62 protein-coding genes and 1 pseudogene (2 of these 63 running past the window's edge) are annotated in these 57,306 nt (G+C 45.7%); 30 read left to right on the forward strand and 33 right to left on the reverse strand.

Annotated elements, in window-relative coordinates; translation table 11 throughout:
* On the reverse strand, positions 1-341 hold the start of the coding sequence (locus NMD08_RS26145) for a DNA cytosine methyltransferase (RefSeq protein ID WP_000833380.1). Its footprint begins 1,087 nt before the window's first position; the window shows 341 of its 1,428 coding nt (coding positions 1-341); the start codon lies at positions 339-341; the stop codon falls past the left edge of the window.
* Positions 342-555: 214 nt separating this feature from the next.
* Here NMD08_RS26145 and NMD08_RS26150 point away from each other — a divergent pair, with 214 nt between their 5' ends.
* The 8 genes from NMD08_RS26150 to NMD08_RS26185 all read left to right on the forward strand — a co-directional run bounded on the left by NMD08_RS26150 (position 556) and on the right by NMD08_RS26185 (position 7,079).
* Complete coding sequence (locus NMD08_RS26150; RefSeq protein ID WP_000464825.1) at positions 556-1,071, forward strand: thermonuclease family protein; 516 nt, start codon at positions 556-558, stop codon at positions 1,069-1,071.
* 2 nt (positions 1,072-1,073) lie between these two features.
* Positions 1,074-1,970: a hypothetical protein gene (locus NMD08_RS26155; protein WP_000975181.1), complete on the forward strand. Its 897-nt coding sequence runs from the start codon at positions 1,074-1,076 to the stop codon at positions 1,968-1,970.
* A gap of 47 nt (positions 1,971-2,017) precedes the next feature.
* Positions 2,018-2,332: a hypothetical protein gene (locus NMD08_RS26160; protein WP_001005009.1), complete on the forward strand. Its 315-nt coding sequence runs from the start codon at positions 2,018-2,020 to the stop codon at positions 2,330-2,332.
* A gap of 73 nt (positions 2,333-2,405) precedes the next feature.
* Positions 2,406-2,663: a hypothetical protein gene (locus tag NMD08_RS26165; protein WP_000637193.1), complete on the forward strand. Its 258-nt coding sequence runs from the start codon at positions 2,406-2,408 to the stop codon at positions 2,661-2,663.
* Between the two features lie 986 nt (positions 2,664-3,649).
* Complete coding sequence (locus tag NMD08_RS26170; RefSeq protein ID WP_001371914.1) at positions 3,650-3,847, forward strand: hypothetical protein; 198 nt, start codon at positions 3,650-3,652, stop codon at positions 3,845-3,847.
* Positions 3,848-3,987: 140 nt separating this feature from the next.
* Positions 3,988-4,263 (forward strand): hypothetical protein, encoded by a 276-nt coding sequence (locus NMD08_RS26175; protein WP_000864986.1) that lies wholly within the window; start codon positions 3,988-3,990, stop codon positions 4,261-4,263.
* 491 nt (positions 4,264-4,754) lie between these two features.
* Positions 4,755-6,233 (forward strand): SulP family inorganic anion transporter, encoded by a 1,479-nt coding sequence (locus NMD08_RS26180; RefSeq protein WP_000927306.1) that lies wholly within the window; start codon positions 4,755-4,757, stop codon positions 6,231-6,233.
* An 18-nt stretch (positions 6,234-6,251) separates the two neighbouring features.
* Positions 6,252-7,079 carry a universal stress protein gene (locus NMD08_RS26185; protein WP_001066652.1) on the forward strand — a complete coding sequence of 276 codons (828 nt, stop codon included), beginning with the start codon at positions 6,252-6,254 and terminating at the stop codon, positions 7,077-7,079.
* Between the two features lie 59 nt (positions 7,080-7,138).
* Here NMD08_RS26185 and arsC read toward each other — a convergent pair whose 3' ends face one another.
* Genes arsC through NMD08_RS26200 form a run of 3 tightly spaced genes read right to left on the reverse strand, consistent with a single transcriptional unit; the run spans position 7,139 to position 9,232 of the window.
* Positions 7,139-7,564 carry a glutaredoxin-dependent arsenate reductase gene (gene arsC / locus NMD08_RS26190; protein ID WP_000065802.1) on the reverse strand — a complete coding sequence of 142 codons (426 nt, stop codon included), beginning with the start codon at positions 7,562-7,564 and terminating at the stop codon, positions 7,139-7,141.
* A 12-nt stretch (positions 7,565-7,576) separates the two neighbouring features.
* Positions 7,577-8,866, reverse strand: a complete 1,290-nt coding sequence (locus tag NMD08_RS26195) for an arsenic transporter (protein ID WP_000922628.1) — start codon at positions 8,864-8,866, stop codon at positions 7,577-7,579.
* 45 nt (positions 8,867-8,911) lie between these two features.
* Positions 8,912-9,232, reverse strand: coding sequence for a transcriptional regulator (locus NMD08_RS26200; protein ID WP_000941305.1), 321 nt, complete (start codon positions 9,230-9,232; stop codon positions 8,912-8,914).
* Between the two features lie 86 nt (positions 9,233-9,318).
* Here NMD08_RS26200 and arsH point away from each other — a divergent pair, with 86 nt between their 5' ends.
* Positions 9,319-10,023: an arsenical resistance protein ArsH gene (gene arsH, locus NMD08_RS26205; protein WP_000130816.1), complete on the forward strand. Its 705-nt coding sequence runs from the start codon at positions 9,319-9,321 to the stop codon at positions 10,021-10,023.
* 32 nt (positions 10,024-10,055) lie between these two features.
* Here the strand turns inward: arsH and NMD08_RS26210 are convergent, their stop codons facing one another.
* From NMD08_RS26210 to NMD08_RS26220, 3 genes are all read right to left on the reverse strand, one after another.
* Positions 10,056-11,459: an ISNCY family transposase gene (locus tag NMD08_RS26210; protein ID WP_000125668.1), complete on the reverse strand. Its 1,404-nt coding sequence runs from the start codon at positions 11,457-11,459 to the stop codon at positions 10,056-10,058.
* Positions 11,460-11,678: 219 nt separating this feature from the next.
* The gene (locus NMD08_RS26215; RefSeq protein ID WP_022652343.1) at positions 11,679-12,647 is read right to left on the reverse strand and encodes an IS5-like element IS903B family transposase; all 969 of its coding nucleotides are present in this window, start codon (positions 12,645-12,647) and stop codon (positions 11,679-11,681) included.
* Between the two features lie 188 nt (positions 12,648-12,835).
* Complete coding sequence (locus NMD08_RS26220; RefSeq protein ID WP_021243026.1) at positions 12,836-13,993, reverse strand: iron-containing alcohol dehydrogenase; 1,158 nt, start codon at positions 13,991-13,993, stop codon at positions 12,836-12,838.
* A 193-nt stretch (positions 13,994-14,186) separates the two neighbouring features.
* Between NMD08_RS26220 and NMD08_RS26225 the strand changes: the two genes are divergently transcribed.
* On the forward strand, positions 14,187-15,080 hold the full coding sequence (locus tag NMD08_RS26225; protein WP_012695469.1) for a LysR family transcriptional regulator: 894 nt from the start codon (positions 14,187-14,189) through the stop codon (positions 15,078-15,080).
* Positions 15,081-15,216: 136 nt separating this feature from the next.
* Here the strand turns inward: NMD08_RS26225 and NMD08_RS26230 are convergent, their stop codons facing one another.
* The 7 genes from NMD08_RS26230 to mobI form a co-directional block, all read right to left on the reverse strand.
* Positions 15,217-16,032, reverse strand: a complete 816-nt coding sequence (locus tag NMD08_RS26230) for an aminoglycoside O-phosphotransferase APH(3')-Ia (protein WP_012695470.1) — start codon at positions 16,030-16,032, stop codon at positions 15,217-15,219.
* A 160-nt stretch (positions 16,033-16,192) separates the two neighbouring features.
* Positions 16,193-17,161, reverse strand: a complete 969-nt coding sequence (locus NMD08_RS26235; RefSeq protein ID WP_013815099.1) for an IS5-like element IS903B family transposase — start codon at positions 17,159-17,161, stop codon at positions 16,193-16,195.
* Between the two features lie 21 nt (positions 17,162-17,182).
* Positions 17,183-17,896, reverse strand: coding sequence for a hypothetical protein (locus NMD08_RS26240; protein WP_370620241.1), 714 nt, complete (start codon positions 17,894-17,896; stop codon positions 17,183-17,185).
* Positions 17,896-19,980, reverse strand: coding sequence for a conjugative transfer system coupling protein TraD (traD, locus tag NMD08_RS26245; RefSeq protein WP_001284073.1), 2,085 nt, complete (start codon positions 19,978-19,980; stop codon positions 17,896-17,898). The genes NMD08_RS26240 and traD overlap by 1 nt, the downstream gene beginning before the upstream one ends.
* Positions 19,980-23,126, reverse strand: coding sequence for a MobH family relaxase (mobH, locus tag NMD08_RS26250; RefSeq protein WP_001011152.1), 3,147 nt, complete (start codon positions 23,124-23,126; stop codon positions 19,980-19,982). Before mobH ends, traD begins: the two co-directional genes overlap by 1 nt.
* Before the next feature lie 9 nt (positions 23,127-23,135).
* Positions 23,136-23,873 (reverse strand): hypothetical protein, encoded by a 738-nt coding sequence (locus NMD08_RS26255; RefSeq protein WP_000995978.1) that lies wholly within the window; start codon positions 23,871-23,873, stop codon positions 23,136-23,138.
* A complete protein-coding gene (gene mobI / locus NMD08_RS26260; RefSeq protein ID WP_000071885.1) occupies positions 23,870-24,355 on the reverse strand; it encodes a conjugative transfer protein MobI(A/C) in 486 nt (161 codons plus the stop codon). Before mobI ends, NMD08_RS26255 begins: the two co-directional genes overlap by 4 nt.
* 759 nt (positions 24,356-25,114) lie before the next feature.
* On the opposite strand from mobI, the gene NMD08_RS26265 reads away from it, so the two are divergent.
* From NMD08_RS26265 to NMD08_RS26285, 5 genes are all read left to right on the forward strand, one after another.
* Positions 25,115-25,915: a hypothetical protein gene (locus NMD08_RS26265; protein ID WP_000004208.1), complete on the forward strand. Its 801-nt coding sequence runs from the start codon at positions 25,115-25,117 to the stop codon at positions 25,913-25,915.
* A gap of 1 nt (position 25,916) precedes the next feature.
* Complete coding sequence (locus NMD08_RS26270; protein WP_001140952.1) at positions 25,917-26,429, forward strand: hypothetical protein; 513 nt, start codon at positions 25,917-25,919, stop codon at positions 26,427-26,429.
* Positions 26,430-27,020: 591 nt separating this feature from the next.
* On the forward strand, positions 27,021-28,067 hold the full coding sequence (locus NMD08_RS26275; RefSeq protein WP_000196727.1) for a thioredoxin family protein: 1,047 nt from the start codon (positions 27,021-27,023) through the stop codon (positions 28,065-28,067).
* On the forward strand, positions 28,057-29,472 hold the full coding sequence (trhH, locus tag NMD08_RS26280; protein WP_001257292.1) for an IncHI-type conjugal transfer protein TrhH: 1,416 nt from the start codon (positions 28,057-28,059) through the stop codon (positions 29,470-29,472). Before NMD08_RS26275 ends, trhH begins: the two co-directional genes overlap by 11 nt.
* Positions 29,473-29,480: 8 nt before the next feature.
* Entirely contained in the window at positions 29,481-33,431 is a 3,951-nt protein-coding gene (locus tag NMD08_RS26285) for a conjugal transfer protein TraG N-terminal domain-containing protein (RefSeq protein WP_000386160.1), read from the forward strand.
* A 122-nt stretch (positions 33,432-33,553) separates the two neighbouring features.
* Here NMD08_RS26285 and NMD08_RS26290 read toward each other — a convergent pair whose 3' ends face one another.
* The 4 genes from NMD08_RS26290 to NMD08_RS26305 form a co-directional block, all read right to left on the reverse strand.
* Positions 33,554-34,060: a YrhA family protein gene (locus tag NMD08_RS26290; protein ID WP_000654195.1), complete on the reverse strand. Its 507-nt coding sequence runs from the start codon at positions 34,058-34,060 to the stop codon at positions 33,554-33,556.
* A gap of 9 nt (positions 34,061-34,069) precedes the next feature.
* Positions 34,070-35,131 (reverse strand): HNH endonuclease signature motif containing protein, encoded by a 1,062-nt coding sequence (locus tag NMD08_RS26295; RefSeq protein ID WP_000902297.1) that lies wholly within the window; start codon positions 35,129-35,131, stop codon positions 34,070-34,072.
* A 123-nt stretch (positions 35,132-35,254) separates the two neighbouring features.
* Positions 35,255-35,812 (reverse strand): HAD domain-containing protein, encoded by a 558-nt coding sequence (locus tag NMD08_RS26300; protein ID WP_001371950.1) that lies wholly within the window; start codon positions 35,810-35,812, stop codon positions 35,255-35,257.
* Positions 35,813-35,894: 82 nt separating this feature from the next.
* Positions 35,895-36,434, reverse strand: a complete 540-nt coding sequence (locus NMD08_RS26305) for a lytic transglycosylase domain-containing protein (protein WP_000494968.1) — start codon at positions 36,432-36,434, stop codon at positions 35,895-35,897.
* Positions 36,435-36,581: 147 nt separating this feature from the next.
* Between NMD08_RS26305 and NMD08_RS26310 the strand changes: the two genes are divergently transcribed.
* The 3 genes from NMD08_RS26310 (at position 36,582) to NMD08_RS26320 (ending at position 38,204) form a co-directional block, all read left to right on the forward strand.
* Complete coding sequence (locus NMD08_RS26310; protein ID WP_000720274.1) at positions 36,582-37,331, forward strand: thioredoxin fold domain-containing protein; 750 nt, start codon at positions 36,582-36,584, stop codon at positions 37,329-37,331.
* A 24-nt stretch (positions 37,332-37,355) separates the two neighbouring features.
* Positions 37,356-37,748 carry a hypothetical protein gene (locus NMD08_RS26315; protein WP_000843243.1) on the forward strand — a complete coding sequence of 131 codons (393 nt, stop codon included), beginning with the start codon at positions 37,356-37,358 and terminating at the stop codon, positions 37,746-37,748.
* Between the two features lie 195 nt (positions 37,749-37,943).
* The gene (locus tag NMD08_RS26320) at positions 37,944-38,204 is read left to right on the forward strand and encodes a hypothetical protein (protein ID WP_001439466.1); all 261 of its coding nucleotides are present in this window, start codon (positions 37,944-37,946) and stop codon (positions 38,202-38,204) included.
* A gap of 59 nt (positions 38,205-38,263) precedes the next feature.
* Here NMD08_RS26320 and NMD08_RS26325 read toward each other — a convergent pair whose 3' ends face one another.
* On the reverse strand, positions 38,264-38,719 hold the full coding sequence (locus tag NMD08_RS26325; RefSeq protein WP_223230168.1) for a hypothetical protein: 456 nt from the start codon (positions 38,717-38,719) through the stop codon (positions 38,264-38,266).
* Between the two features lie 262 nt (positions 38,720-38,981).
* Between NMD08_RS26325 and NMD08_RS26330 the strand changes: the two genes are divergently transcribed.
* Positions 38,982-39,791, forward strand: coding sequence for a DsbA family protein (locus NMD08_RS26330; RefSeq protein WP_000031378.1), 810 nt, complete (start codon positions 38,982-38,984; stop codon positions 39,789-39,791).
* A gap of 45 nt (positions 39,792-39,836) precedes the next feature.
* Here the strand turns inward: NMD08_RS26330 and umuC are convergent, their stop codons facing one another.
* Together umuC and umuD are read right to left on the reverse strand one after the other, a co-directional pair.
* Positions 39,837-41,090: a translesion error-prone DNA polymerase V subunit UmuC gene (umuC, locus tag NMD08_RS26335; RefSeq protein WP_001371894.1), complete on the reverse strand. Its 1,254-nt coding sequence runs from the start codon at positions 41,088-41,090 to the stop codon at positions 39,837-39,839.
* Positions 41,080-41,514: a translesion error-prone DNA polymerase V autoproteolytic subunit gene (gene umuD, locus NMD08_RS26340; protein WP_000111290.1), complete on the reverse strand. Its 435-nt coding sequence runs from the start codon at positions 41,512-41,514 to the stop codon at positions 41,080-41,082. The genes umuC and umuD overlap by 11 nt, the downstream gene beginning before the upstream one ends.
* Positions 41,515-41,839: 325 nt before the next feature.
* Between umuD and NMD08_RS26345 the strand changes: the two genes are divergently transcribed.
* From NMD08_RS26345 to NMD08_RS26360, 4 genes are all read left to right on the forward strand, one after another.
* A protein-coding gene (locus NMD08_RS26345; RefSeq protein WP_095033700.1) for an IS1-like element IS1B family transposase occupies positions 41,840-42,537 on the forward strand; the annotation gives its coding sequence in 2 pieces (ribosomal slippage) (positions 41,840-42,089 and positions 42,089-42,537; 699 coding nt in all).
* Between the two features lie 287 nt (positions 42,538-42,824).
* Complete coding sequence (locus NMD08_RS26350; RefSeq protein WP_100185530.1) at positions 42,825-43,739, forward strand: IS5 family transposase; 915 nt, start codon at positions 42,825-42,827, stop codon at positions 43,737-43,739.
* Positions 43,721-43,936, forward strand: coding sequence for a hypothetical protein (locus tag NMD08_RS26355; protein WP_122966916.1), 216 nt, complete (start codon positions 43,721-43,723; stop codon positions 43,934-43,936). The genes NMD08_RS26350 and NMD08_RS26355 overlap by 19 nt, the downstream gene beginning before the upstream one ends.
* Positions 43,839-44,222, forward strand: a complete 384-nt coding sequence (locus NMD08_RS26360) for a hypothetical protein (protein WP_233144839.1) — start codon at positions 43,839-43,841, stop codon at positions 44,220-44,222. Before NMD08_RS26355 ends, NMD08_RS26360 begins: the two co-directional genes overlap by 98 nt.
* Positions 44,223-44,272: 50 nt before the next feature.
* Here NMD08_RS26360 and NMD08_RS26365 read toward each other — a convergent pair whose 3' ends face one another.
* The 4 genes from NMD08_RS26365 to NMD08_RS26380 all read right to left on the reverse strand — a co-directional run bounded on the left by NMD08_RS26365 (position 44,273) and on the right by NMD08_RS26380 (position 46,499).
* Complete coding sequence (locus NMD08_RS26365; protein WP_001371904.1) at positions 44,273-44,680, reverse strand: hypothetical protein; 408 nt, start codon at positions 44,678-44,680, stop codon at positions 44,273-44,275.
* 457 nt (positions 44,681-45,137) lie between these two features.
* Positions 45,138-45,809 (reverse strand): serine protease, encoded by a 672-nt coding sequence (locus NMD08_RS26370; protein ID WP_000285959.1) that lies wholly within the window; start codon positions 45,807-45,809, stop codon positions 45,138-45,140.
* Positions 45,810-45,853: 44 nt separating this feature from the next.
* Positions 45,854-46,159 carry a hypothetical protein gene (locus NMD08_RS26375; protein WP_001100610.1) on the reverse strand — a complete coding sequence of 102 codons (306 nt, stop codon included), beginning with the start codon at positions 46,157-46,159 and terminating at the stop codon, positions 45,854-45,856.
* Between the two features lie 22 nt (positions 46,160-46,181).
* The gene (locus NMD08_RS26380) at positions 46,182-46,499 is read right to left on the reverse strand and encodes a hypothetical protein (RefSeq protein WP_000785965.1); all 318 of its coding nucleotides are present in this window, start codon (positions 46,497-46,499) and stop codon (positions 46,182-46,184) included.
* Positions 46,500-46,712: 213 nt separating this feature from the next.
* Between NMD08_RS26380 and NMD08_RS26385 the strand changes: the two genes are divergently transcribed.
* Complete coding sequence (locus tag NMD08_RS26385; protein ID WP_001567368.1) at positions 46,713-48,116, forward strand: ISNCY-like element ISKpn21 family transposase; 1,404 nt, start codon at positions 46,713-46,715, stop codon at positions 48,114-48,116.
* A gap of 28 nt (positions 48,117-48,144) precedes the next feature.
* Here NMD08_RS26385 and NMD08_RS26390 read toward each other — a convergent pair whose 3' ends face one another.
* Positions 48,145-48,777 carry a hypothetical protein gene (locus NMD08_RS26390; protein WP_001567369.1) on the reverse strand — a complete coding sequence of 211 codons (633 nt, stop codon included), beginning with the start codon at positions 48,775-48,777 and terminating at the stop codon, positions 48,145-48,147.
* A gap of 74 nt (positions 48,778-48,851) precedes the next feature.
* On the opposite strand from NMD08_RS26390, the pseudogene NMD08_RS26395 reads away from it, so the two are divergent.
* From NMD08_RS26395 to NMD08_RS26420, 6 genes and pseudogenes are all read left to right on the forward strand, one after another.
* Positions 48,852-49,223 (forward strand): annotated as a pseudogene (locus NMD08_RS26395) (IS5/IS1182 family transposase); the annotation flags it as partial.
* 31 nt (positions 49,224-49,254) lie between these two features.
* Positions 49,255-50,223, forward strand: coding sequence for an IS5-like element IS903B family transposase (locus NMD08_RS26400; RefSeq protein WP_013815099.1), 969 nt, complete (start codon positions 49,255-49,257; stop codon positions 50,221-50,223).
* 130 nt (positions 50,224-50,353) lie between these two features.
* Positions 50,354-50,695, forward strand: a complete 342-nt coding sequence (locus NMD08_RS26405) for a hypothetical protein (RefSeq protein WP_223533971.1) — start codon at positions 50,354-50,356, stop codon at positions 50,693-50,695.
* Complete coding sequence (locus NMD08_RS26410) at positions 50,682-51,344, forward strand: DUF4400 domain-containing protein (RefSeq protein WP_000718549.1); 663 nt, start codon at positions 50,682-50,684, stop codon at positions 51,342-51,344. Before NMD08_RS26405 ends, NMD08_RS26410 begins: the two co-directional genes overlap by 14 nt.
* 10 nt (positions 51,345-51,354) lie before the next feature.
* Positions 51,355-52,536 (forward strand): S49 family peptidase, encoded by a 1,182-nt coding sequence (locus NMD08_RS26415; RefSeq protein ID WP_000952985.1) that lies wholly within the window; start codon positions 51,355-51,357, stop codon positions 52,534-52,536.
* 1 nt (position 52,537) lies between these two features.
* Complete coding sequence (locus NMD08_RS26420; RefSeq protein WP_000338612.1) at positions 52,538-53,269, forward strand: nuclease-related domain-containing protein; 732 nt, start codon at positions 52,538-52,540, stop codon at positions 53,267-53,269.
* A 286-nt stretch (positions 53,270-53,555) separates the two neighbouring features.
* Here the strand turns inward: NMD08_RS26420 and NMD08_RS26425 are convergent, their stop codons facing one another.
* The 7 genes from NMD08_RS26425 to NMD08_RS26455 all read right to left on the reverse strand — a co-directional run.
* Positions 53,556-53,909: a hypothetical protein gene (locus NMD08_RS26425; RefSeq protein ID WP_000210769.1), complete on the reverse strand. Its 354-nt coding sequence runs from the start codon at positions 53,907-53,909 to the stop codon at positions 53,556-53,558.
* Between the two features lie 65 nt (positions 53,910-53,974).
* Positions 53,975-54,259, reverse strand: coding sequence for a hypothetical protein (locus NMD08_RS26430; RefSeq protein WP_001091367.1), 285 nt, complete (start codon positions 54,257-54,259; stop codon positions 53,975-53,977).
* 356 nt (positions 54,260-54,615) lie between these two features.
* Positions 54,616-54,915, reverse strand: a complete 300-nt coding sequence (locus tag NMD08_RS26435; RefSeq protein ID WP_000442693.1) for a hypothetical protein — start codon at positions 54,913-54,915, stop codon at positions 54,616-54,618.
* A 432-nt stretch (positions 54,916-55,347) separates the two neighbouring features.
* Positions 55,348-55,716, reverse strand: a complete 369-nt coding sequence (locus NMD08_RS26440; protein ID WP_000537761.1) for a hypothetical protein — start codon at positions 55,714-55,716, stop codon at positions 55,348-55,350.
* 225 nt (positions 55,717-55,941) lie between these two features.
* Positions 55,942-56,478 carry a hypothetical protein gene (locus tag NMD08_RS26445; protein ID WP_000800251.1) on the reverse strand — a complete coding sequence of 179 codons (537 nt, stop codon included), beginning with the start codon at positions 56,476-56,478 and terminating at the stop codon, positions 55,942-55,944.
* 67 nt (positions 56,479-56,545) lie between these two features.
* Positions 56,546-56,983 (reverse strand): hypothetical protein, encoded by a 438-nt coding sequence (locus NMD08_RS26450; RefSeq protein ID WP_000286108.1) that lies wholly within the window; start codon positions 56,981-56,983, stop codon positions 56,546-56,548.
* A 44-nt stretch (positions 56,984-57,027) separates the two neighbouring features.
* Positions 57,028-57,306, reverse strand: partial view of a hypothetical protein gene (locus NMD08_RS26455; protein ID WP_000856246.1) — the 3' portion only. It continues 18 nt past the right edge of the window; the window shows 279 of its 297 coding nt (coding positions 19-297); its start codon lies beyond the right edge, outside the window — the gene reads right to left on this strand; the stop codon is at positions 57,028-57,030.

Genomic DNA, 57,306 nt, shown 5'->3' on the forward strand with positions numbered 1-57,306 from the left:
TTACCACCGATGGCATCAAATCCGCTTCGCAGTCCACCTATCCCTGCAAACAGATCGATAAAGCTAAAGTGCCTGTCCTCATAATCAGCAGGTCGTGAAGGTATTAAAGTCTGTAGATAGCGTCCATCTGCGATACTCAGATCACAATGCTCAGGTATGCATGTAACCTGACGTTTAAGGGATGCACGGGACCAATTACTGCCATTTTCATCATTTAATACCTGAGCCAGATATTTCAGGTCATAAATAGTCGAAGCTGTTAACAAAGTTTTGTGGATCAGAGATGGTGTTTTATCCACATCATTCAGGTCTGTCTCAAGATCATGAGTGTAACGTTTCATCCAAACTCTCTCAGGAATAATATCTTTGAGATAGATTAACACGCTTAATTTGGATTATTTTTTGGTTCAGGTTCTAAATTTATTGTGATTATTCTGCCTTTAAGTTGCAAAAAGATTGGTTTTAAGCCCGCCCATGAAATAATGACTTGTTAAAATACTGCCTGTAAATAGGCTTGTGGATACATGTCTGTACTCAACAAATTCAGGTGAAATGATGTTTTTTTTTACAAAGTTACTTTTGCCCATCATGATTGTTGTATTCCCAGTGGCGTCCTGGGGGAACTCAACAACTTTTGAGGCAAAGGTGGTTAAGATTGTTGACGGTGACACCATAACTGCGTTGGATGCTCAAAACACAACCATCAAAATACGGATGTATGGTATAGACGCTCCTGAATCTAAACAGGCTTTTGGCCAAAAAGCAAAACAGGCCTTAACCACAGCTATAGCAACTAAAATCGTTACCGTGATAGACCATGGTACGGATATCTATGGCCGTATGTTAGGTACCATCTGGTTAGATGGATATGATATCAATGCCTCTATGGTGGACAGTGGATATGCGTGGGTTTATCGGTTCGAAGATAACGCCATTGTCCCTGGCTATATCAAATATGAATCCGCAGCACAAAAGGAGGCAAAAGGGTTATGGGCAGACACCAACCCTGTCCCACCATGGCAGTGGAGACAGGCAAACGAAAAGCCCAGAAAGGTGAAAGGGAAGAAATAACCATGATGAAAGAGCCTCATCCGTTACTTCAGTTGGTACTAAACGATTCCGGTCGTCTAACCATGCCTGTTTATTATAGAGATCAACAGTATTGCCCGACTTGCCTTACAAAGGTGTTGAAGAGTGAGGATGGAAGTTTGGCGCACCTCGGGGAAATAAATCAAAATACATGTAGACCTTCTATTTCAGTAGTTGTGACAAAAGCAATTATTGAAATGTTATGTGACGGGGAAAAAATATTTGTAAATCCAATACGATACCGAGGCCGGGTGCTGGCACCCTCAGTAATTTTTTCTCCCGACACTCACACTTTCAAACCGTTTATAAATACAGACTATCAGCCTGTGGGAGCAAACTGGAAAAGTGAAAAGGGATATAAACTCGGTCTGTTTTATCTCAAAGATCGAGCCAACTCTATCAATAAAGAGGAATTTGATTTCATTGCCGTTATAGACCCTAAGGCAATGCAGAAAGAATTTATTTCGGCCTGGTCTGAGGTTGATGAAAAAAATCCATTGGAAACGCTGAAGCAGATCTTACGATCTAAAAACAACTCTTCTTTATGGGTAAAATGGCCTGGCAAAATTGAGCATGCGCAAAAAGGAAATTGCAACGAAAATTACTGGTTCGATTATCAATCTGATAATCAGGAAGTGAACTGTACGGTCTCTGTTGTAGGTATCGAAGGTAACAGTTCCGGTGAGACAATTTATAGATTGCAAACTTTGCTAAAGCGTAAGCTCAATGAATATCAACTGGTTCGGTCTTTAGGGACTATTATGCTTCTTGATAATACCGGGAATATGATTCCATCAAACCATCCTTATTTTGAAGTCATCTCAAAAGCATGTATAAATGGAGTGCGTGACTTTGTTCGTCAAAACCCGTGGGTAGTCTGACGGTCAACTATAAAGCATAATATAATTAGTAATAACAAGGAACAGACATGAATGAAAACTCAGTAATCTTAATAAGTTTATTTTGGTTTTTTTTTGGATCGAGTGTTGTAGCTGGTTTTATGGATGCATCATTATATTGCTGGATTTTTGCAGCCATAAGCGCATTGTTTCTTCTTTCGGTGATACAAACACCAAAGGAGTTAACGGTATCTATTCTTCTTGCGGTACTTATGGCAAGCTCCGCAGGTGTTTTCATTCTGGCTTATAAAGTCAAAACGAATGTCGTTTCACCAATCTATCTCTTAAAAAAGCCTACTGCATACATGGCTGAAATAGATAACCGAAGGATTCATGGTTACTAAATATTTTGCAATTGCATCATTTGACGGTCCGGGTTTATTTACCCACAGCATCGACTAATTCAAGAGGTTACATATGATAGTTTCAGAAGCAATTTTTTATTCTTCTATTATTTCCTGGGTTCTTTATTGGTGGTTTATTGGAAATATTACTAAAAAGGTAGGGATGCTTGTTGTTCCACTCACGCTTACCTTCGGATGTTACATTTATGCAATTCATTTGGATGATTCCGAACAGCAAACCAATTTACGTTGGGAGCAGATCGGTTTTATTACCTTTATAATTGTGATAATGTGGGCAGGAAAGTTTGTGATGAAAAGACTATCTGAATGATGATCTAATCCACACTTTTCGATATCTTAGAAAAGTAACTTTGTGAGCAAACAGTCATATGACATGCAAAACGCTGATCTCAAAGACAGATGATGGATACACATTTAGCATTTCACCTTACGAAGACGGGTACCGCTTATCAGTCTCGCCTGAAAATCGTCACAATGGTACCCAAAGCTTTGACGGCTGGTTCCCACGTTTTTTTTCCGAACCACAGTATGCCAAATCATCTTTAACTAAGTTTCTCGGTGAGTCCTTAGTATGGGAAGAAGATTCAAGTAATGCTCTATGAGATTACTTATTATAAATTTTTCTATTAATCTCCATGGAGTGATATATGAATTTGGCCTATTTTTTATTTTTGTCTATAACTGTTATGCTTACGAGCTTTATTATTAAATCACTTGTCGTATTGGTAAAGTTCAAATTACTTCGTGATGAACGTCTCGAATATACCAGCAATAAAAATATTGATGAGATGTACGATTTAATGAATGCGAAGGAAGAAATCCTCATAAGGCATCATAAGCAGATGTTGGCATTGCATCTTTCACTATTAATATTCGTTCTATTTATTGCTTACATTTACTAAAAATAATTTTATTCAACATTTCAACAAAGGGTTTTCAATGGAAAGCTTCGAAACTGAACAAATGATTCAATATGCTTTCTACATAAATATCGTAATAACGACTGGTTTGGCATGGTTTTGCTTGCGGTCAGGATTGCATTACAATTTTTTCAGAAAAGCAGAGAGTGCCAGAACAAAAGGGCTGAGTAGTACCTCTACTGAACACGGTCCAGCAATTGTGAGAATAAAGAAGCTACAAGCATTAGTAGATTTTATTAGTAACTGTGCTTTTCTAATCCTTTCAATTGGCACAGCTTATATTTTGTATTTTTGGATCCACAGTTAACTCATACAAGGTAACTTCGGCAAATAACAACTTCTAATGCAGGACTTTAATAACTATAACGGATGCTACATGAAAAACGACAGTTTAATTACGCGGTATAAAATACTTAAAGGCGAACGCGATGAGTCTATCTTCACCATAATAATCGCGCTAGTAGTAAAGCTGGGGCTGGTAGCCCTGGCATTCTATCTGTTGCTTGGTTCCACGATTGATTGGTCAAGCTGGAAAACCTATGCCGCCATGTTGATCTTTGGAGCATTTCTCTAAAAGGATGACCACGGCAATACCAGGTCAGACAACAAGGTCGTTAGCATGATCGTTGGAAGCAACGGAAGCACCTTGAAAAAGGTCGGCAGCACTATAAAATCCATCAGCAATGCACACAAATAAACTACTGGTATCTTAAAATGAAAGTGAAAGAGTTGATCGCCATGCTGAACGAAAGAGACCCTGAGGCAATTGTTCTGATTTCCGGCTATGAAACGATCGGCGGCACGGAAGTCGCAGAAGCTGATTTGCTCATTGATATGCAGTCAATATGCTTAGAACAGGCTGATAATCTCACAGGAAACCGTAAAGTTGTTTCTTCCGGTGGTGAAGATTCAGTTTGGTTAGGCTGGAAAGATGATTACCGTACAAAGGTGTTTTTAGAAGATGCCCAAATTCCTGATCAAGATGAATGACGGTCAGCGTTGGCTTCAAAGGCAATCTATCAGTACGTGAAACGTAAATGTTAAAAAATAACCACATATGAATCAATAACTTATGTCAAAGCTAAGTAGAGATGTCCGGGGTGGGGCAAAGTTCAAATGTCCTTTGATAATATTGAATTCCTGGATAAAAATCGCATCTTAACCTCTTCGTTTGAGTACCTTGTTGGGTTGACCCCGTATTCGCTTTATTTGTAGTATTGGGCTGCTTTGAAGTGTTTCATGTTCAAACGCGACGTGTTCTGTAAGTTCTTCCTGACAACAGAGCCGACAATATATACACATCCGCTATGGAGAATCTGACAACCGCTATGCGTATTACGCCACCCTGAGTTTTTCCTTCCTCTGTCGTACTGAGCAAGCCTCAGCACGCACTCAATAACATCCCGTCTGCGGATGTGCTTTACCGTACGTAAAAATGTAGCCCTCCAGGGCTGACTGTATCTAAAAACTGAGAAATTACTATGTTGCTGTCCTCGACGCGTAAGGACTGGCTGGGTAACGTCCGTGGTGACGTTCTGGCCGGTATTGTTGTCGCGCTCGCACTCATTCCAGAAGCGATCGCCTTTTCCATTATCGCCGGTGTTGATCCCCAGGTGGGCCTCTACTCGGCGTTCTGTATTCCTCTCGTTATGGCCTTCTTTGGCGGACGTCCGGCGATGATTTCGTCCTCCACCGGTGCAATGGCTCTCCTGATGGTGACGCTGGTGAAAGATCATGGCTTACAGTATTTACTGGCTGCCTCCATACTGACCGGGGTATTCCAGCTGATAGCCGGATATCTGAAGCTTGGCGGGCTGATGCGTTTTGTTTCACGCTCAGTGGTCACGGGGTTTGTTAATGCACTGGCAATACTGATTTTTATGGCCCAGTTGCCTGAGCTGACCAATGTGACATGGCATGTTTATGCCATGACTGCGGCAGGGCTGGGGATCATCTATCTCTTCCCTTATATCAACAAAACCATTCCTTCACCGCTTGTGTGCATCGTGGTGCTGACTGGGATTGCCATGTGGCTGCATCTGGATGTGCGAACCGTCGGGGATATGGGGAAACTTCCCGACAGTCTGCCGGTCTTCCTGCTCCCGGACGTGCCTTTAAATCTTCAGACGCTGCTCATCATCCTGCCATATTCTGCGGGGCTTGCGGTGGTTGGCCTGCTTGAGTCGATGATGACCGCCACTATCGTGGATGACATGACCGACACGCCAAGCGACAAAAACAGGGAGTGCAAAGCTCAGGGCATCGCGAACATCTGCACATCCTTTATCGGAGGAATGGCAGGCTGCGCGATGATTGGGCAATCTGTTATCAACGTAAAATCCGGTGGACGCGGACGACTTTCAACCCTCACGGCGGGCGTGGTGCTGCTTTGCCTGATTGTGTTCCTGCGCAACTGGGTCTCCCAAATTCCGATGGCAGCGCTGGTCGCGGTGATGATTATGGTTTCCATCGGGACATTCTCCTGGCGCTCCATTGCCAACCTGCGGACACACCCCCTTTCAACCAGCGTGGTCATGCTTGCCACCGTCGCGGTTGTGGTGGCAACACATAATCTGGCCTTCGGTGTGCTGACCGGTGTACTGATTGCTTCGCTCAATTTTGCCACTAAAGTATCCCGGTTCATGCGTGTAACCTCAGTTCTGGAGGGGACGAGCCGGACGTATACCGTCACCGGCCAGGTATTCTTTGCATCAGCAGACCGCTTTACGAGCCACTTTGATTTCCGTGAAGCGATTGAGAATGTGGTGATAGACGTTTCACATGCCCATTTCTGGGACATCACGTCCGTCAGCGCCCTGGATAAGGTGGTCATTAAGTTCCGTAGAGAGGGCGCCGGGGTTGAAATACGTGGGATGAATGAAGCCACCCGCACCATCGTTGACCGGTTTGGTGTTCACGATAAACCTGAAGAAGTCGAAAAACTGATGGGCGGTCATTAACAGACTGGAGGGAAAACTATGAATAATACTGTTACAGCCTGTGTGGACGGTTCACTTTCAACGCGGTCAGTGTGTGAATATGCGGCGTGGGCAGCCCGCACTTTGCAATCACAGCTAGCACTGTTGCACGTTATCGAAAAAGACAGCACCCCGGTAGTGTCAGACCTGACCGGCACTCTCGGCATAGACAGTCAGCAATTGCTGACCGATGAGCTGGTAGAAATTGAAGGGCAACGTAATCGCCTGCTGATGGCCCAGGGGAAAGCAATACTGGAAAGTTGTGCTGAACTGCTTCAAAAACAGGGAAGCCCGGATGTGCTTTTGATGCAAAAACACGGTACACCGGATGAAGTTCTGGCAGAGCTGAGCGACCTTCGTCTCATGGTGCTGGGGCGTCGGGGTAGCCAGCATCCGGTAGGCTCTCATCTGGAAAGCGTTATTCGTCTGCAAAAGAAACCCCTACTGGTTGTTCCGGAGAACTACTCAGTGCCTTCCAGAGTCATGCTGGCTTATGATGGCAGTGAAGAAAGCAGGAGTAACCTGGAACGTCTGACGATGAGTCCCTTACTCAGGGGGCTGGAGTGCCACCTTGTCATGGTAAACGGTAAGAAGGAAGAGCTGCTGACCGCACAGCAAATTTTACGTGACGCGGATATAGAAAACAGCACAACACATCTTACCGGGCAATCAGTCGGGGACGCGCTTATTCGTTACGCCGAGGAAAATGCTGTCGATCTGATAGTGATGGGGGCCTACGGTCATTCCAGGTTGCGGCAGTTCTTTATCGGTAGTCATACCTCCGAAATGCTGCAAAAGACGCAACAACCGCTTCTTATCCTCCGTTAGCACTGATTATCTTAAATAAAAAAGGGCGAGTTCTCTCGCCCTTCGTCACAAGAACACGTTTAGTTCAGCCGGTTACCTTTTTCATCAACTACCTTCTCACCGTCCTCTTTCGTGAACGCGCTTTTCTGCGCATCGGGAAGAATATCCAGCACGACTTCAGAAGGGCGGCATAGCCGGGTACCCAGCGGCGTTACCACGATAGGGCGATTGATCAGAACAGGGTGCTGCAACATAAAATCGATTAACTGCTCGTCAGTAAAGCGGTCTTCCGCCAGCCCTAACGCTTCAAAAGGTTCGACATTCTTACGCAGCAGCGCTCGTACCGTGATCCCCATATCCGCAATGAGTTTTACCAGCTCAGCTCGTGATGGTGGGGTTTCAAGATAATGAATAACGGTCGGCTCTGTACCGCTGTTGCGGATCATTTCAAGGGTATTGCGTGACGTGCCGCAGGCCGGGTTGTGATAAATGGTAATGTTGCTCATATCAGTATCTCATTACAAAGTGAAAGACAGACGAAGCGCCAGTGCTGCAAGCGTGACAAACAGCACGGGGATTGTCATGACAATGCCCACCCGGAAGTAATATCCCCAGGTAATTTTGATATTTTTCTGCGACAGAACGTGCAGCCACAGTAACGTTGCCAGACTGCCGATAGGGGTAATTTTTGGCCCCAGGTCGCTGCCGATGACGTTGGCGTAAATCATCGCTTCTTTGATAACACCGGTCGCTGTGCTGCCATCAATCGACAGCGCCCCGACCAGCACGGTCGGCATATTGTTCATCACTGATGACAGGAAGGCCGTCAGGAAGCCCGTACCCAGCGTTGCCGCCCACAATCCCTGCTCTGCCAGCTGATTCAGCAAGGAAGAGAGATAGTGGGTCAGACCGGCATTTCGTAAGCCGTAGACCACCAGGTACATCCCCAGCGAGAAGATAACGATTTGCCAGGGCGCACCACGCAGCACCTTACCGGTGTTAATGGCATGCCCTTTTTTCGCAACAGCAAACAGAAGCAATGCACCAGCGGCTGCGACCAAACTGACCGGTACGCCCAGCGGCTCCAGTCCGAAGAATCCCACCAGAAGCAACACCAGAACCAGCCAGCCGGTTTTAAAGGTATTCACATCACGTATAGCGTCTTTCGGTTCTTTCAACAGAGAAACGTCGTAAACGGCGGGAATGTCCTTACGGAAAAACAGATGCAGCATCACCAGCGTAGCCGCAATCGCGGCCAGGTTAACCGGGACCATCACGGCGGCATATTCTGAGAAACCAAGCTTAAAGAAATCCGCCGAGACGATATTCACCAGGTTTGAGACAATCAGTGGCAGGCTTGCCGTGTCAGCGATAAACCCTGCGGCCATGATAAACGCTAAGGTTGCTCCCCGGCTGAATCCCAGCGCCAGCAGCATCGCGATAACGATAGGTGTCAGGATCAGTGCCGCACCGTCGTTGGCAAACAGTGCCGCAACCATCGCACCAAGCAGGACGATCCAGGTGAAGAGCAGCCGCCCCCGGCCATTCCCCCAACGGGCAACGTGCAGCGCGGCCCATTCAAAGAAGCCGGATTCGTCGAGCAGAAGACTGATGATGATCACGGCGATAAAGGTGGCGGTCGCATTCCACACTATCTGCCAGACCACCGGAATATCCCCCAGATGAACGACGCCAGTCAGCAATGCCAGAATTGCGCCCAGTGAGGCACTCCAGCCAATCCCCAGCCCTCTGGGTTGCCAGATAACCAGGACGAGCGTGAATAAAAAGATAGCACCAGCCAGTAACATCAGAAACTCCATTCACATTTGTTTATTCGGATATATATATCGCCATCAGCAGGAGACAGATGCCACGCTACTGAGCTTGTTGCGTATGTTTTCTCGTTCACAGTTCCAGGCTGTATCAATAATACCCGCAGCCCATGCTGGCATGTGTGGCGACAGTCGGTAATGCACCCATTTTCCTTCGCGACGGTCGATGACCAGCTCGGCTTCACGTAAAAGGGCCATATGGCGAGAAATTTTTGGCTGAGACTCTGCGGTTGCCGCACAGATGTCACAGACGCACATTTCACCGGACTCCCTGAGAAGCATCACGATAGTTGAACGGGTCTCGTCGGCGAGCAGTTTAAAAAGCTGAACAGGCTGTAGCATGCTTAACCTCGTAAAAAAATAACAATACATATGGTATTTCATATGTGATAACTTTTAAAGCATAGCTTATGAAATGGAGATTTTTTATGACCGACTTACCAGCAATCGAACCGGCTTATTTTGATGATGCGCTTGCCAGCAAACTTACGGGCAACAACGAAACCATGCCGCGAATTCTCATCCTGTACGGTTCAGTACGAGAGCGGTCCTACAGTCGTTTTGCAGCGGAAGAGGCCGGGCGGTTGCTGGCAAAGATGGGGGCTGAGGTGAAAATATTTAACCCATCCGGTCTGCCGTTACCCGATGATGCGCCCGAAAGTCACCCCAAAGTGCTTGAACTCCGCGAGCTGGTCAGGTGGTGTGACGGAATGGTCTGGAGTTCTCCGGAAAGACATGGCGCCATGAGCTCGGTGATGAAGGCCCAGATTGACTGGATACCCCTGAGTGAAGGTGCTGTTCGTCCTTCCCAGGGTAAAACGCTGGCCGTCATGCAGGTTTGTGGTGGTTCACAGTCGTTTAACACGGTCAATCAGATGCGGATACTTGGCCGCTGGATGCGGATGTTCACCATCCCCAATCAGTCGTCAGTGCCAAAGGCATGGCAGGAATTTGATGATGAAGGGCGCATGAAACCCTCACCCTGGTATGACAGGATTGTCGACGTTACCGAAGAGTTGTTCAAAATGACGTTACTCCTGAAAGGGCACACAGCCTACCTGTCCGACCGCTACAGCGAAAGGAAAGAGAGTCATCAGGAGCTCGCGGCACGGGTCAATCAGGCCAAAATCTGACAGCCAGGCATGCCCGGATGGATTACCGGGCTTTAAATCGGTTTCTTCCCAAATATCTCTTCAGAGCGTGACTGAAGTTTCACCAGGGCATTGAACATATCGTCCTGATCCAGGGAACGCTGGGATTTCTTCGTCGTGGGAGCTTTACGCCTGCGAGAAGGGCCGTCTCCGGATGGTACGGATTGCGACCGGTTATTATCCCGCTCGGCCTGGACCAGCTGCGCCATTTCCAGGGCCCGCCCCAGACGTTTGTTATCCACAATGGCCCCCTGATCGATTTCAGAAAGCTTGTCATAGGTGGAGTAGGGAAGTGATACGCCATTAAGCCGGAGCTCTTTATGTCCATCCGGGTAATGCCAGACATCGATGTATTTACCAATCGCCCGACGACTGAATTCGCTGTCTTCAATCAGATAAAGGACTTTGTCGTATTGCACTGTGAGTGATTTCGACACTTTACGAGCTTCACGCCAGTTAAATACCATATCAAGATCGTCATCGACATCCAGTTCCCGATGAACATCAAACGCCTGGCGAGGCGCTTTTGCGAAACGACGGTTGTAATCGTTCATGAACTCTTCGGCAAATGCGTTCGCAGCTTCCATGGAACTGATGCCCTGGAGCCTGAGCTCCTTGACCAGTCGGTCCTGAAGCGTCAGGTGCGCCCGTTCAACGCGGCCTTTGGCAGCACTGGTTTCTGCACAAATGGTCTGAATGTTCAGTTCATGCATCGCACGGCCAAACTGGGTATCGCCGTCGCCGCCGGTTGCATTTTTATTGTTGATCCTGAATACGCTGGCTTTGTCGCTGTACAGCGCAAGCGGTTTGCCATGTTTTTCAATATAGCCCCGGGTCGCTTCAAAATAGGTGAAAGTAGACTCAGATTTCACGAAAAGAAGCTGCATTAAACGACTGGTTGCGTCATCAACGTAAACCAGTGCCGTACACTTAGGTCCCCGATTTTCAAACCAGTGGTGGTCGCAGCCGTCGATTTGTATGAGTTCACCGGCACAGGCACGGCGGTAACGAGGTTGCTGAATTTTTGGCGCACGTTGCTTACGTGGGACCCACAGACTGGCCTGAGTCATCAGCTTACGGACGGTTTCTTTGGAAAGATGAACACCGTGCACCTCAGACAGTTTTTCACAGGCCAGCGTCGGACCGAAATCGTTATAGCGTTCGCGAATAATGTTCAGCGCGTATGCGGCCAGTCCCTGAGGCAACTGGTTGTTACTGGATTTACCACGACGGCGGCTGGTCATGCCAATCGGACCATCTTCACGATAACGCGCAAGCAGACGACGGCACTGACGGTCGGAGATACCAAGCCGCTGAGCTGCCATTTGTGTTGTCAGACGCCGGTCGATGACATCCTGAATGATTTTGAGTCGGTTAACTTCATCCAATGTGAAAAACTCCGCTGCGAGAGCCGTCATGGTAATCCTTACTTGATTATACACGCCGGACATCTTAACTTAGCCATTATCGGACATTACAACTTTGCTACTACAACTTATGTCAAGGCTCAATTGAAATGTCCGTTATCCAGCTCAATTAAAATGACCACTTTGATCTCTCATTCTCTTTACTGATAGACTTGGCTTTGTTGAATAAATCAGATTTCGGGTAAGTCTCCCCCGTAGCGGGTTGTGTTTTCAGGCAATACGCACGCTTTCAGGCATACCTGCTTTCGTCATTTTGTTCAGCGCTCGTACCAGGGCCATAGCCTCCGCAACCTGACCATCGTAGTCACGCAGCGTCAGTGAACCCCCGAACAGCTGTTTTACCCGGTACATCGCCGTTTCCGCTATCGAGCGACGGTTGTAATCTGTTGTCCATTTCCACCGCGCATTACTCCCGGTCATTCGCTGATTAGCCACTGCACGGTTACGGTCTGCATATTCACCGGGCCAGTAACCCGCACCTTTTCGGGGTGGGATAAGCGCGCTGATTTTCTTACGCCGCAGTTCATCGTGACAGAGCCGGGTGTCGTAAGCGCCGTCTGCCGATGCTGCCCTGATTTTTCTGTGAGTCTGCCGGATAAGACCCGGGAAGGCTTCTGAGTCCGTCACATTGTTCAGCGACAGGTCTGCACAGATGATTTCATGTGTGTTGCTGTCAACTGCCAGATGCAACTTTCGCCATATACGACGGCGTTCCTGGCCATGCTTTTTGACTTTCCACTCGCCTTCACCAAAGACCTTCAGCCCGGTGGAATCAATCACCAGATGCGCGATTTCACCCCGGGTGAACGTTTTGAAACTGACGTTAACCGACTTTGCCCGCCTGCTGACACAGCTGTAATCCGGGCAGCGTAGCGGAACGTTCATCAGAGAAAAAATGGAATCAATAAAGCCCTGCGCAGCGCGCAGGGTCAGCCTGAATACGCGTTTAATGACCAGCACAGTCGTGATGGCAAGGTCAGAATAGCGCTGAGGTCTGCCTCGTGAAGAAGGTGTTGCTGACTCATACCAGGCCTGAATAGCTTCATCATCCAGCCAGAAAGTTATGGAGCCACGGTTGATGAGGGCTTTATTGTAGGTGGGCCAGTTGGTGATTTTGAACTTTTGCTTTGCCACGGAACGGTCTGCGTTGTCGGGAAGATGCGTGATCTGATCCTTCAACTCAGCAAAAGTTCGATTTATTCAACAAAGCCCCGTCATGATGCAAATAAATCCGGTCATCGCAAAAGCCATTAATGGCATATAGGGAAATGTGTCATTCATTTTCTGCATTTTGCAATACCGTTAATGTTTAATTAAGCCTGCCAGGTGCGCAGGCTTAGCGCCTAATAGAGTAGATCGTTAGTCAATTAAAGTGCCATGTTCAGTATTGTTTCCGCCACTTCAGCAGTAATTTTTCCATGTTCACCTAATGCGATGTGCCCATGTTCTTTTAACTTGCCGATAACAGCTGAAATATCTTCCGCGCCCAGACCATAATCAGAAAGTCGGGTTTTAACGCCCATCAGTTCAAAAAATTCCACGGTGGCATTGATAGCCTCATCGGCCATTTTTTCGCTATCAGACTCAGGAATATTCCAGACACGCGCACCGTACTGAGCCAGCTTTTCTGCTTTTTCCTTTTTGCACAAGCGCCATAGTGCAGGCATAACGATAGCGAGGGTACGGGCGTGGTCGATTCCGTATAATGCAGTAATTTCCTGGCCAATCATGTGAGAAGCCCAGTCAGTTGGGACACCTGCGCTCAACATTCCATTCAGGGCCATCGTCGCAGCCCACATGATGTTAGCTCTGGCGTCGTAGTTCTGTGGATTTTTAAGGGCTACTGGGCCTTCTTCTTTCAGCGTGCTCAGCAGTCCTTCCGCCAGGCGATCCTGCACCTTAGCGTTAACCGGGTAAGTAATGTATTGCTCAAGAACGTGGACAAAGGCATCAACAACCCCGTTTGCGGTTTGTTGTTCAGGCAGCGTGTAGGTCATTTCCGGTTCGAGCACTGAAAATTTCGGCATAACGTAAGGGGAGGTGAAAAAGAGTTTATCCTGGGTGGTCACCCGATTAATCACCGCCGTGTTATTCATCTCTGAACCCGTGGCCGCCAGGGTCAGCACGCATCCAAAAGGGAGAGCTTGTTTCACCACGCCGCCATAACTCTTGACGATCTCCCATGGATCATTTTCGTAGAGGGCTGCGGCGGCAATAAATTTAGTCCCGTCGATCACTGAACCGCCGCCCACGGCCAGAAGAAAATCAATTTTTTCTGTTCTGACAATCTCAACGGCTTTCATCAGGGTTTCATAATGAGGGTTTGCTTCTACACCGCCAAACTCATAAACCAGGGTGTTTGTCAGGGACTCTTTTACGCGTTTCAATATACCGTGTTTTATAACGCTGCCCCCGCCATAGACAATCATGACCTTTTTACCCTGCGGGACTTCTTGTGCTAACGCAGAAATTTGATCGCGACCAAAAAGAATTTTTACCGGATTATGATAGATAAAATCTTGCATAATGATTACCTCATTTTCAGAATTAAAAGCCGTCACTACAACGAGGACATATTCACGTCGTGGAATATAAAGTACCATTTTGAATTTTATTTATTAATCAACATAAATTTCACTTACTTGTGAAATTTATTTGATAATTAATGACAGACTGGTACGCTGACGTCTCCAGTAGGGACCGAGGAGGAGGAATCGTGTGGATGAATTAAAGGTTTTTTTAACAGTGGCCAGGCTGAAAAGCTTTACCAAAGCCGCAGCTGAAATAGGTGTGACACCCTCAGCCATCAGCCACACGGTGAAATCTCTTGAGGAAAGGCTTGGGATCCGCCTGCTGGCCAGAACCACCCGCAGTATCTCCACTACGGAAGCAGGTGAAAGGCTCATTAACGAAGTTGGCCCGTTAATGGAACAGGTTGATGATGCTATTAGTCGGTTGAGTGAGCTTAGGGAAAAACCCACTGGCGTCATACGCCTCACGGCGGCAGATGATGTTATCCAGTATTTGATCCGTCCTGTATTACCGGACTTTCTGAGTCGCTACCCAGATATTCAGATTGAAATCGGCATTGACTATGGATTTACAGATATTGTTGATCAGCGTTTTGATGCCGGGATTCGTCCGGGCGATGTTCTGAATAATGATATGATTGCCGCAAAAATAAGCCAGAACTGGCGCCAGCTTGTTGTTGCTGCACCAGATTATTTTAAGCGTTATGCTAAGCCCAGGAAGCCGCAGGATCTTTTGAACCACAACTGCATTAACGTCCGCTATTCTGATACGAGTGGATTGTACGCCTGGGAATTCGAGAAAGATGCTCAGAAATTCAGTCTGAAAGTCAAAGGGCAATATATTGCGAACAGCACGATTCATCAGCTCGATGCAGCATTAGACGGGCTGGGGATTGCCTATATTCCCGAGTATGTTGCAGATGGATATATCAAAAGCGGCAAGCTGATTGCTGTTCTGACCGAGTGGTGTCCATATTTTGACGGCTACCATATTTATTATCCTCACCGCCGACAGGATTCTCCTGCGTTTATGGCTTTTCTGCAACTTTTGCGCGACAGGTACAATAATGGAATAAGATAAATTTATGAGTAAAGGATTATGTCCACGATAAGCACCTGGGTCGATTCCTGGGAGGCGGCCATGAGGGTAGGGAAGCGCCGTCCCGTCAAGTCAGCGTAATGCTCTGCCAGTGTTACAACCAATTAACCAATTCTGATTAGAAAAACTCATCGAGCATCAAATGAAACTGCAATTTATTCATATCAGGATTATCAATACCATATTTTTGAAAAAGCCGTTTCTGTAATGAAGGAGAAAACTCACCGAGGCAGTTCCATAGGATGGCAAGATCCTGGTATCGGTCTGCGATTCCGACTCGTCCAACATCAATACAACCTATTAATTTCCCCTCGTCAAAAATAAGGTTATCAAGTGAGAAATCACCATGAGTGACGACTGAATCCGGTGAGAATGGCAAAAGCTTATGCATTTCTTTCCAGACTTGTTCAACAGGCCAGCCATTACGCTCGTCATCAAAATCACTCGCATCAACCAAACCGTTATTCATTCGTGATTGCGCCTGAGCGAGACGAAATACGCGATCGCTGTTAAAAGGACAATTACAAACAGGAATCGAATGCAACCGGCGCAGGAACGCTGCCAGCGCATCAACAATATTTTCACCTGAATCAGGATATTCTTCTAATACCTGGAATGCTGTTTTCCCGGGGATCGCAGTGGTGAGTAACCATGCATCATCAGGAGTACGGATAAAATGCTTGATGGTCGGAAGAGGCATAAATGCCGTCAGCCAGTTTAGTCTGACCATCTCATCTGTAACATCATTGGCAACGCTACCTTTGCCATGTTTCAGAAACAACTCTGGCGCATCGGGCTTCCCATACAATCGATAGATTGTCGCACCTGATTGCCCGACATTATCGCGAGCCCATCTATACCCATATAAATCAACATCCAGGTTGGAATTTAATCGCGGCCTCGAGCAAGACGTTTCCCGTTGAATATGGCTCATAACACCCCTTGTATTACTGTTTATGTAAGCAGACAGTTTTATTGTTCATGATGATATATTTTTATCTTGTGCAATGTAACATCAGAGATTTTGAGACACAACGTGGCTTTGTTGAATAAATCAGATTTCGGGTAAGTCTCCCCCGTAGCGGGTTGTGTTTTCAGGCAATACGCACGCTTTCAGGCATACCTGCTTTCGTCATTTTGTTCAGCGCTCGTACCAGGGCCATAGCCTCCGCAACCTGACCATCGTAGTCACGCAGCGTCAGTGAACCCCCGAACAGCTGTTTTACCCGGTACATCGCCGTTTCCGCTATCGAGCGACGGTTGTAATCTGTTGTCCATTTCCACCGCGCATTACTCCCGGTCATTCGCTGATTAGCCACTGCACGGTTACGGTCTGCATATTCACCGGGCCAGTAACCCGCGCCTTTTCGGGGCGGGATAAGCGCGCTGATTTTCTTACGCCGCAGTTCATCGTGACAGAGCCGGGTGTCGTAAGCGCCGTCTGCCGATGCTGCCCTGATTTTTCTGTGAGTCTGCCGGATAAGACCCGGGAAGGCTTCTGAGTCCGTCACATTGTTCAGCGACAGGTCTGCACAGATGATTTCATGTGTTTTACTGTCAACGGCGAGATGCAGCTTACGCCAGATACGGCGGCGTTCCTGGCCATGCTTTTTGACTTTCCACTCGCCTTCACCGAAGACCTTCAGCCCGGTGGAATCAATCACCAGATGCGCGATTTCACCCCGGGTGGGCGTTTTGAAACTGACATTAACCGACTTTGCCCGCCTGCTGACACAGCTGTAATCCGGGCAGCGTAGCGGAACGTTCATCAGAGAAAAAATGGAATCAATAAAGCCCTGCGCAGCGCGCAGGGTCAGCCTGAACACGCGTTTAATGACCAGCACAGTCGTGATGGCAAGGTCAGAATAGCGCTGAGGTCTGCCTCGTGAAGAAGGTGTTGCTGACTCATACCAGGCCTGAATAGCTTCATCATCCAGCCAGAAAGTTATGGAGCCACGGTTGATGAGGGCTTTATTGTAGGTGGGCCAGTTGGTGATTTTGAACTTTTGCTTTGCCACGGAACGGTCTGCGTTGTCGGGAAGATACGTGATCTGATCCTTCAACTCAGCAAAAGTTCGATTTATTCAACAAAGCCGGTCAATAATGCTGTTAAAGGTGTTTGTATAAAGGCCATTAGGGTCAGGAAGCTGATCTATGGCAGTAATGATTTTAAATTTTAACCGAGAAAGAAAGGGAGAGTCCTCAATAGTAACTATATGACTATGTGTTGTTTCTGGATGAATCTGGGGTTTGATGCGCTGTACTTGTTTAAAAGAGACACTACCTGGCAAATTAATGAATGCGCCCACCGTGCGTGTTAAATCGACGAAATAAGGCAAAAGATAACAACCAAGCATACGGGCATTCTTTTTTACAAGATCACACCGTACGTCATTGTTATCGAAAGAAATACGGAAACTAACGAATTTACGTTCAGGACCTTCGCTGGTGGTCAGTGATTGAATCCATTCATGGCATGATCCTTGTGGTACCGACCAGTAGCTGGTTTCACGGTCCCCAAAGGGATCAGTCGTGATCAACTCTCCCTTTAAAAGGAAAAGCTCAGACAGGGTATTTGCCATGGAGAATAGGGAATCGATATCGTTGCTCTGACAAAATTTTCCCAAATGATGAAACGCGTTTTTTTCTATCATAGTTAGCCGATCTCGAACTTCCTGAGAATCTGCGTACTTTAAACCCAAAGACTGAAAGCGCCTTTTTACGAGCGAGCGACATTTGCTGACTTTTAGTGCAGAGCTTAAAATTTGCTGGCGCGTCAGGACAATTTTTTCATCCATCAATGCAACTTCCTTAGAAATTTATTAAGATTTTTGATATCGAGATTTTGACGCAAAGTAACTTTTCCGGCCTTCTTGAAAAGCATTTCCGACAGAGTTGTGTTTGGCTTCATTTGTTTCTCAGCAACAGCAATAGGGATTTGGCCTACAACCTTCCTGCCATCTTGAAGCCTGGCAACTATGTGAAACATAGGGACCTGACCCAAGAGATCCTTTGGAATACTCTCTTCTAAAGTTGTCTGCTTTCTTTCTGAGATTGAACCTGAGAAGTTATTATGCGGCAAAGATGTTTCTGAACCGGTCGTATAAGTGACCATATTTGTGCTTATCGCACTCTTACCAAAGTTCTCTACAACAAGCGTCTGAGTAGGAGTATCGTTGACTCGCAAGCTTATATAATTGTTGCAGAGCCCCGTAATTCGATTGGCAGTTTCAACACTTGCCGCAGCAATAAAGTCGGAGATGGTTTGGGTGCAAATAAACAGTGCAATTTTCGCTGCACGACCCTGCGCCAGAAGGTTAATCATAGGGTTGTTAATGGCTGAGTGTGCCTCATCAACAAAAATACTTATCCTGGAATTAGCTGACATATCACCATCTTGAGCGTTGTAGCGACTACCGGCACAGGAGGTCAGATCTGACATTATTAATTGAGAAATAGCAGCTGCTGTATCGGGGTTTGAAAGGCCATCAAGCGAAATGTATAGCACCCCGCCAGTGCTGAACATCCCTTCGCTTGTTACAATTTCTCTTGATGATACTGAGTTCGGGTTAGGAGATAAAAGCTCATTTAAAGGTTTTTCAATGAGCATATCGAAAACAGGCATAATACCTGCGGTCATTTTAGCCATATGCTCTGGGTCGGACATTGAGTAATCAATAAGCTGGGAAACAGTATCTAACCAGTCTATTTGTTCGGACCCCTCGTAATTCATGAAATGAGCCGTAAACCATTCAGCGAGACGCTTGAAACGTACCGGCAAGGTATCGTTAGCGACGTACTTAACTTTTTCGGTCCAGACATCGTAACCATAATATCTCGCGTAACATGACTCCATTACCTTGACTGTAAGATTCACAATAGACATGTGGCTTTTCATGTTCTTGTGAATCAGATAAATAGAAGGCTTTTTCTCTATGTAAGAAAGCCCGGAAATCACATTGGAAACGAGAGCCTTGGCATACTGAACGAATGGGTTAACCTCACCGGGAACTGTCACCAAGCTCAAAAGACGAGATGTTAGGTCAGAAACATTAGTATAGGTGTTGCAGACATCAATACAGACCGAAGATGCTGGCTGGCCAGGATGAAATTTATAGAAAGGAAGACCGAGGGTCTTAGCCTCTTCCATTAGAGATTCTCGCCACTCTGCATCGTTCTTTGGATCTATGACAACAACAACATGACCAAGATGAAGCATGCTAATGCTTAGTAAACGCTGTAGCACCGTTTTCCCGGTACCCACGTTTCCGGTTATCAGAGTATGACCAAACCAATTGTCTTCAGTTACAAATATGGGTTCCCTACGTTCCACAGCAAAAATTGCATTGCTGCCGCCCATCTTACGAGCCATTGCGTCAAAATGTCTCTTAATTGGGTTGAAGACGAATGGCAACTCGATCTCACGTTTATCACTGGAGAGGTTAGCTATTTGATATGCCCGATCCGCATGTTCCGGACCCCACTCAAACCCATCACAAAAATAGGACTTTCGCTCGGGTATATCCTTATTTTTATTTTGATAATCCTGAACCAGTTGACGATACTTTCGCTCATTGGAGAAAAAGTTACTTTTGTTAATTACACGCAGTGAATCAAGACTAACGAACATGAAATGTCGCTTGAATACACGCCAATGAGCCATCAAAAATGGCGCTGCTGTTTTGCAACGATAAAGGCACAGCAAAAAAAGCAATATTGAGGTGAACAGAACTATTGGGGCGATGTCCAGTCCGTCTGAAGAAAGTCCCATATAAAGCATAGAAACCGAACAAATCAAAAGTATTGAGGCACTACGATACTCAAGAATAGGCCGATAAAAATTCTCTTGTGCATGGAGGTTAGTCCTCTTCGAATCTGACATTATAGGTTCCCAGCCTCTTTCAGGTTATTGATAATTCGTTCAATGTCCACTTTCGCCCGGTCTGATGCGGCCAGCAAAGTAGGCATGTTAAATGCATGGCATTTTGTATTGATCACAGCACCAGAATTAACGAGGTACTGAGGAAGCTTATTGAAAAGATCTTGAGCCTCTAACTGCGACCCAAATTTTTCCACGCAAGATTGGGTCAGATAGAGAGTATTAGGAGTACTTACCATAAATCTGTTTTTGCGCTTTCTTTTAAACGCCACCTCCATTTTGGACAGAATTTGATGCAGTACTAACGCAATTTCTACAAATTCAAGCTCTGTAACGTCACCTTCGCTTATAAGCGAGAATTCACCATTTTGGTCTGATTCAGTAGATGCAAAGACTTTACTGTTCAGATTGTGACCAGAAACAGGTGATGCTGGTTTTTGTACTTCTGCTTTGTCCGATGATTTATTCCGGTTGCGCTTGGGATTTTGTTTTTCTACCGGTGCTGTTGGGGCGAACAGTCTGGCCAGTGCTGGCGAAAGATGATGCCCCTTAGCGTCTGTGGGCGCATGCTCTCCATTTGATTCTTCAAGTACAGGAGGTAAGGCGGGCTCTTCACTTGCCATCACACTGGTTGCGGCTGCTTCGGTCTGGGAATACACAACTTCAGCTGGTGGTGGGCAGTTACCCTCAGTATCTGGTTCTGAGTTTTCTTGTCCTACAGAAACATCCATAGAGCGTTCATTCGTACCCTGGGGATCAGCGTTCTGTTCTCGGTTAAGTTCTGGTAATTCTGACGGCTCGGAGAGAAGCTTTTCATTATGGACCGAAGAGCTTGTTGCACAACTACCGACTTCTGGCCGAGAAACACTAAGCTGTGAGAAATCGGTATAATCAATGATCTCATGCTCTTCATCTTCTTTCTCAAAAAGATGTTGATAATGTTCATATTCCACAGCCTCAGTTTTCAGCGGACCAGTCGCGGATGCACTATCGGTTCCATGATATTCCACGTCGCCAGAATGTTCTTCGACTGCATTTACACGTGGGGGAGGCAGCTCAAGCGTTTGCTTTGGACGTGGGGCAGAGTTTTCAACAGAAGACTCATCATTAATCACTAATGCCTGATACATAGAAGTATTGAAAAGTGACTTTAAAGTTGTTGGCCTTCTTGGCTCATGATAGGTGAGCTGGAACCCGGCGCAGTTATCGCCGAGCTGGACTAAACGCAGATCGTCAATGTCCCTTACTATCCACATTCCATCGAGAGAGCCTTCTCTGAATGTCAGTTGGAAATAGGGCTCTTCACTGAATGCTTTTTCATCTAATCCCGGCAGCAATGCCATAGTGGTATCTATGTTGAGGTAGGGGACAGCATCAACACACACTATATAGTCATTGGAAAGTGGAGCGCTTAAAAGGAGTTCATGAAGTTGGTTGACCAGGACATGGGATTCCGTGTCCTTTGCCGATTCATCTTCACTTTCTTCTATATCAGGAATGACAGGATCAGCTGCTTCCTCACCCTCAGATTTAACTATCTGCGTGTCATTATCAATTTCATTATCACTTTCGGCTTTCTTCTCAAAATCGTCGGATGAGCCTTCATTTTTCTTAGAATGTATATCAACATCAATAGAGGCAGAGGAGCGGCCTAAATCATTAACCTTAAGAACAGCCGTCTCAACAGTATCAGTAATTTTAGTTATAACGTCCCGACCGGGCACTGGTCTTCTGTATTCAGTAACTGTTTTTTGCTCGTCAATGTAAATAAAGTCTTTATTGGCATTAACGCTAAAAAGACCCGGCACTGAGTCAGGGATTTTATAGGAATCAAAGATTAAACCAATCCACCTTAGCTTAAGAAGGTTATAGAATTCTAGTTTCCCTATCCCATTTCTAAAGATGTTTGATATTTCGTTTTCCGAATAGATACCCGGAATGAAGTAGTGAACGACACGCTCATCATCATAGGGCTCGACGTAACCACGTTGAACTAGGGATTCTACCAATACGGTCTTACCAGCCTCTCCCTGAGGGAAGTTATATTTATGTAATTCGAAATCATTGAGAACAAAATCAAGGAATGCGTTCTCGTTAAGGTATACCTCACCATTTACGATAATGATGTGCATAGGCTTAGCATTGTAATTGTTGATATTGATACTGGTAAAGTTGTGCTTGATGGTACTAATGGCCCTTGCTGCTGCATCATTAGAACGCAGACCCATGATAGGGTCACGTAAAACATTAAGGTCTGTACCAGTAGAATAGAAATCAGCGGTCCTCACGCATTTAGACAAAAAGTCATTCCCATCAGTATAAACGTTTAGGGCGGTGATCATTTTTGAATAAACACGTTCTTTATTTACCCGATCCAAAAATGCAAGACATACCGGGTTTAGGATTCGCTCAAGGAAAACGCTGGACCAGATATTATGTTGATTATGAATACGCTTTCGCCAGTGGATTTCGTATTCAACCACGTCATTTTCACGTGCCCAGTCAAGAAGACTTTGTGAGCTTGGCGTCCAAATGATCGGACTAGCTAAATTCAGGCTTACAATGTCGAGATCGTAAACCTTTCCGGCATCATGGACTAAACCACAGATAAACGCAGCATAGAGATATACTTTTCTACGGACTACTTCTTCATCTTGATATCCGATTGGTCTCAGTTCTGAGTGATGCGCATTTTTTAAAGAGAGTATGGCCACTTCCAGGCTGTGAGAAAGTAACCCACCAATACCATTATGATGATGATTTTCGGAAGCTGGCAAAAGATGTATCCAGCGAACATATTCAACCAAGGGCTTTAAAACTAAATTAGTAAATGTATATGCATCGTCCCTGATGTCGCTATCGCTGATAGCTAACATCATTGAAATTGAGTGCAGCTTTTCCCGATACAGAGACAGGATTGACTGTTCATTAAATGTCTGTATGCCCGTCGGACGAGTTGGATACTCGATGAATTTCAGGACTTCTGGATTTGGATGATCAGGAACAGTGTACTTCTGATCTCCTAGAATCTGCGCAAAAGGAGAGAGGCTTGATATATCCTCAATCATTACAGAGGTTGCATCATTCTCCTGAGATGAGAATATCCCCAAAATCCGTTTAATACATAAATACAGCGCCCTGAAATTCATCATCATACCTTATCGACGTTTGCCTGACAGTTCGGCTGCAATGTATGCCTGCACACTTTTATATTGCATTACTTTGGTGATGAACTCTGCTGGACTGTATGGCCCATCCTTACGGCGAGAAACATTCAGAGTCTTTTTCACATTCTCAACATATAAATTAATACTCTTTATAATGTTGTGAGACATAACCGGATAGTCGCTTACAGCCAGTAAACCCAATGAGTTGTACTCATACATTGTGTTCATGAGCTGGTTCATCTCGAAGATGTACTTGTAAAACCTCATGGTGTTGTGGTTATTGAAGTTGAGTTGTACTGGTTCAAAACTGAAAGGTACAAACTGAGTTGATGACATGAATGAGTCATTCTTGTCGAACTCAATTGACTTAATATAAGCAACAAGATTTTCTTTCATCTTATTGTTTTCTTCATGCAGCTCGTTGAACCAATCCTGAATAGCCTGAACAAGGTCAGGATGTTTAACTGCATCAACCGTTTTAAAGAGAGAGGAAATAGCGATACTCACATCATCAAAACCTCTGATGACTGCTCCATTTCTGGCAGTTAAAAACCGGTTAAAGTCTGGGGTGCCGGGGTTAATAATAACTTTGGCCATACCCTGGTGCTCTGGTCTACGTTGAGTAGAAGTTTGAGCGTTTACGCCTTGCTTTTTATTTGAACCTTTTACCATTACATCTTTTGGTTCAATGTTAATACGCTCATTGTCCGTGATAATTGCGTCGTTCATTGTGCCACCTTAGTTTTTGAGTATTGACGGATTTTTCGTCCAAGTTCGATATATGCTGAATGATAGAGCTCAAGCATTTCTCTGTAAGGCTCCAGCAATGCTTCCGTTTCAGAAATCATTTCGTATTCCCAGCTGGCATGGTTTACAAAACAGTTCTTAGAATATTTTCCACTTTTCATTGGTTGCACCCGTTTTGACATGTGGCTAGGCGCTCTTGTTTTATAAGGGCTGAACTGATGCCAAGTGATCGTTACTTTTCTGGCATTACCAATTAGCTCAACTTTTGGTGCGTAAGAACCCAGGTACTCCCTCTTTGGAACTTTGCTATGTCGGGTAAGGTTAATCTCTTGGTGGTTTCGTTCCTTCCACTTGATCCAGTATTTTGTAATGAGATCTTCAGCCTCAACACGCAAACCTTCAATCTGAGCACGTAAATTTTTACGTGTTAGCTCTATAGAACTTATAAGATTTGAATTACTCATGACGCCTCCTGATGTGAAATTACTATACCGGAGGAAATTTCCGTTTTTTTTCACGAACAGAAGATTTTTGAATGCTCTTTGATGAGGGAATTGAACAGATGTAATGCACTCGCTGTTTCCCCCATTCGGGAGGGGCCTTCAGAAACAGTAACAGCGAGTTTAGCCTCACTTCCATCGCTACCCCCTAAAGTTACTTTTGACAGAATGACCATTGTGGATTATTGCTTTTGATAATGTGCATTGCTCTATTAAAGTTATACATATATCTAGTGCCACTTTTCCAAAAAAAATGACCCTATGGAACTTTGTCCATAGTGACACTTTTATAAAAAGTGACCCTATGACGACATTACATAGGGTCACTTTTCAAACATAAGTGACCCTATGTGAGGCATTCATAGGGTCACTTTTCTTTGTTTAGTGATCCTATGTAAGCATGAGGTTGATGAAAAGTAAAAATGTCAGTTTATGACGGTCAGTGAAAGACGTCGTTATTCTAATCCAACGTTGGGAGGGGCTGGATTTAGGTTTTTTTTTAATCGCTTCACATTTCGTTAGCATGCGCAGGAATTTTTGATAAAATTCTGGTTAGTTTGGTTAAAAAGTGTTACAAGTAAGCGGTGTGGTTGAAGGGATAGATTTAAGGCTTATTCAAGCCTTAAGAAAATACTAAAAGTTACTTTTCACCCTACCGAACACCTAACAAAAAATCCATGTTGAAGATTTGAACAATTGTAATGGCGCAAGGACAATCAGCACATGTCAGAATCTGATAATTTAACTCGTAGCTTACTCGGTAAACTTTTCCGCACTGAGATTTCGCTTATTCGTAGTTACCGTGCATTTTTAATGTTATTGCCTGTGCATGGATCTTCTGCATATCAAACTGGGACTCCTCTTCTCCAGCGTCGCCTATTTGGGAAAGGATTTAGTACAGCCGCTGATTTAGCTTTTGAAGTGGAAACACGTCCAGGTAGTTTTTTGGTTCCGCGTACACTCGGAAAGGAAATTACATGGGAGAGGTTTTTTTCTGCGGTCTTGGACGGTGATTCCAATGTAATTCGTGAATATGATACAAATGATATTGACTATGGTATTTACGATGCCGGTGAAAAAGTGACTTTTCTGAATGGTACAGTGGATATCTATAATCCCAAGAAGATTCATGAGTTGCGTTCTAAATGTGTTGATATACAGAATGACTACTTTATGCAGGTGTTCTTTATCTCAATGCTCGCACCAGAGTTTGTAAGTATTTTCTTTGGTTTAAAACCAACTACAGCTGATGCTATTAAAGACATTGGTTATTCATCGTTAAAAACAATTAACGATGTCGTTCTTTTCCCACGTACAATTGCTTTCTCACAAGGGCATATTGAAGAGAGTGTTTCACTTAAAACGAAAGTTTTTGCCTGGGCTTATGAATTGTCTGCTGACATCCGGTTAGGAAAAGTTAGTGATGATTTGATGGAACTATTACGTTATGACACTATGTTCACCAGTCACCGTCAGGATGTGTTCAACACTTTAACAAATAAAGTTATGTTAAAGGATTATTGATATGGCAAAGGTCGATCAAACAAAAGCTAATGCTCTATTGCGAGCAGCAAGAACTATGTCGCTTGGGGCAAATAAAAATACAATACGAATTTTGTACGGTAATCATGTTGCTGAAAATATCGATTTTGAGCCTGGTGCAAAAACAAAACTCAAAAAAGGTATCCGGGGCTGGAGCAAACGCACAGATAACCGCCGAGCCTTTTCTGCTGTTATTGATGTCGCAGTTAACTATTTTGGTTTTGATCCAATAAATCCGGAAGCGAGTTTTCGGCAAATTGACTTCAACCGAATAATGAGTGTCCTTCATAATCTGGGATACTTTGTATGCGCACCGGAAGTTAATAAAATAATAGAAATCCTTACTTCTATGAAAGAAATTGAAGAACTAGGTGCCTGCGAAAAATGTAAACGCCCATACATTGTGCCAGTGACAAATGATGCTCATTGTCCACGTTGCAGATTATCTTCAACTGCTTCAGCCATAGAGAGGTATTCTCAAGAAGAATTAGATTAAATTTAAAAAAGATATCGCGAAACTTGCCTTGTCTGAATCTAAATATTGACTTAAGTCAAATTCTGTTGTTTGCTTTACAATCAAATATTAGTTACAACTTAAATATCAACTCTTGACAAGTAAAGATATAATTTGATTTTTCTTTATTCAGTTTTTCTTCGTTCCAAAAATGTGCACCTTTTTTTCTGTTGAAAACGTAAAACTACTTAGGTTCTCAAAACCTTCTATGCATGACGACTTCTTAATCGCTTTCAATTAATATATTTTATATTCTTGTCTAAGTTCGCTTCTTTGATCCTTAGCTATTCCTTTTTTGAAATATAGAAACAGCATTACTTGTGATGATTTTTTTCAGCTCTAAATACACCTGTTTTCAAAGCAATATTTGCTTTTAGATATTCGATAAAACCATGTTTTTGTTACACCGGATTTTTGACAACGTGCAAGATGGATGATCTTTCCATCACCGAGACTATCTTCTTAGTCAGCACTCCTTTTCCGTCCTTTTCAACATAAAAACGACCATGCTATACGAGCTCTAACCTTTTTTTTGTATGCCATCATAACCGCATCAGAAAAGGAGAACGGTCTATGACTCGTATTGCATTAGCGCCTTCAAAGATGGTTTTGCTTATGTCTTTGGTAATTACTGGTGCCCACGCCAGCCCTGAGCAACCCCTAATAAAAGATACGCCCTTTGTATCTGGCCAGGCTTATAAGAAGGGTTTCTTCTGGTATGACGATCCTGCTAAAAAAAGCGAAGCTGAAGAAGAAGAGGTTTTGCCACCAACCGGTGCTGCTAGCTCGCCTTCAAAAGAGGAAATGGTAGATTTAAATTCAAAATGGCTAAAAGAGAATATGCCTCGACTGTTAACGCAGGCAATGGATAACCCTACCGCAGAAAATCTATCACGTTATTACACGGCGCAAAGGTTAATGCTGGATATCAGTACGCGTTTTTCTGACAAATCAAAAGATTATTTTCTTAAAAACCCGATGATGTCTGAAAAACGCAGGCAACCAGTGGAAAAGGTGGCACTGGATGCTCACCGCACTGTTGTTGAAAAAAATCAGCAAACGGTAATGAAAGATATCTTTACTAAGTCAGGTTTATTTTTCTTTTTCCAGAGTACTTGCCAGTTTTGCCACGAAGAAAGCCAAATACTTCAATTTATGCAGAACTATTATTCGGTAGATATTCTTCCAATCAGTATGGATGGAAGGCCATTGCATAATGGCCTTTTTCAGGATTTTAACATCCCCAACGCACAAATTATTGATCAATTTAAAATTCGAGAGGTACCTACAATTTTCCTGGTTTCAAAGGATGGGACATCAGCTCAGCGCATTAGTGAAGGCATGATCTCCGCTGATGAATTAAAGAACACTATTATACTTGCCGCGAAGGGCATGAATCTGATCGATGACGCTTCGTTCCAGTCAACTCTAGATATTAAAAGGCAATATACCATCGGCGATGATGGCGTTATTACCGTTAATAAATCCGAAATGGAATCAGACCCATTCCTACTTCAAAAAATAATGGACCAAAAACTCGAAGGCTATGACATGCCTACGGCCGATCCGGTCAATTATCTCAATGCTGGCGGCAGTTTTGGAGGCACTTATGCGCAGTAATGCCGTTTTCAACTTCAAAAAGTTACTTTTGTCTCTTTCTGTTTGTGCTGCAATTTTAGCCCCGACTGCAAATGCAGACAACGCAATGCGTAACATTTTCAATGGCATGATGACGTCTACCAGCCCGGCCACCTTTTCCACAGCAACCCGTACAGGCATAGTTGGCGGGTCAATGTCTTACCGAACAACAAACGTTAATACCAACCTTGTTTCCATGTCGTTTCCAAAAGCTTCTGTCGGTTGTAACGGTATTGACGTTTTTCTTGGGTCCTTCAGCATGATCAACGGGGACCAGCTTGTGCAGGTGGCCCGTGGTATTGCCCAGGGTGCGGCTATCTATGCTTTTAACGTTGCTGTTTCAGCTATTTGTGCTGACTGTGCTGCAACGATTAATGACATCCAAAACAAACTGCAAGCGCTAAATAAATTTGCGAAAGATTCATGCAATGCAACTTACTCTTTCCTTTCTGAAAACGTGGGTACGCCAAGCCAGTTCGCTAACTCAGTTAGCTCTGGACCAGCCTCAATTCTGGGATCGATTAATGGTCTTATTCCTGATTTTGGCTCATCGATGACAAAGTCACCTGAAGCTGTCACTTCTCAGGTTAAAGCAAAGGATCCCGAAGAGTTCGCTGAAAAATTCAGTGGTAACCTCTTCTATATGTCGTTCATGGATATTGATAAGGGAACGATGAACATCGGAGGGGTAACGGAGTTATCCGGTTATAAACTGGCAGAACAACTTATGTCTCTCGTAGGTACTGTCATTATCAACTGGGATAGCAAAGGCGAAAAAGCGGGAATGGAAGTCCGCCCGTCTACCATGACTGTCACGGATTACATCATGGGGCCACCAGCTGGCGGATCAATTAAAATGCTCAAGTGTTCTCCGGCACCAGATCCATCATCCCCACGAAAGGCTCAGTGCCTTGTCATGTCAGAAGTTAATGACGGTGGTTTTAAGGGATTGAAGGATACCATTTCTGATCTTCTTTTAAACGTACAGAAAAAAATCATCAACGACGTTCGTGTTTCAGATGATGAATTACGCATTATCTCCTATATCGGCATCCCGACCATTATCGACTCTTTGCAAACATTCGAAGCACCGGAAGGGTACGCATACATTCAGGACATCAGCACTATTGCTGCGACGAGCCTCGTAATCAACATGTTGCGCCAGGTTGAGGCCAAAATTTCAACCATGAGCATACCGAGTGAGTCGCTGTCGGGTAAAAGGGATGATCTCAACCGATTAACAGACAATCTCTCAAAACAGGTTAAAGCCGCCTATGAGCTATCGCACAGCCAGGTCGGTACCAGCTCGGACGTCATTTCAACCTGGGATAACCGTCGCCTGCAACGGAAGGCTTTCACTGAAAGTATTCGTGGCACACGTAACTGAGGTCTGACATGGATTACAACATATATACCCTGGGTGATATTGATTTTGTCTGGTCGGCTTTTACCGGTATTGCCCTGATCTTTTCTCAATATACTGGTGTAAAAGAGTTCCTGACCACGGCCGCCGTTGTAGCAGGTGTGAGCCTATTCTATAAAACGTGGCTATGGCTTCAGGCTCCGACCAAAAATGAATTACCGTTTTTCTCCTGGTTTTTGGGGTTGATCCTTTTCATGATGGCAATGGTTCGAGTGGATGTAACTATTGAATCTGTAAAGTCGGGAGAGGTCAGAAACGTCGACGGAATTCCAATTTTTATTGCTGCGATGGCAACCGTCACCACTAACTTAAGCCAGGGTTTGCTGAAGGATTATAAAACAGCGTTTGATCCGCTTTCTCCGGTGGACCTGTCTGCAACAACTCTGGACGATGACATCACCCTCGGTCCGATGATCCGATTCGTGAAGTTTTTGCAATGGGGCGGCGATAGCCAGGGCTACTGTTCCGCATTTCCTGAACCGGCCAGCGGGCTAGGGCCAATGAACGTATGTGCTACCGTTCAGTCTCTTGCATACAACTGCCTGAAGGCTACCCAAAACTCAAGCGCAAATATTGCCGGTAAAGAAACTATTTTTAACGATATTTTCTCAGCTAATCTGGCAGATAGCATGGACCGGATTAATCAGGCGATGAAAGGCGCACTGAAGAATGCCTCTGCCAGTATTGTTGGCGCTAACGGTTCAAAATCTGGTACGTGTGATGAGGTCTGGTCAACTGTGAAACAGGTTACCAGTACAGCTGAAGCTCGCCAGACTATTTCCCTTATAGGACAGACAAACGGCATCCTTACTCCAGACGAAGCAAATGGTGCACCTACCGGCGCAAGCTTTACTGATGTTATGGCGTCAGCAAATGGTATGTACGGTAAGGCTATTGGTTCGTATGACGCCACCCTGAACCTGTTCATTATGAATGAGCTCAGAAATGGCGCAAGCAAATATAAGACCCCACTCGGTCTGGCTTCCGATATGCAGTTGTTTGAGGCTTCTCTGAAGCGAACCAACACAATGGCTTCACAGGGCCAGTTGTGGTTACAACTGTCGGGAGCAGCAATCGCATTCCTTGAAATGTTTGCTTATATGGTTGCTCCATTTGCTTTGCTTATGCTGCTGGCGTTAGGTGGTAATGGTGTTGCCGCTGCGGCGAAATATTTGCAACTTATCCTCTTCGTGAATATGTGGCCGCTTACGGCAGTAATGGTCAACGCGTATGTGAAGAAAGTCGCGACGGCCGACTTGGATACCTGGAGCACCCTCAACAGCCAGAATAATGCCGTCACGTGGATGGGACTCCCAGGGCTTGCGGAAACATACAGTTCATACCTGTCTGTTGCTTCCGCCCTCTATGCTCTGATTCCGGTACTCACATTATTCCTGATGACACAGTCGATTCACCCGATGATGAATGCGGTTAAGGGAGTGACCCCCGATGCGCCGGTGGATACTGGTCATGTAACGCCCAAAGTATGGGATGGCCCTAACAGCGGTAAATCTTCATTTGGTGACGTGACACGAACCGCCTTAACCAGTACCGGTCAGGGATACAGCGATGGCGGCGCAGTTGATTCAAGTAATTTCCGTCTTGGAATGTGGAATGCTGGTTCAAGTATCGCTAACAGCCAGGGACAAGGATCAGCTGTAACCTCATCAGTTATGAGTGCGGCAAGTAATTCATTCCAGGCTGGTTACAGTCAGATGAGCGAAATTGGAAGGTCAGGACAGTCGAGCCAGCAGTTCTCAACCAACCTGCAAACAATGAAGCAGATCTCGGATAAGATTGGTGCCTCTGTAGCAGAAGGTATTGCAACGAAACATGGGGTGAGTGCGTCTCAGATGGCCAGCATTGCTTCAAATGTTATTCTCAACGCTGGGCTTAATGGAGGTGTTGGAACTGGCAATGGAGCCGGGCTGAAAGCGGCTGTAGCAGGGCAATTGAGTAGCGGTGCATCTAAGACCAATACAGGCAGTGACTCGCTTTCAAATGACCTTTCAAAAGCAATCACGAATCAGCTTAGCCAGGATTCTGCGTTAACTGACCAGTTCAGTAAAGCGGCGTCTCAGGTAAGCAGCGATCAGATATCCAATACTAATGCGTTTAAAGAAGCATCGTCGAAAATGAACCAGGCGACACAGACGATGGCGCAAAATATTTCTACATCGGTTTCGACTAACGCAAGCTCCAATAGTGGAATGAGCCTTGATTCTAAACAAAGCATTAACCTGGACAGGTTCTCCGATTCTATTCGCAACAAAAACTTCAGTGATGATGATGTAAGGAATTTTGCTCGTAAGAATGGGCTGGATGAGAATGCGTTTATGGAGAAATTCAACTCCTATAACGATACCTTCAAGGCCAGTAATCAGCTTGGATCGCAGCTTCAACGTACTGACGCGCTTGTGGCTGCAACCCGAGATTTCAGTGAGCAAAAAATTGCGATTGATACCGCCCGGGGAGAGACGGCCGAAAGTAATAAACAGGATCTCCGTGAAACCTCCAGCCTGCTTAAAAGTCTGGTTTCCGACTTCGGTGGTAATGCACAGCAGCTGCTACCTATCACCAATCAGCTCGACAGAATTTCAGGTGACGGGTCAGGAATTAATACTATCACTCAGGCACAGGATAGAACTCCTGACAGCGTAAATACGTCTGGCGTGATGAGTGCGTCACGCGTAGGGGAACTGGGTGGAAGTGTAGATTCGCAGGCTAAACTCGGTCTTTCCTCCAACGCTCAGGACGCGACACAGCATGTCCCTGGAAAAAGTGAAGCTGGCTTTACTCCGTATAACCTTGATAACGCGGGCAAAGGCGATATTCAGGGAATACATAACAACAACGTGGGCCGCACTTATTCTGATGAAGAAAGGAATGTGCTTAATTCTCTCGAAAAGAATGGACCTGTACTGAATAATCAGGGTGTAGAGAAAGTCGTCAATTCGGGTCAGGATGTCAGAAATGCAGAAGGCACATTTAACGATCTGGAAAAGGTTGGAGGTCGGGTGGTTGGTGATGGAATGGATCAACGAGCCACTGCTTTGAACAGTATGTATCAGAGCGGGCAAGTTCGTGGCTTATCTAATAACACTGATAACTACTTTAGTCGTGTTGCCAACAACCCGAACTTAAGCCGGGACGATAAGCGAGCTGAATTGGCACAGCAAGCTGTCTTTACCTATGGTGCCAGCACCATGGCTACCGGTGCCGAAAGAGAGCAGCTCAAAGCGGATACCCAGAAGATCCTTAATGAACTGGGTAACTATAACGTTAACTGGAGTATGAATGACGTTAAGAGCATCCATAGCAGTTTCAACACTCATAACAGAGCTGATGGTTCACTTGAGTCAGTCGTACGGGCAAACCTGGGAGAAGGTGGGTCGGGCGGTGGTCTCGTTGGTAACCGCACTCAGACCGTCACAGATCGCTTGGTTGGGGAAAAGATAGAGGCCAACACTGAGCGGGGCGCGATTTCTGGTGCGCTACTCGGGGGCCAGCAATTTGTTTCGGATACGCTAACCAGCGTTGGGGCGAAACCGGTAAATGAGATGCTTACGGGAGCGGGCATCCTTCAAACCCAGACATCGATAGCAAATGATGCCTCTAACCCTGCAAATATGCCTGATTCTCTCCAGGGTAAAGTCCTTAATCACATGCAGATGTCTGATGGCGTCGCAGCTGTAAGTGACCGGTATCAGAGTATTAGCAGCGACGGCGTTTCGACTTATGCGAATGCAGCGCAGAACTCTGAAAGGGCTATCCGGCAGCAATTGACGGATGACCCACGCTTTGGGCCTCAGAAAGCAGATGAATTCATTCAGTACATGAAGTCAGAGCTGAGCAACACAAATGAGCCTTACCAGTCACGTGTCGATAAAGCGGATCAGTGGCTTAATGAAAATAAAAAATAAGGGAGGTTGAATATAACCTCCTGAAATGACTATCAATAGATTGTAAATTACTGCTAAACAATTAAGGCCGCAAAGTATGTGTTTGCGGCCTTTTTTTCAGAAGTACCGCTCTTGCGGAACATTCAACTGACGGTTTGAATCAGTGAAGACAAAAATCTATCAAACTCTGTATGAGATTCAATAACATAATCAGTAGATGCTTTGTCTCTTATCTGAAAGCAGTCGTCTGCAAAACTATAAGCGAAAAGTGACATGCCATCTTCTCCGATTAACACCTTATCAGTGAGATTTGGGTCAACGTAGATTTCATTGTCTCGTGCTTCAAAGTTGCGTATGTAAATATTTGACCACAATAGATTTTCGTTCTCTGCCTGAACAAGGTTATAAAACGTAAGTCCGTTGTACTCAAAACCATCCATAGCATTAAACACTTGGGCATAATCAAGCCTGGTTTTAATGAGTTTCTGTATATCTATATAGGCGCTCTTTTTGTGATCTGCCCACTCCACTGGAGGCGGATTGCAGATTAAGTCTTTCAAGACTTCCGGGGCTACCGGGCTGGCTAAAGGGTAGTGATCTGCAACCATCAACCTCTTTAAGCTGCTGAGTAGTTGAGTTAAATCTTTCATGAGCGCCTCTTACTTTCCTACCGGGTAGATAACACCGTTCGGCGATGGCCATAGAACTTTGGTGCTTGAATTATACGGTAGATCCTTCGTAATGATGGATTGTGCTTTCGACAGTGCTGAATGGTATGGTGAATTCTGAATAAGTACCAGGTTGTCTATAGCGTTTGTGCCACCATCATCAAGAGGGATCTTGTGGTGAACCTGCCACCCAGAGGGGACCTTGCCTGTTGCAAGTTTCATCAAATCGTTAGGTTCAAACGTAGCCAGGGCATCTGGGTGGTCTGAAAGTGATTTAAGGAAGTTAGGGCGTACAGTATTGTTGAATTGTCCACGGAGAGCTAAATATTCAGCTCTGTCTCGGCGCATGTAGTTCAATTCGCTAACATTCATATCATCGAGCAAAACGTGTGCTTTTTTGTACTTGCCGAGATAACTTGTCAATTCATCCGCAGACCTTGGATTTCGGATAACCAGAAGTGAAGCCGCTGCAACCAGCATACCTGAAGTTGTTTCGTTCAATACCTGGTCATAGCCTTCAACAGCTTCGCCGCCAAGTTGTTCAGCCGTATGTCGAAATCCCTCCACATTTCCATTATAAAGCCCGCCAGCTGCGAGAAGACGACCAGCCGCTTTGGAATTAATGGTTTTTGTTGATTGGGCGTGCTGTGCTGGTGTCGTTGATCGAACGTAATACCCCGGGCGTTTCAACTGACGAGAGATGATATCGCGCAGACGGGTAAAGAGGGACAGGGGCAGGTCATTGCGTAGGTTGCCATTTGATATAACCCCCGGCCCGGCATTGCCGGTTATGTCTTTTCTAAGCAGAACGATCTTACCGTATCTGATGTCGTCAAGCGTATCGCGGTAAGCGAGCCAGGGGCGTTGATGGTGGAACTGGTGATACCGGCTGACAAACTGTGTATATCCCTGCGGTAAATTCCATTCCTGAATAATCCGGTTTGGCAGGGCGGTATCTTCGAGGTCATGTACCGCCGTGGCCGGATGTATGATGTGGGGAATATCCTCAAGGTATATGTCATCCAGTGACTTAGCCTGACAGTGATGCAGCATAATGTCCCTTTCTTGTCGAATTCATATGAGACATTATTGCGTATGGTATAAAACAATCAATCCTAAAGTGGATGGGCGTACGAGATCAGCAGTGACAGGGTAAAAGGAAAGTTACTTTGTTCATCAGCGTCCCATGAGCTGATGGTACCTTGCGTTAAGAGCTGCAAGGTCAGATTCGGTGAGGCCCGTGTAATAATCGGTTTTGTGCAAATGCGGATAACCGGCCGGAAATAATGATTCGTCGTCATCAAGGCAGATAAATGCTTTAACTCGATGTGAAAAGACAAAGTCCTCACACTCGGCAGCCCGCACACCAGTCTGTCCGTGTTTTAAATATACCGAACCGGTTGCACCTATGATTTTGTCTCTATAAGGCACCCGGAACAGAGATTTCAGATAACTTGTATTAGCGCACTCACGCCATGAGCTGGAGATAACAATCACCATGGCAGGGCAGTTATCCAGCAATTTCTCTAACAGTGGCATTCGCTCAAAGGTTTCATTTTTACACCTGTGGCAAACCCCATCGAAATCTAAGAAAAGCACGACATGCGAATCAGGGAGAGGGGCCCATAAACCAGCTGTTGTTTCTTCATGAACACATACTTCTTCATGATGAGGGTTTTTCTGGATCAAGAAAGAAGAGAGAATCTTAAATAAATTTCTTGCAGAAGAAGACAATATATTACTCCTGAGTCAGTGTGAAATATTTGTGGTGGTTTACCCAAGCCACTCGATGATCTTCTGTAATATCGGGTTGTATTTATTTAACAACAGGAGTCGGGTTTTGCTCCGGGACATTTTTAGCTATATGGCCATTGTATCGAGGAGGTTGCTGGGTCCATTGATAAAGCTCACCCATCCCGTTACGCTGCTGGATCCGGCGATTGTACTTTACCATGAAGTTAAATATGTACTTTGCACGTACCTTTGGGGTTTTGCTGTTGTAATCTGCAATCCCTTCAAACACATTGCCCTTGCGATCAACAATTTTTCTATAGAGCCACCATGTTCCAACCCAGAAACTTGCGCAAGCATCGTAAGCCAGAACCCGCCACGTTACCGTCGGGAAATGCTTTTTTATTTCAGGTAGATTGGATGAGTTGATCTGCATTGGGCCAATATCATAAGTGCCGTTAGTATTCCTGCTGAAAGTACCAACCTTACCGCCTTCATTGTCAAACAACGTAAAAACCAGTTCAGCATCAATTCCGAAGTAGCGGGCGGCATCCGTAATGCACTGAGTGTAAATCTCATCAGGAACGGGAATAGGTTTCACATCATCTGCTGGTGGTGTAAACACAACGATTTCTCCACTGAATCTACGTTTTATCTATTCTCCCATATATCTATCGACTTTCTTTCGGCTTTACCCGTTGATTTAAGCGTTTAAGCAAAATTCTGGAATTTTGGGGCGTGATAATATTAGTGCTCGATTTAAGGAGCGGAAATGAAAAAAATTATTAAGGCATCGGTATTACTTCTTTCATTAAGTACCGCCTTCACGATGAATGCCGAGCCGGTTAATACAATGGTACTGCCAGATGCAGCCCGGGATAAGCTCAAAGCCATTGGGCTTTCAATCGAGCACGTCGAACCCTCGCCAGTAAAAGATATTTTTACGGTGATTTCCAGGGAGGGGGTAAGTTACGTGAGCAAAGACGGAGATTACATTTTTACCGGAAGCTTATTCCACGTGAAAGGTAAAGATGTGGTAAACACCACTGAGCAGGCCATTTTAATGGGCGTCCGGGAATTCGCATCCAAAACAAAATCCATCGACTACAAATCACCAAACGAAAAATACCGGCTTGCTATCTTTACCGATATAACCTGTGGATACTGCCAAAAACTGCATCATGATCTGAAGTCTTATCTTGATGCCGGTATTTCGATTAAGTTTCTTGCATTCCCACGTGCAGGACTGAACTCGGTAGTAGCCGGGAACATGGCCAAAATCTGGTGTTCAGCAAAGCCAAACGAAGCTCTGGATGCAGCGATGAATCCGGTTTCAACTATCCCGGAAGGACGTCCTGATGAGGCTTGCTTAAACATTATCAAATCGCATTTCCAGGTGGCCTCAACAATCCCGCTGCAAGGTACTCCTACCATGGTGACACTAAGCGGCAAACCGCAGTTATTTACGGGGTGGCTGAGCCCGGAAAACCTGGTGACCCAAATGGGCGCTGCGCAAAAGTAACTTTTCCGACTGTAAGAGGTGTGTATGAAATCTACTTTACTGAGTACGTTAATGCTGGTTGCTGTAGGTGTACAGCCCGTTTTCGCTGCACAATGTCAGTACGGAGCCTGTGGAACGGAAAACGATCCCGGAATCGGATTTCTGATGTCATCGGTACAAATGGATAAAGGTGAACATCTAAAGGAACTCTCTGGTGTTGCGACCACAGGTGACACCATCTCTAAAAAGATGGAAAGCTACCTGGGAAATAAAAAGCTCAAGGTAAACACCGACAGTACCCGCAAGGGGCCGGGTAATACCACCATCAGGCCTACAGATGAGCTCGCCCCAACGAGGCAACTAAAAGTTATCCGGCCCGAACTGGTAAAAAATCCCGATTCGCAGCTCGTGGTAGCTTTCAATGAGCGCCTGGCCTGATTTATTGACTGAGAGCGTCCAGAAGGAAAAAAGATGTCGATACTCAGTAGCTTCGTCATCAGAGCAACGGGGATACCTGACAAAAAGTATCTCCGGGATCCCGTAATAAAACGTTGTTATAAACGTCTGAGTCGTAGGGTGCCTGCTCTAATGACGGGGTGGCTTCTGTGCATTCTGGGTTCAGGGTATGTCAGTATGGCACTGGAACAGCCTGATAGCACTGTATTACTCAGTCTGCTGCTGTTGTATGTTATGTCAGGCATTTTACTGATGCAGTTCCAGTATATGTATTCAGAGCGAAGCATAGGCTACAAGTTCTACCTGGAAGTGCTTATGAATGCAGCTGCCAGTACTCAACATAAAGAACAGTTACAGTATCTGTTCATTAATAAGCCCAATTCCATCACGATGGGCGATCTTTACCGACTTTATGATTTTAATGGGGGAGGGCGATAGCCACGTTAATGTGCGTGTCCAAAAGTCACTTTTGAACATTCTCTTCCCGCCGTCTGCTTTCAGTTCCAGGGGATCACTGCAACATAATTTCCGGAACGCAGCGGCGCATCAAATTTATCAGTAAAGGCGTCGATCATTGCTGAATAAGCAATGCTGTCTGACGGCACAGGTGCATTGCTTTGCATACTCACTTTCAGAACCTGCTTTGCTCCTTTCGCTGACGGGTATACCTCGACATCCAGCTGTCGCATATAGTGCATCTGCGACATCGTCTCAGTGCCTATTACCCCATCGACTGGCTTGTAGTCATAGTCAGTATGCAATTCGCCATGCTTGTCAGTTCTCGTTGTCTTTTTATCTACAACGTAGCCTGTCACCCCAGTAAGAAGCTGCTCGCTATACTGCATGTTCTCCTGTGAGCTGCTGATTCGGAACCTGAGCACATAATCTGGCTGGTGAGTGGAAATAATGACTCCTTTTTTTGCTAATCCATCAGCAAAACGGCCTGAAAACATTCTGGACTGAATACTTTCGTCCGGAGGGACTATCTGAAACCTTTTATTTGTAACAGGACGAGGCATTAGATCGTACGCATCTACCTGGTTTGCGAAATGATATCCGCATCCACTCAAAAGCATTGCGGTTGTGAGTATAAAGCCCTGCCTAATCATCCTTTAATCTCCAAAAAGCATTGTTTCACGAATAATTCCGATTTACCGGGCCAGTATAATCCATCGCAGGTTAATAACTAACAGGCTGAAAAGCATAAAGGTAGCTATGTCTAAAGAATTTTATTTAAAACCGATGGCCACGATTTTAATTTCTGCGGTTATTGCTACCGCTGCCTCGGCGTTAATCACGGCAACTTATTTTAAACCGAAGGTGCTCAGTGAGGAAGAAATTGGCAAAATTGCCGCTACTTACCTGGTAAAAAATCCCCATTATTTAGTGGAAGCAGGTAAGGCGCTGGAAAATCAGAACGTGAGTGCCTCAGTGGAACGAATAATTCCATATGCGCCAGCTCTGCTGGATACCAAGGAGACGCCAAACATCGGCCCTGATGACGCCGACGTCGCGGTAATCGAGTTCTTCGACTATCAGTGTATTTACTGCATGCGGGTTACACCTGTTGTTGAATCGGTAATGAATCAGAGCAAAGATGTAAAATTCTTCTTTAAAGAATTCCCGATTTTTGCCGGTTCAAAACCTGTATCTGCCATGGGGGCCGCTACGGGTCTGCACGTCTATCAGAATTTCGGTGCTGAAGCCTATCGTAAGTACCACAACAACCTGATGGCTGTGGCTCATACCTTCATGACCTCTCAACGCAAATTCGAACTCACTGACTTTAATACTGTGGTGGAAAAGTCAGGGTTTAACAGCACGTTTTCTGACAGGGAAAAAAACCGGTATGAAAACGTGATCTCCGGCAATATGCAGCTGGGCGAAGCGCTCGGGATCACCGGCACACCCGGTTTCATCATTATGAATATGAAAAAGCCGAATGCGGCGACTACCACATTTATCCCCGGGGCTATGGACGCAGCAACTTTGCAGGGCGCAATCGAAAAAGCTCGCGGGGCCTAAAGTTACTTTCACATTTGATGAGTACGGCCATGCCGGTCATGGCCGCTACGCTTTTACAACGAGTAATTCATCCCAGCGGGTCGTATATCTCGGTGATAGCATGGCCTGCTTCATACGAAAATCCTGTTGAATGCCTTCCCCCAGTAAAAACAGAGCTCCGCGCTTTTCTTTATTGAACCGGTCCATAACTTTCATCAGTGCCTGACTGCCAGGCCTGGCCGGGCGAGTATCAAACAGGCTGAGTTGCTCTGTGCCGTCAGTCATAGCGGAGAGCATTACCCCTGCTTTCGCATACGCTATCCCGGGTCTGTAAATGCGGTTCAGGATGGTCATGGCTGCATCAACCAGATCGCGGGTGTCCTGTGTAGCGGTAAGCGGCTCGATACCACAATTGCTGTAGCGGTTTTCACCTTGCGCATAATTGCTACTCTGAATGAAGACTGTGATTTGACGGGTCCACGAGCCATCCTTGCGCAGCTGCTCTGCCGCCCGGGCGGTAAAAAATGAAACTGCCTCATGTAGCTTGCCTATCTCATTAAGGCGCTGACCAAAACTTCTGGAAACGATAATCTGTTGCCTGACAGGAGGAGACTCGTGCAGCCGGAAACATGGTTCGCCATGCAGTTCCCGCCAGGTACGCTCGATTTCAACGCCAAAGCTTTTACGTAAAAAGCGAACGTCGCTATTATAAAAATCACCGGCAGTGATGATCCCGAAAGCCGACAGGCGTTCACTAATCTTTCGACCAATACCCCATATTTCTCTGGTACTGATCAGGCTCAGGAGCTTCCTGATCCTGGCCTGATCAGTCAAAACTACAACCCCGCCTGTAGCTGCCCATCGTTTGCTCGCATAGGTGCATAATTTAGCGAGGGTTTTGGTGCTTGAACAACCCACACCACAGGTAAGGGACAGATTATGAAGAAGTGTACTTCTGATCAACCGGCCGTAATCTTCATAATCTATTATCTTGTTCATGTTTTTCAATAACATGAAATTTTCATCTATGCTATATCGACTCGATTGAGGCGCGAAGCTTTCCAGCGTTTCATGGAAGCGATTTGAGTAGTCTTCATACAAAGTAAAGTTAGAGCTCCGGACTTCGATCCGGTGTTGCTGAATCAAATCCCTGCACTTAAAAATTGGGGTCCCACGCTTAATACCAACGCTTTTAGCCAGTTTATTCATTGCAATGACGGACGAATCGTTATTGCTGGCTATGATGAGCGGCTTTTTTGACAGCTTGGGATCCATCGCACACTCAAATGCCGCATAGGCTCCGTTAATATCAACGTGCATGTACATGGCTGAACTGATTCAGTGCAAAGGTGACGACGCCCCATATCTCAAGGGATTCAGGATTTACACGTATCGGCTTATAGGCTGGATTAGAAGGCATCAAAAGCAGCTCAGGATACGTGTGTAAGATCTTTACCGTAAACTCTCCATCCACCAGCGCAACGACGATAGAGCCGTGTCGTGCTGTTAAAGACCGATCCACAACCAGTATTGCTCCATCATTGATACCGGCATTGATCATACTGAGGCCCGCCGCCCTGACAAAGAAGGTTGAGGGGCGGTTGCGGACTACATATTCATGCAAATTTAATTCATTATCTTCATGCCCGGCGCACGGACTCATCACTCCACAGCTTAGTAAATCACTGAAAAAAGGTGCCATTTCGTAAGGCTTGTTGCTAATGTGCTCAAGGATAACAGACATAGCTACACTCGAATTCTTGTACTGTATGTATAAACAGTATTGCGAGTTGAAGAGAAAAGATCAAATCTCTCCGGTAACGCTATCAAGCCTGACGAAAAATTAAGCTTTATCATAAACATCAAAAACCATCTTTTACCGATAATGGCGAGCTGGCCTACGAAGAAGGTATACAAGCTAGGATGAAAGGATTCTGATGCTCCTCCCACCAAATTTTTTATCTCCTGAAGACCAGGCTGAGTACGATGCTTATATGGCAAGGTTCAGCGAGGTGGTGATGCTGCCAACTTACTGATTTAGTGTATGATGGTGTTTTTGAGGTGCTCCAGTGGCTTCTGTTTCTATCAGCTGTCCCTCCTGTTCAGCTACTGACGGGGTGGTGCGTAACGGCAAAAGCACTGCCGGACATCAGCGCTATCTCTGCTCTCACTGCCGTAAAACATGGCAACTGCAGTTCACTTACACCGCTTCTCAACCCGGTACGCACCAGAAAATCATTGATATGGCCATGAATGGCGTTGGATGCCGGGCAACCGCCCGCATTATGGGCGTTGGCCTCAACACGATTTTCCGCCATTTAAAAAACTCAGGCCGCAGTCGGTAACCTCGCGCATACAGCCGGGCAGTGACGTCATCGTCTGCGCGGAAATGGACGAACAGTGGGGATACGTCGGGGCTAAATCGCGCCAGCGCTGGCTGTTTTACGCGTATGACAGGCTCCGGAAGACGGTTGTTGCGCACGTATTCGGTGAACGCACGATGGCGACGCTGGGGCGTCTTATGAGCCTGCTGTCACCCTTTGACGTGGTGATATGGATGACGGATGGCTGGCCGCTGTATGAATCCCGCCTGAAGGGAAAGCTGCACGTAATCAGCAAGCGATATACGCAGCGAATTGAGCGGCATAACCTGAATCTGAGGCAGCACCTGGCACGGCTGGGACGGAAGTCGCTGTCGTTCTCAAAATCGGTGGAGCTGCATGACAAAGTCATCGGGCATTATCTGAACATAAAACACTATCAATAAGTTGGAGTCATTACCTAGGAGAGTTCAATCACTCAACGCCTTTTACATCTCATTTTATTTATATCACCGACTATCATAAAGATAATACATGGATGATTTCACTTTCGCAGGAGGATTTTAATACAACCAAAATTTTAACATCGTTAAGTCTAGGGAAGGTGCGAACAAGTTCCTGATATGAGATCATCATATTCATCCGGAGCGCATCCCAGAGGGACATCATGAGCCATTAACTCACCTTCGCCGATAGTGAATTCAGCACTAAGCGCCGTCAGACCCGAAAAGAGATTTTCCTCTCCCGCATGGAGCAGATTCTGCCATGGCAGAATATGACCGCTGTCATCGAGCCGTTTTATCCCAAGGCGGGCAATGGCCGACGGCCCTATCCGCTGGAGACCATGCTGCGTATTCACTGCATGCAGCATTGGTACAACCTGAGCGACGGTGCCATGGAAGATGCCCTGTACGAAATCGCCTCCATGCGCCTGTTTGCCCGATTATCCCTGGATAGCGCCCTGCCGGATCGCACCACCATCATGAATTTCCGCCACCTGCTCGAGCAGCATCAACTGGCCCGTCAATTGTTCAAGACCATCAATCGCTGGCTGGCCGAAGCAGGCGTCATGATGACCCAAGGCACTTTGGTGGATGCCACCATCATTGAGGCACCCAGCTCTAGCAAGAACAAAGAGCAGCAACGCGATCCGGAGATGCATCAGACCAAGAAAGGCAATCAGTGGCACTTTGGCATGAAGGCCCACATTGGTGTCGATGCCAAGAGTGGCCTGACCCACAGCCTAGTCACCACCGCGGCCAACGAGCATGACCTCAATCAGCTGGGTAATCTGCTTCATGGAGAGGAGCAATTTGTCTCAGCCGATGCCGGCTACCAAGGAGCGCCACAGCGCGAGGAGCTGGCCGAGGTGGATGTGGACTGGCTGATCGCCGAGCGTCCCGGCAAGGTAAAAACCTTGAAGCAGCATCCGCGCAAGAACAAAACGGCCATCAACATCGAATACATGAAAGCCAGCATCCGTGCCAAGGTGGAGCACCCGTTTCGCATCATCAAGCGGCAGTTCGGCTTCGTGAAAGCCAGATACAAGGGGCTGCTGAAAAACGATAACCAACTGGCGATGTTATTCACCCTGGCCAACCTGTTTCGGGTGGACCAAATGATACGTCAGTGGGAGAGATCTCAGTAAAAACCGGAAATAACGCCAGAAATGGTGGAAAAAATAGCCTAAATAGGCTGATTCGATGTGTTTGCGGGAAAAAAATCGGCCCAGATCCGCGAAATTTTAATCAGCGAGTCAGCTTGGGAAGAAATGACCTGCTTATTCGCACCTTCCCTAGATGCCTGTGTATCCATGCTCGGAAAGATACTAAAAAAAATGTCTAACAAAAACGGTATCTCACAAACGGAAGAATCTGAATTCGCATTTCTTTTAACAAACTATATTAAACAGACTTTGACTTTTAGAGAATGGCAACGCAATGCTGACGGAAATCAACGACTGCACTTTCTTATTAATATCTACGGTGCAAAAGAAGACGGTGGCGAAGTGGTTTTAAGACCATTTATTGTAAATCCTGATGAATTAATGCTTACTCCAGCGGATGTCGTTGAATTTAATTCGCAGGTTATCAACGTTGATCGGCAGCGTCATCCTGAGTGGTTCCGTTAACTGGTCACAAGGGTTAAGAGCCTGAAAGGCTGCGATAGTGTATACGCAGCCTATTCTGTATAGCCGTCGCGTAATAATTGTTCTAAATGACTATCGACCGTTTCCTGATCACCAGGAATATATCGTGGCCATCCTGTTATATCGTTGACGCGTTTCACTATGTATGGATGAAACCCAAACTGCTCGGAAGTGATGTCAATATAATATTGCACTTCTTCGAAGTTCAATTCACACCAATAATGGCCAAAGCCACCACTCTCTGTAAATATACCGCCATCATCTGCACCGTTACCCCCACGAACAACAGCATCTAGACCTTTAGTTTTTGCTAAATAACATACAAGATAGCTTGCAAAAAGGCATGTGCCTTTCGTCTTCTTTGTGCCGCACTCCGTCAAAACTGAAAGTAGCTTTTCATGCGCCACTCGTGCAATGCCTGATACCAATTCCGGGGACATGTCTGCTCCAATGAAATTATTAGATCGACTTAAACAGGTAATATGTAATTAGGCATTACGATAAGTCGTGCCCTATTGGTTGGTACATCGTAAGAAAAGTAACTTTTCTAATCCCAGCCTGCACTCCGGGAATGCTTCTAACCTGAATAAATCACGGGGGCAGTGCTGGATACTTGTCAACTGTATTTGGATTCACAGGCTAACTATTTTTATACAGTTTAAGTGAATAAAACTTACTTAAAGCAGCGAACCACGCCGAAAGTGTAATGAGGAATACCGCCAATTCATCAGAACCATTTTTGATAGCACTGAGTAGAGCGATTAGTCCAAGGAACACCGAAAGAAAGACTAGTATTGCGGGTAAAAGTTTATACATGATAGACGTTCCTTTTAAAGGTTCAGATAGGTAGACCAACGCAGATAACGTCGGAATTGCCTGTTGTAAGATTACGCTCATTTAATTATTTTTATAACCTATGAATCCGCGTATAATTTCATTTGTAGTAATCTTCGTAATATATATCTGATAGACATTGATCTTTTTAATGTCTTGTTGACTCACAACACCATATAAGCAACTCTTAGATTGGTTTAACACAGCGCTTCCACTAACTCCATTTTGATAAAAAGCAGTCAAACCATCAGAACCAACTATTCCTTTATAATAGTAGGTTGAGTCGGGGGAAGCATACGTATTTGAAAGCGTATTATACATTCCCGATAGAACCCAAACAGACTCACCTGGAGCTAGAACATTATCACATACTGGAAGCTTCCAATTAGGTGGGGCTTTGACAATAGTATTTTTTTCTACTTTTAAAAGAGCGAGGTCCCGGTTCTTAGGATCATCAATATTGATAACTGTTGCTGGTTGGCTCCCATTCCTTGTTATTATACTTAGACTATAATCCTTGCTTGCATCAAGCCATAAATGTGAAGCTGTAAGAATATGTTGTTCATCGATCCAAGTACCTGAGCCGGAGATTGTCTTATTTCCAGACTTGATTTGAATTTTTACAGCTGAGTCCGAAAGCTCAAAATCATTGTGGTGCATACTTTGTTTATGAGGATTATCGGTGGAACAAGCAGAAATCAGTAAGGCTGAAAGAGCTAAAACCTTTCTATACATAGTCAGTTTCCTTCGAATAAGGCGAGTTTGGTTTCTAGAATATTTTATCCAGCGAGGAATTCTTCTAACGTGCTATCTTGGTACTGGGGATATATCTGCTTCATCATGCCAAAAGCAGCAACCGCTACGCTTTCTAAGTCGGAATAGAATTTAGGCTCCGTATTAAGATCATCACCATTCTTCAGAACGCCCTCGAAGCAGCTATAATCATTTCCGAACTCTTGAACAATAATCCAGCGCCCATCACGGAAACCTACGAGCATAACCGCTGAATTAGGATAGTCGCCAGCAGGCGTTAGCCAATCAAAGTGATAGTGCTTTATCGTATCATATTTCAGATGTACATTCATTATTCCTCCGTTGGCGATTACATTATTTGAGTTTTTTCATGGACTCTAAAGAAGCGAGGTAGGAATTATAGCGATCACCAAATTTTTCTTTCGCACGCTTAACGCGCATTTTCTCCGCGAGCTCAGTCTTGTTTTCTGCCTGGTAGGTCCTATTATTTTGCGTCTTTACTTCGGCCCCTGGGCCTGCTGCGTACGTTTTGTTTTTCTCGCTAATACACGCTCGGCATTTACTCTTGAGGCCAAACTTGCCCTTGAGCTCTTTTCCAAACTGTTCAAAGGGTTTAACTTGCTGACATGATTTGCATTTTTTAAAGCCCGGGGGGAGGTAGGTGTCAGCCATGAGCTGCTCCAGTAGGTATTGATTATAGGTGATTTTAACTTAAAGACGACGTCACTTTCAAATAAATCGACTACTTAACGCTGATCTTACATAATCCTGATTATGCGCACTTAAGTTGTAATGGCTCAATAGTAATGTCCGCCTGTGGCTCAATTCAGATGTCCGCGCTATGGTAAGCTTCACTGGTCCGTTTAAACTACCGGGAGGCATATCATGAGCGCAGAAAGCTCAGGAGTGTTTACTTTGAAAGAGATCAACCGGATCAAGATTATACAGGACGTCATTGAACGTCGCATCACAACGCGCCGTGCGGCCGAGCACCTCGGTATCAGCGACAGGCAATGCCGCAGACTTCTTGCCCGTTACCGTGAAGGCGGACCGCTTGGTATGGCCAGCAGACGATGTGGCATGCGTGGTAACCGCCAGTTGCCACCCGGGCTCGCAGATCAGGCTCTGGAACTGATCAAGACGCGTTATGCTGATTTCGGTCCGACTCTGGCGCGTGAAAAGCTCGAAGAACTCCACGGACTGTTTCTTGGCAAAGAAACTGTCCGGCGCATCATGGTGCGGGCTGGCTTATGGGTTCCCCGTAAACAACGTGCCGCAAGGATCCCTCAACCACGGTACCGGCGTCCGTGTACTGGTGAGCTGATACAAATAGATGGCTGTGATCACGACTGGTTTGAAGGCCGTGGCCCGGCCTGCACCGCGCTGGTCTATGTTGATGATGCAACCAGCAAACTGATGGAACTGTTGTTTGTTAAATCGGAGTCCACGTTTTCTTACTTCGAAGCCACGCGGCGCTATATCGATAAGCATGGTAAACCGCTGGCACTGTACAGCGATAAAGCCGGTGTTTTTCGTGTTAACAATAAACACGCCACAGGCGGAGACGGGCATACTCAGTTTGGGCGAGCCATGCATGAACTGAACATCCAGACTATCTGTGCAGAAACCAGTCCCGCCAAAGGGCGTGTAGAACGAGCTCACCTCACTTTACAGGATCGTCTGGTCAAAGAGCTGCGGTTACAGGGCATTTGTTCAATGGAGGCTGCAAATGACTTCGCTGAGGCCTATATGGCTGACTATAACCGCCGTTTTGGCAAAGTACCGCGACATGATTTTGACGTACACCGTGCTGTAGAACATGATGAGGACCTGGGGCTTATTTTCACTGTTCGTGAAAAACGTAAAGTCTCAAAATCGTTGACGATACAATATGATAAAATGTTGTACCTGATTGAAGACAGCGAACTGAGTCGCCGTGCAATAGGTAAATATATCGATGTGTATCACTATCCTGATGGCAGAAAAGAGCTGCGCCTGAACGGTACGCTACTTCCCTACTCTACCTACGACCGACTGTCAGAAATCGACCAGGGCGCGATTGTCGATAACAAGCGTCTTGGCCGAACCCTGGAGTTTATCAGTCTGGTGCAGAGCAAGCGGGATAACACGCGCTCTCAGTCAATTCCCGCTGGAGATGGCCCTTCCCGACGACGGCCAAAGCAGGAAGGGAAGAAATCCCAGCGCTCACTGGATAATGATGACATGCTCGAAGCACTCAAACAGCTTCAGTCACGTTCAGAGGACATTTTTGGTAAAAGAGCCCGCTGATGGTACTCACTGGCCGGACAGTGGTTGCTCACCAGTTGATATTGTCCGGCCAGACCCATGATGTATTATTCATTTCGTTCAGCATCTTTATGTCCTGCTTTTCACGGGCATACTTACCCCATAATGAATGAAAAGAACGAACAATACTGATTAACTGCTTTTTTCTTTGCTCCGGAGATAGGCTGATAAAATAGCAGCACCTGCTGTCAATATTATCCTCAATGAAATTAAAATCAGAGTCTGATGCATATTTTACTGTTAGCATAATATCATTCGACGTTGTTCTCTCAGACTCTGTTAATGCTGATTCTATCAGGTATTCAAAGGCATACATGACAGACAGCTGGTTTTTGTCTGTCTGAATATAACCCATTGAGTTTCTGAGTATTGAGGACTGTACCAGGACCAGAGGCCATAAAAGCTCAACACCATAAAGCTTATATGTATCATGTTGATCATACTGATGTTGCTCAACACGACGATTACCTTCCCGTGCTTTACGAATATCATAGGCAAGGGATAACATAAATCCGTCTTTAACTTTAATCAGTGGGCTTTCATCCACGATGTAATGAATGAGTTCATGTAATTCATTCAGGGCTTCTGAATCTCCCCACAGTATAAAACCTGCATTGTTCGGCGTTAACTCGTATCGAAGCATGGGCTCAATCATCCTGTTGTTTCAGTCGGAGGAAAGTCTATCGGCTTTGTTGAATAAATCGAACTTTTGCTGAGTTGAAGGATCAGATCACGCATCTTCCCGACAACGCAGACCGTTCCGTGGCAAAGCAAAAGTTCAAAATCACCAACTGGCCCACCTACAATAAAGCCCTCATCAACCGTGGCTCCATAACTTTCTGGCTGGATGATGAAGCTATTCAGGCCTGGTATGAGTCAGCAACACCTTCTTCACGAGGCAGACCTCAGCGCTATTCTGACCTTGCCATCACGACTGTGCTGGTCATTAAACGCGTATTCAGGCTGACCCTGCGCGCTGCGCAGGGCTTTATTGATTCCATTTTTTCTCTGATGAACGTTCCGCTACGCTGCCCGGATTACAGCTGTGTCAGCAGGCGGGCAAAGTCGGTTAACGTCAGTTTCAAAACGGCTTTGTTGAATAAATCGAACTTTTGCTGAGTTGAAGGATCAGATCACGTATCTTCCCGACAACGCAGACCGTTCCGTGGCAAAGCAAAAGTTCAAAATCACCAACTGGCCCACCTACAATAAAGCCCTCATCAACCGTGGCTCCATAACTTTCTGGCTGGATGATGAAGCTATTCAGGCCTGGTATGAGTCAGCAACACCTTCTTCACGAGGCAGACCTCAGCGCTATTCTGACCTTGCCATCACGACTGTGCTGGTCATTAAACGCGTGTTCAGGCTGACCCTGCGCGCTGCGCAGGGCTTTATTGATTCCATTTTTTCTCTGATGAACGTTCCGCTACGCTGCCCGGATTACAGCTGTGTCAGCAGGCGGGCAAAGTCGGTTAATGTCAGTTTCAAAACGCCCACCCGGGGTGAAATCGCGCATCTGGTGATTGATTCCACCGGGCTGAAGGTCTTCGGTGAAGGCGAGTGGAAAGTCAAAAAGCATGGCCAGGAACGCCGCCGTATCTGGCGTAAGCTGCATCTCGCCGTTGACAGTAAAACACATGAAATCATCTGTGCAGACCTGTCGCTGAACAATGTGACGGACTCAGAAGCCTTCCCGGGTCTTATCCGGCAGACTCACAGAAAAATCAGGGCAGCATCGGCAGACGGCGCTTACGACACCCGGCTCTGTCACGATGAACTGCGGCGTAAGAAAATCAGCGCGCTTATCCCGCCCCGAAAAGGCGCGGGTTACTGGCCCGGTGAATATGCAGACCGTAACCGTGCAGTGGCTAATCAGCGAATGACCGGGAGTAATGCGCGGTGGAAATGGACAACAGATTACAACCGTCGCTCGATAGCGGAAACGGCGATGTACCGGGTAAAACAGCTGTTCGGGGGTTCACTGACGCTGCGTGACTACGATGGTCAGGTTGCGGAGGCTATGGCCCTGGTACGAGCGCTGAACAAAATGACGAAAGCAGGTATGCCTGAAAGCGTGCGTATTGCCTGAAAACACAACCCGCTACGGGGGAGACTTACCCGAAATCTGATTTATTCAACAAAGCCTTATTGACCGTGCACTGCTGACTCATCTCAAAACCGAACAGGAAAAAATAGATAGTCCAAGAGTCTGCAAAAATGTGATTTCGGCTTTTGCCGACTCAACTCTTTCTCTGCCGGTGTTTAACATCGGCCTAAACGAGCAGTACAGATACTGGACGCCGTGGGGCATCAACTTTATAGAATTTTCCCGCCAGGCCGCAAAAGCAAGGACCGCTGTATTTGTTCCTGATGTGGGACAGATCGAGTGGAAAAGCGCAGAGCATAAAGAACTGGCGGAGTTAAGCCTCATCGACCAAATCATACCTAAACAGTACCACTGGCTCCTGGGTATCCCGACGATGTGGCGTAACAACTATTGCAATCACGATCAGAGGCTAGCTCTTTTTCGTGAATGGAGGGAAAGCAATGGCTGCGGATAATACAAGCAGGGCAGCAGTGCTCAGAACAATGCTTTTTTTTGGCATGGTCATTTATTTTGGTTACAGCTTGGCTTTCCAGAATACTGAGGAGCTCAAATATCAGATTACTCAGGAGGTTAATGCAAGCCGGTCCATCATATCAAATGACCGTTGGAAGTCTGTCATTGCAAATAGTGAAGCGACTTTAAATTGGTTGGTACATGACTATAAGTTAATTGACTATCTGAATACTATTCTGATCCCTGACACCAAAAAACCAGCCAGAGGTATTAACATTGTTGCTGAAAAATTTACCTCTATTAATTACACTATGGCCAAAAACATACCCCTCTTACTTTATCAGTCCATTTTCCGGTGGAACTTAATCCTGGGGTGGCTAATCGTTTTTCTGCCCTATCTATTTGCCATGCTAGCAGATGGAATGTACCAGTGGAAATTGAAGAGGTACGTATTTGGTAAGGTTACAGTTCAGTTTTATCGTATTTGGTTTCGAGCATTTTGGGTGATCAGTGCTTTAACGATGGTCTACCTGGTCATGCCAAATATGTCACTATTTAACAATATCGCTCAACTTTTCCCACCAGTCGCTTTATTGATACTGGGAATTGCATTGAATCGCTTGTGGTCTAACTTTCAAAAACTCATGTAAAGGTGGTCAGATGTTAAGCAGTAAAAAAAGGAAGTCCCCTACAAATATCAAAGAATCGCTCAATGATAACGCTGACCGTTTTTATAAGATGTTTCGCATTCATACCACGGCAAAAGTTGCTATGTCGCTAATTGCCATGACCGCTGTAGGGTTTTCTTTCTACAATCTTTACGAACAATGGCAGGACGCTGAAGGGAAGAAAGACCATATAGCTGTAATACGGATTTCTGGCGAGATGGGTACCGGCTCGGAAACGGGCGATGGAACAGTGATCGCAACAGCTCTTGCCAAAGCTTACAATAATCCCCATGCCAAAGCAGTTATTATCGAGGCAGAGTCAGGTGGTGGTGGTCCCTCTGACGCCATCATTATTTACCGCCAGATAAACGCGCTTAAAAACCACCAGCCACAGATTGAACGCGTATCAGATGCCGGTGGCTCTCTTTCATCTGTAGCCGCTGACAAGAGTAACAAAACCGGGAGCACAGAACGTGGCGATGAAGCACGGTCGAAGCAAAACTCCCTCGAAGTACTCTCCAGCGGTACCGGTCGTTTTTTCTCTGATATCGCAGACTCATATAAACCAATCATCGTTAGTGTGAAAGGCATATGCGCATCCGCATGCTATTACGCGGTATCGCCCGCTGATGCAATTTATGCCGACAGTAATGCCCTGATCGGTTCTATCGGTGTGCGTATGGACCACTGGAATCTGTCAGAGATCATGAGCACAGTAGGCGTCAAGAATGAGCCCCTTACGGCCGGTGAGTTCAAAGATGCTCTTGACCCCTTCCACCCATTGTCCGATTCAACGAGGGAGTTCATGCAGAAGGAGATCCTGAACACGATGCATGAAAAATTTATAACTGATGTTGAACTTGGACGGGGTAAAAAGCTTCTCTCGCGTCATGATGCCGATGCTGTTTCTCTCTATTCAGGCCGTGTATGGCCAACACCTCAGGCAGTTAAGTACGGCCTGGTGGATGGAGATCTTACGTCAGTAGAGATCCGTACACGTCTTTCAAAAATGTACTCCACTGACACGTTCAAAAACTACAATGAGCCTCATCGTAATCTCCGTTCTGCACTCGGCATGCTGATGAGCCTGTCTTCAAATATTGAGAGCCTTACCGGTACCACTACCCGCTTAGTAGAATCTGTTAATGCCACCAGCTACCCCTCTGTGAGGTAACATGGATGCTTTCAATCTGCTGTGGAGCATTACGGGGGTAGCTTTCATTATCCTTATTTTCGTCGTGTTGCTGTGTCTGTTGGGATTTATGACCTCTGCCATAGCGGAACGGCGGACTGCAAAGGCAATTGAATCTGGGCTTCCTGAAGAAGCTCAGGGGCTACTTAGTGATCTCACCTTTCAGTTGTCGGCTCATAGCACTACGCAGGTTGATCACATTCTCGTAGCCCCACATGGTATATACGTCATAGAGCAGAAAAACTACGTAGGCAAGCTCTACGGTACTCTGGAGGAAAGCCACTGGCGGAAATGGACTCAGTCCCGAACCCTCAAGTTGCAGAACCCGTTTAAGCAAAACCAGGGGCACATCAGGGCTATTCAGTCTGCTCTTAAGGCTAGAGAACTGGAATGTATCAATGTCGTCATCATAAACGGACGTTGTAAGTTTGATGGCATCAAGCCGGAATGGTTATGTATGGGGATGGACGATTTTATCCATAAAGTCAAACAACGACGAGGGCTACGGTTGTTCACACCGGAGTCTGTTCAGCACATCTGTTCGGTGTTGAAGTCAACAAGGAAGTCGCCAGGGCTCTATACGGACCTTACTCATATTCATAACATAACGACAAAGTACAAAGCCCCGATGAAATTCGAGCAACGAGTAACATACATTCTGCTCAACTTTATCCATTATCTGTGGGCAAGTCTGTTCACTAAGCAGAAGCCTTAGCGCTCTATCATTGGTAAGGCTGTAAAATGTCTGCAAAAGGCCCCATCGGTAAATTGTTGGGGCTTTTTCTTTGCGTAGTTCTGATACGGTTTATCCTGTGGAGCATTATGGCCACCAGCCAGCTGGTGACTGGCCAACGCTTTGTATGACGTAGCCTACTCAGGGCAGGCTATTTTAGAGGGACCGATTTTTATCCGGGCTAATTTAGAAAGAGATAATTTGAACTTAGGCGGGCTGACCACCAGCAGAGAGGTAAATCACTAGCCGGTGATATTGACAGAAGTCGTCAGGGGTTTAACGCCGGAATATTTTGCCAGGCCTCCTGCAAGGTCTGCAAGACTTCTACAAGTGATAGTGACGGCCACAGGACTGTTTCCGTCATTATCACTCCAGGTGGCTCGCACTCTACTGGTACCAGAATTAAAACAACACGAGTTCCTTTTACCTGGTAGGCAAGGTTTACTGCCGGTTGGCGGTAGGAGGCCAGTACACCCTCACCATATTGAGCAGGGTTACTTGCCCAGTTCCGCACCATTGCATACACCTGAGGCATATACCGACTATCCAGATCCCCTTTGGGCCGTCTGAACGGCACGATTTCTTCTGAGCGGTAGGTGGTCGTTGTTGTATTGGTTGTCATCTTTGTCACCTCCCCTGTTCGTCCATTTAGAGTTTTAAGCTGCTTTACACATCACACTCAACTGATTATTTAAGCTGGTCATCGTCTCTGGCCAGCATAGCCCAACCATTCGCCTGGTTTTCGCGGGAGTAAGGATTCATTTCAAAATAACTATCTACCGCGTCGCTGTCCGCAACAGAACTGTTGTTAGCTCTCTTTGAACCCTGAACCACTACAGCATCAACCTCTGCGGCTTTCCCGTTGCGCTGTACCAGGATTTTAACCGTATTGGGCTTACGTCTTGCGAGCAGTTTGTTGGCGATAAAAAGCACAACAATCCAGGCCAAAAGCACGTATAAAAATGTATTCATAATGCCCTCCTTTGTATGTGATTATTATACCTGCTTCCATTGCAGGCCAAACAGGTTCGGTGCATGAAAAATAGACTTCTCTCCGGCGTATAGCAATCTACTTACTGATCTGTTTTCGTATCAAACTGTATGGCATAACCGAGGGGCGTACGTGGTGAGTCAGAAAGTTACTTTTCCGTAATAGTTAATTTCAGATCCTTCTTCCAGTTACGCTTCAGTATAAAACCGATACCCTCTAATTCAGCATCCTTCACGTTTAATACGCTTCACTTTAAGGCAGGGCTTTTCGGTTGAAATGAATTCTTTTTCCGGTTGCTGGACATGGGTTTCATCCTGATAGTTAAAGTTGCAGGCTATCAGTCACCACCACCACCTCCGTCACCTCCTCCACCGCCACCATCACAACCACCAGCTATGCTATTTTCACCATTACAATCACCTCCGAGGGGGTTCAAATGGCTGCTCCCCTGTAGATGGTGTCCTTGCCAGATCGAACCCGAACCAGCGCCTCCTGAGCGTCTTTGCTTGCCCTGAGGCAATTGTGCAGGCTCACCAGCACCGGCGGTACCAAAAATGTCCCGGGCAATTTTATAAAGAAGGTAAAAAGGTACGCCCAGCATCATAAAAAAGATTACTGAAAATATTACACGTTCCATTGATGATCTCCTGTCTTGTGAGAGACCAGTTATATCAGGGTGATTCAGTATTTCCGTTTAGAAAAGAGTACTAATTTGGCCCTGTTCGCTCTTAATTTGCCATCCGGGAAAAAGTCATAGGGATAGGCCTGCCAGAGTCAATAACTTCCAGTGATCTGGAGGAGACCCCGGCTCTCTGAGCCCTCATGGATGGTACGGCTTTACCCCTTGTAAACAGATTCACGTTCCGCAGGACAAACATCGACTACTGACGTCTCATATTTGCTGACGCTAATCCGACGTCTCATTGCCGTCTGCTTGTTTTCTTTAAAGGGTGTATTAGACGAATATCAAATCGGAATGGTAGGGGATGTGTGGGCACCATGCCCGGCCCTCTTTGAGCATCTGAGAGATTGGAGACCTAGCCGGGTAAGATAGCTACTTTCTTACGGGTTACCCTTCAAATCCAAAGACGAAACGGACGCTGCCGTTCTCCACGTGGAGACGCTTTACTTCTTCGACAAATTCCTGGATCACCTCTCCGGCGTTATCGGGTGGTATGGCTGACAAAATTTCTTCCGAAGTCAGCCATGAGTATGAATGTTCACCGAATAAATCATCATCTTCGGACGGTATATCATCAGGTAATCCGCGTAATGCGTGGATAAAAACTGCTGATGTGCTCGCCCTTTCACGATCTACATCAAATCCGAGCCAGGCAAAGTGGAGATATGATCGGTCCCCTTTATAATTGCTTGATAAATTAATCCATTTACCAGGCTTTTCTTCCCTTTGAAATCGCCAGCAGATATCAACGCCCATTAAGAAACTCCATTACTATCGTTCGTATGAGATAACTATCATTTCAGAATACTATGACTTCTTCCCGTATAGAACTAATCGCTCACGCCATTTAGCTACTTACTTTTTTTACGTACGCTTGCAGCGCAGTACCTTGAGAGAAGTAAGTAAGACTGGGCGAAGCCAACCGGTTCCGCCACCTCGCTCACCGGCTTTTAGGCGTAAGCACTGAAGTCAGCCTCCATGCTAACTGGCGAGCCTGCGAAAGTCAGACTCGTTGTTATAAAGCGGCATATCGTAAGCAGTGTCTGAAATGAACATTCGGATCTGCTCAAGCGTCATGCCACAATGAAAACGGGTTACGCTCACATTGGCCCGGGGGAAGTCAGCACAAAATGCATTCAAAACATTCTCATGGACAATACCAATGTTGATTAACGCAGCTGGCCCGTTGTCACGGAAAGATACGACACGGAATCCCCCATACCAGCCTGACTGGGAGAAAAATGAAAATGCACTCGTTGCCAGACCATTAGACAGGTCATAGCGCAATTTCCCGCTCAGAGACTGGCTGTCTCTGCTGTACACGCGATTAATGAAAATGCCGGGACCAACTTCTACCGGCTGCTTGTTGCTTGCTAAACACGGAAAGCCCACCAGCGAAACCTCCCTTTCTCCTAACCAGTTTACCTGATACCCGGCAGTGAGAAAGTCAGTCAGTTCTACGCCAGAAAGAGCATTAATGGCCGCAATATCGGTATCCAAAATATTTACGTTTTTCATATTCATCTCATCTATATTCTAAAGTGCGTTTTTTGTCTATCAGCCCGAGGATTGAAAATTTGAATATTTAATGTGACAGAAAAATACCTGTCACCTTTTCAAAAACTGCCTGCAATTGAATATCGAGAGAGTCCATTTTAAAATCCACCAGCTCAGCTTTATTATCGCAAACCGAATAAAAATAGGAGTCAAATGCGTCTGTATCTTCATCTTTAAAAATACGGAAGGAATTAATTTTATTATGCCCTTCAAATTCGGCATGAATACCATAGCGAACCGAGCCGTCATCGAACTGAACAACCCGTCGTACAGAATTAATCCGGACGTACTGTTTTAAGGCCCTCGCGAAATCGGCATTTAACGCCAACGCTCGTAAGATTGAATCAGCGGTTTCATTCTGCTTTTTACGATCATATTCAAACATCCCACAGCCGGTGTTACGAAAGACCGGCTGAAGAGCATTAACCAGGTTGAAGGAATCCACGTTTCTGTCGTTTCTGTACATGAGATATCTCCTGCCCCTCCGCTATACGAAGGGGCTTGATAGGGTTACTGCCAGGCTGCGATCACTTCTTCGCACTGGAAATGAGATAAGCACTGCTGGAGTAAAAGGGCCAGCACCGCTGTGTTAGGGACGCGATTGTTACACCACGCGTTGAATAGCAGCTGCCATGGACCGGCATAATACCCGGCCAGTTTCTTTTTTTGTTTATCTGTGCAGCAGCTGGAAATGGCCTGCTGATAAAGGCTTTCATTCTCGGCACCAGAGCGTTGTTGCAGTGCCTGATAAATATAGGAGTAGACAGAATCGGAGCAATTAGATGCATA

The sequence above is a fragment of the Citrobacter meridianamericanus genome (assembly GCF_041320245.1).
Taxonomy (GTDB): Bacteria; Pseudomonadota; Gammaproteobacteria; order Enterobacterales; family Enterobacteriaceae; genus Citrobacter; species Citrobacter meridianamericanus.

Coding starts and splice junctions, on each gene's coding strand:
- NMD08_RS26150 (WP_000464825.1), top strand. CDS start 556: ATGTTTTTTTTTACAAAGTTACTTTTGCCCATCATGATTGTTGTATTC.
- NMD08_RS26155 (WP_000975181.1), top strand. CDS start 1,074: ATGATGAAAGAGCCTCATCCGTTACTTCAGTTGGTACTAAACGATTCC.
- NMD08_RS26160 (WP_001005009.1), top strand. CDS start 2,018: ATGAATGAAAACTCAGTAATCTTAATAAGTTTATTTTGGTTTTTTTTT.
- NMD08_RS26165 (WP_000637193.1), top strand. CDS start 2,406: ATGATAGTTTCAGAAGCAATTTTTTATTCTTCTATTATTTCCTGGGTT.
- NMD08_RS26170 (WP_001371914.1), top strand. CDS start 3,650: ATGAAAAACGACAGTTTAATTACGCGGTATAAAATACTTAAAGGCGAA.
- NMD08_RS26175 (WP_000864986.1), top strand. CDS start 3,988: ATGAAAGTGAAAGAGTTGATCGCCATGCTGAACGAAAGAGACCCTGAG.
- NMD08_RS26180 (WP_000927306.1), top strand. CDS start 4,755: ATGTTGCTGTCCTCGACGCGTAAGGACTGGCTGGGTAACGTCCGTGGT.
- NMD08_RS26185 (WP_001066652.1), top strand. CDS start 6,252: ATGAATAATACTGTTACAGCCTGTGTGGACGGTTCACTTTCAACGCGG.
- arsC (WP_000065802.1), bottom strand. CDS start 7,564: ATGAGCAACATTACCATTTATCACAACCCGGCCTGCGGCACGTCACGC.
- NMD08_RS26195 (WP_000922628.1), bottom strand. CDS start 8,866: ATGTTACTGGCTGGTGCTATCTTTTTATTCACGCTCGTCCTGGTTATC.
- NMD08_RS26200 (WP_000941305.1), bottom strand. CDS start 9,232: ATGCTACAGCCTGTTCAGCTTTTTAAACTGCTCGCCGACGAGACCCGT.
- arsH (WP_000130816.1), top strand. CDS start 9,319: ATGACCGACTTACCAGCAATCGAACCGGCTTATTTTGATGATGCGCTT.
- NMD08_RS26210 (WP_000125668.1), bottom strand. CDS start 11,459: ATGACGGCTCTCGCAGCGGAGTTTTTCACATTGGATGAAGTTAACCGA.
- NMD08_RS26220 (WP_021243026.1), bottom strand. CDS start 13,993: ATGCAAGATTTTATCTATCATAATCCGGTAAAAATTCTTTTTGGTCGC.
- NMD08_RS26230 (WP_012695470.1), bottom strand. CDS start 16,032: ATGAGCCATATTCAACGGGAAACGTCTTGCTCGAGGCCGCGATTAAAT.
- NMD08_RS26240 (WP_370620241.1), bottom strand. CDS start 17,896: ATGGATGAAAAAATTGTCCTGACGCGCCAGCAAATTTTAAGCTCTGCA.
- traD (WP_001284073.1), bottom strand. CDS start 19,980: ATGTCAGATTCGAAGAGGACTAACCTCCATGCACAAGAGAATTTTTAT.
- mobH (WP_001011152.1), bottom strand. CDS start 23,126: ATGAATTTCAGGGCGCTGTATTTATGTATTAAACGGATTTTGGGGATA.
- NMD08_RS26255 (WP_000995978.1), bottom strand. CDS start 23,873: ATGAACGACGCAATTATCACGGACAATGAGCGTATTAACATTGAACCA.
- mobI (WP_000071885.1), bottom strand. CDS start 24,355: ATGAGTAATTCAAATCTTATAAGTTCTATAGAGCTAACACGTAAAAAT.
- NMD08_RS26265 (WP_000004208.1), top strand. CDS start 25,115: ATGTCAGAATCTGATAATTTAACTCGTAGCTTACTCGGTAAACTTTTC.
- NMD08_RS26270 (WP_001140952.1), top strand. CDS start 25,917: ATGGCAAAGGTCGATCAAACAAAAGCTAATGCTCTATTGCGAGCAGCA.
- NMD08_RS26275 (WP_000196727.1), top strand. CDS start 27,021: ATGACTCGTATTGCATTAGCGCCTTCAAAGATGGTTTTGCTTATGTCT.
- trhH (WP_001257292.1), top strand. CDS start 28,057: ATGCGCAGTAATGCCGTTTTCAACTTCAAAAAGTTACTTTTGTCTCTT.
- NMD08_RS26285 (WP_000386160.1), top strand. CDS start 29,481: ATGGATTACAACATATATACCCTGGGTGATATTGATTTTGTCTGGTCG.
- NMD08_RS26290 (WP_000654195.1), bottom strand. CDS start 34,060: ATGAAAGATTTAACTCAACTACTCAGCAGCTTAAAGAGGTTGATGGTT.
- NMD08_RS26295 (WP_000902297.1), bottom strand. CDS start 35,131: ATGCTGCATCACTGTCAGGCTAAGTCACTGGATGACATATACCTTGAG.
- NMD08_RS26310 (WP_000720274.1), top strand. CDS start 36,582: ATGAAAAAAATTATTAAGGCATCGGTATTACTTCTTTCATTAAGTACC.
- NMD08_RS26315 (WP_000843243.1), top strand. CDS start 37,356: ATGAAATCTACTTTACTGAGTACGTTAATGCTGGTTGCTGTAGGTGTA.
- NMD08_RS26320 (WP_001439466.1), top strand. CDS start 37,944: ATGGCACTGGAACAGCCTGATAGCACTGTATTACTCAGTCTGCTGCTG.
- NMD08_RS26325 (WP_223230168.1), bottom strand. CDS start 38,719: ATGTTTTCAGGCCGTTTTGCTGATGGATTAGCAAAAAAAGGAGTCATT.
- NMD08_RS26330 (WP_000031378.1), top strand. CDS start 38,982: ATGTCTAAAGAATTTTATTTAAAACCGATGGCCACGATTTTAATTTCT.
- umuC (WP_001371894.1), bottom strand. CDS start 41,090: ATGCACGTTGATATTAACGGAGCCTATGCGGCATTTGAGTGTGCGATG.
- umuD (WP_000111290.1), bottom strand. CDS start 41,514: ATGTCTGTTATCCTTGAGCACATTAGCAACAAGCCTTACGAAATGGCA.
- NMD08_RS26365 (WP_001371904.1), bottom strand. CDS start 44,680: ATGTCCCCGGAATTGGTATCAGGCATTGCACGAGTGGCGCATGAAAAG.
- NMD08_RS26370 (WP_000285959.1), bottom strand. CDS start 45,809: ATGTATAGAAAGGTTTTAGCTCTTTCAGCCTTACTGATTTCTGCTTGT.
- NMD08_RS26375 (WP_001100610.1), bottom strand. CDS start 46,159: ATGAATGTACATCTGAAATATGATACGATAAAGCACTATCACTTTGAT.
- NMD08_RS26380 (WP_000785965.1), bottom strand. CDS start 46,499: ATGGCTGACACCTACCTCCCCCCGGGCTTTAAAAAATGCAAATCATGT.
- NMD08_RS26385 (WP_001567368.1), top strand. CDS start 46,713: ATGAGCGCAGAAAGCTCAGGAGTGTTTACTTTGAAAGAGATCAACCGG.
- NMD08_RS26390 (WP_001567369.1), bottom strand. CDS start 48,777: ATGCTTCGATACGAGTTAACGCCGAACAATGCAGGTTTTATACTGTGG.
- NMD08_RS26410 (WP_000718549.1), top strand. CDS start 50,682: ATGGCTGCGGATAATACAAGCAGGGCAGCAGTGCTCAGAACAATGCTT.
- NMD08_RS26415 (WP_000952985.1), top strand. CDS start 51,355: ATGTTAAGCAGTAAAAAAAGGAAGTCCCCTACAAATATCAAAGAATCG.
- NMD08_RS26420 (WP_000338612.1), top strand. CDS start 52,538: ATGGATGCTTTCAATCTGCTGTGGAGCATTACGGGGGTAGCTTTCATT.
- NMD08_RS26425 (WP_000210769.1), bottom strand. CDS start 53,909: ATGACAACCAATACAACAACGACCACCTACCGCTCAGAAGAAATCGTG.
- NMD08_RS26430 (WP_001091367.1), bottom strand. CDS start 54,259: ATGAATACATTTTTATACGTGCTTTTGGCCTGGATTGTTGTGCTTTTT.
- NMD08_RS26435 (WP_000442693.1), bottom strand. CDS start 54,915: ATGGAACGTGTAATATTTTCAGTAATCTTTTTTATGATGCTGGGCGTA.
- NMD08_RS26440 (WP_000537761.1), bottom strand. CDS start 55,716: ATGGGCGTTGATATCTGCTGGCGATTTCAAAGGGAAGAAAAGCCTGGT.
- NMD08_RS26445 (WP_000800251.1), bottom strand. CDS start 56,478: ATGAAAAACGTAAATATTTTGGATACCGATATTGCGGCCATTAATGCT.
- NMD08_RS26450 (WP_000286108.1), bottom strand. CDS start 56,983: ATGTACAGAAACGACAGAAACGTGGATTCCTTCAACCTGGTTAATGCT.